This is a genomic window from Paraburkholderia sp. JHI869 (assembly GCF_038900775.1).
Lineage (GTDB): Bacteria > Pseudomonadota > Gammaproteobacteria > Burkholderiales > Burkholderiaceae > Paraburkholderia.
Map to the genome: position 1 here is coordinate 342,044 of NZ_JAYMSC010000003.1, position 57,671 is coordinate 399,714.

Consider the following 57,671-nt stretch of genomic DNA (forward strand, 5'->3'; position numbering starts at 1 on the left):
CCCGAACAGAAGTCGTTGCCCGAGCCGCGCAAAATGACGGCGCGCACGCTACGGTCCGCACGGATGCGCTGCACGGCTTCGAGCAACTCCACCCGCATCTCGCCGTTGAGCGCGTTCTTGGCTTCCGGGCGATTGAACGTGAGCGTCGCGACGCCCGCCTCCTGCTCTACCCGTAAAGTTTTTTCGCTCATGCGCTCACCCCGGCGTTCGCGAGTTCGGCGAGCGCCTTGTCGAGCGCCGTGATGAGATGCACAGGCTCGACGCTCGCGAATTCCACGTCGGGGCGCGCGAGAAACGCCTCGATATGCGCTGCGCACGCCTCGCGCGTGGCGGCGAGTCCGCAGAAGCCATCTTCGAGCCAGGCGACCGAAGCGAGCGGACGCGGATGCCAGTCGCCGTTGACGATCGCCTTGACCACCGTGCCGTCGCGCACGAGCAGGCTCAGCCAGATCAGTCCTGCGGGAGCCTTTTCGCGTCCGCGCACGATACGGTCGCCATTTAGCGTGATCGGGCTGTAACGCGTGGCCTCGCTCTTTTCGTGGAACCAGCTCTCCTCGTGCAGTTCGCGTTCGTATTGCTCGGCGAAAACGAGTTCTTCGCTGCCGAGTGCGCCAGACTCGAGCGCCATATCGCCGAACGTACGGCGCACGCACGCCGTGACCCAGGCGGTCAGTTCATCGGCGCTCACTTCACGGCCCAGTTCCTGCTCCAGATACGTATAGCGCGAGCCGAGATCCTTGTGCTTCTTGTCCTTGACCTTCTCCGGCGCCATGGGCATCGCGCGCGCCGCGATCGCGGTGTCGATGGCTTTCACGTTCAGCAGAATGCGGAACGTCAGCACGCCGCCTTCGATCTTGAGCGACGTGGCGACGAGCTTGCGTCCGTCGATCTCGACGTCGTTCAGCGGCCGGTAAGCGGCTTGCAGGCCGAACACATCGCGCAGCGCTTCGGCGACGTGACCGAGTATCGTGGGGAACGCCTGCGCCGCAGTTTGGGGCACGCCGGGCAGGCCAATCGGCAGATAGAACGCGAGAAATGCCGAGCCGCGCCCCGCGTAGATCGCACCGCCGCCGCTCACACGCCGGCGCGCGACCACGTTGTTGCCGGTGCAAAACGGCAGATCGAGCACCTGGTTCGGGTCTTCGTTCACCCCTACGGTAATGCTGTCTTCGTTGAAGACGTTCAGATAGACCGTCGGCGGCGCGAGATTTTCGGCCACGGCGCGCTCGACGGCCGGCGACACCGAAATCGAAAAATCCGCGTAGCTGTGGCCGCCTACGACGAGGCGCCAGGGGGCTTGAGTATTCGTTGCGCTTGCATTCATGTTGTTTGTCTCCGTTGGTCTTCTACGAGCGCCGCGCCGTCGATCTTCGCGACAGACTCGATCGCGTCCGCGTGGATTAACGTTTGGCGCTTGAAGCGCTCCGCAATGACCTCGATCGCGGAACGCTCCACCGTCCCTTCCACCTGCAGCGTGAGATGGTCGCCGCCGTGATCCTTTGTGCCGACCACAAGCCGGTACACGAGCGTCGCGCCCTCCACGCCTAGCAGCACCGTCTTCAACTCGGACGGATAGACCTTCACGCCCTTGATCTTCACCATCGAATCGGCGCGGCCGAACACGACCCGCGGCAACGACACCGAACGCCCATGCACGGGCGCGGTGCGTTCGAGCACGGTGAGGTCGCCGGTGCGATAACGCACGAGCGGCTGCAGTTCCTTCTTCAGATGCGTGAGCACGAGTTCGCCGCGTTCGCCTTCGGCAACGGGCGCGCAGGTGTCCGGGTCGATCACTTCGGCGTACAGCAATTCGTCGAACACATGCACGCCCGTGCCGCCTGGGAACGTACGCGCCACTGGCAGGCATTCGGAAAGCGAGTAACTGTCGATCAGCAAGGTGCCCGGCATCGCTTCGCGCACGCGCGCGTAAAGCGCGGCATTGCCCGTGAACGCTTCGCCGCCCGCGAAAAACACGCGCGGCACGGGGCACCCCGCTTCGATGAGCTTGAGCGCGTGCGACGGATTGCCGGCCAGTACCGTCACGCCGCACTGCTGGGCAACACGCGCGGCGCGTTCGGTCTCGCCTGGGCCATGCGGAATGCACGCCACGCCGCGCGCTTCCATCTGGGTCTGATAGAAAAGCCCCGCCACGAAGAGGTGATAGCCGAAGGTCACCATGCACACGTCGCCGGGACCGATGCCACATGCGTCGAGATGCTGGCCGCACGCGGCTTCGATCGCGCGCAAGTCGGCCGCGCTTTGCAGGATCGGCACGAGCGACGCGCCCATCGGCGTGAGGTGTACGCGAACCGGCGGCACGGCGGGCGCAAACGCGCCGTAGCCGGGGCGATTCATCTCGGTCACCAGTTCGGCGCGCGTCATGAGCGGCACGCGCTCGGCAAACTCAGCCGCGCTCGCGACGCTACGCGGCAGACGTCCCTCGTAGAACGGATGCGCTTGCAGCCGCGAGAGCTGCGCGTTGAGTGCATCGAGCATCGTCTCCTCCTTTTTCGATTCAGTAGGTCTACGAAATATCAGCGCTCAGGCCGCACGCTCGAAGATGGCCGCGATGCCCTGCCCGCCGCCCACACACATCGTTTCAAGGCCATAGCGGCCCTTGCGGCGCTGCAGTTCGTAAAGCAGGGTCGTGAGCATCCGCACGCCAGTCGCGCCGATCGGGTGACCAAGCGAAATGCCCGAGCCATTCACGTTCAGCCGCGATTCCTCATGCCAGCCCCAGCCCTTGAGCACGGCGAGCACCTGGCACGCGAACGCCTCGTTCAGTTCGACGAGATCGAGTTGATCGAAGGTGAGCCCCGTTTTTTGCAGCAGCTTCTGTACTGCGGGCACCGGTCCGATGCCCATCGTCGCGGGCTCGCAACCCGCTGCGGCCCAGCCGGTCAGGTAGCCAAGCGGCGTGAGACCCAGTTTGTCGAGCTGGTCTTCGGCGACGATCAGGCACGCGGCCGCGGCGTCGTTCTGCTGGCTCGCGTTGCCCGCTGTCACCGTGCCGCCTTTCATGAGCGGCTTGAGTTTCGCGAGCGACGCCTCGCTCGCGTCGGCGCGCACGCCTTCGTCACGCGCGAACAGCAGCGGGTCGCCCTTGCGTTGCGGCACCGAAACCGGCACCACCTCCTCGGCGAAACGGCCCGACTCCCAGGCCGCAGCCGCGCGCTGATGGCTGCGCACGGCGTAGGCGTCCGCTTCCTCGCGCGTAATGCCGTACTCCTTCGCGAGGTTCTCCGCCGTTTCGATCATTCCGGAGATGTAGCCGAAGCGCGCTTCAGGCTGCGAACGTTCGCGGCCGCGCTCGAGACGGTCGTGCATCTTTACCGACCCCGCGCGAGCACCCCAGCGCATGTCAGTCGTGTAGTACTCGATATTGCTCATGCTCTCCACACCGCCGGCCACGACCACGTCCGCCGCGCCGCTCTGCACCATCATCGCGGCGGTCACGACCGCCTGCAGCCCGCCGCCGCAACGGCGATCGAGCTGCATGCCCGGCACCTGCACGGGCAGCCCCGCTTCGAGCGCGGCCCAGCGACCGATGCAAGGCGTCTCGCTGTTCGCGTACGATTGCGCGAAGACCACATCCTCGATACGCGCCGGGTCCACGCCGCTGCGCGCGATGGTTTCGCGCAGGACGGTGGCCGCAAGCGTCTCGACGGAAACGGGGCGCAGGCTGCCGCCGAACGTGCCGACCGGCGTGCGCACCGGTGCGACTATCGCTGCTCTTCTCATTTCGGATTCCTTTATATGTTGTCTGGTTGTCGGTCGCTTCACGCGGCGCCATGTTCCGTCAGGCTGTTAGCGCATCCCGTCTTGCGTGGTGCGCCGCAGCCAGTTGCTCGCGCCACTCTGGCGGCGCGATGGCGAGCATGCGATCGACACGCTGTGCGAGCGTGAGCCCCCGCAGGTCCGCCACACCGTGCTCGGTGACGATCACCGCGGCATCGCTGCGCGGCGTGCTGACCGGCCCCGAAAGGCGCGCGACGATACGGCTGCCATAACGCGTGCTGGAGGCGAGCGCAACGATTGCCACGCCCCCGGGCGAGCGCGCCGCGCCGCGCATGAAATCGAGCGCCCCGCCCACGGCGCCCACATAGCGGCCGCCGGCCGCCTCCGCGTTGACCTGTCCGGTCAAATCGACCTCCAGCGCCGAGTTGATCGCCACGAAGCGATCGAGGCTGCCGAGCACGTCGATGTCATGCGTATAGGCCGTGGAGCGAAACTGAATCTGCGCATTGCGATGCGCGTGCGCGTAGGCCTTGCGCGTGCCCATCATCGTGCCAGCCACGCTCACGCCCTTGTCGCGCGACTTGCGGGCATTCGTCACCACACCGGCTTCGATCAGATCGACCACGGCGTCGCCGAGGGTGCCGCTATGCACGCCAAGATCCCGCCGGTCATGCAACTGCGCGACGATGGCCTCTGGCAGCGCGCCTAGCCCGAGCTGGATCGTCGCGCCGTCTTCGATCAGCGAAGCGGCATGCCGCGCGATGCGCCGCTCGACGTCGCCGGCCAGGGAGGCCGGGGCCTCCAGCGGCGCACGGTCGGTGTGGATCAGCGCGTCGAAGTCTTCTGCGCGCAGCATGCGTTCGCCGTAGGTCCAGGGCGCGGACGCGTTCACCTCGGCGATCACCACGCGTGCGCTGTCGATCAGCGGCACCAGATACTCATGCGCGATCGAGAGGCTGTAGCGCCCCGCTTCGTCTGCGGGAGCAACTTGCAGCAGCAGCACGTCGATGCGATTCGGACCGCTAGCGAGCACGTTGCGAAACTGCGAGTAATGGCACGGCAGGATGTCGAGCACGCCCTCGCGCTCGAGCCGCCGGTTCGTACCCGATGCGCCATAGGCCACGAAGTCCACGCAGTCCGCATACGCGGGATCAAGCGTTTCGGACCACGAAGCGCCTACGAACACGCGAAACCGGCCGCGTATCGCCTTGCGCTGCGACATCAGCAGCGCGGTAAGCGTGCACGGTTCCGCGCCGCACTGCCCCCACGCTACGGTGTCGCCGGGGTGCACATAGTGCGCGAAATCGAGCTGCGCGGCGTCGACCAGGCGCGCCGCACGCGGGCCGCGCGTCATCACACGGGGTCCCAGCTGAAGACATCGGCGGAAACGTCGAGCGTGTGGAACGACTTGCGCAGCGCGGGCATGGCATGCTCGGCAATCGTCTCCGGCGTCCAGCCCTCGCCGCGATGCACCGAGCGCACCGGACGCGGCTGGCTCATCAGGAAGATCTCGTTGTTGCGGACCGCGAAGATCTGGCCCGTCACGTCGGCGGCCTGCTCGCTTGCGAGGTAGACGGCGAGCGGCGCGATCTTCGCGGGCGTCATCTGCTTGATCTTGGCGACGCGCGCTTCCTGCTCCGGCGAATCGATCTTGATCGAGTTGATCATGCGGCTCCACGCGAAGGGCGCGATGCAGTTCGAACGCACACCGAACTTTTCCAGATCGAGCGCGATGGATTTCGACAGGCCCGCAATGCCGAGCTTCGCCGCGCTGTAGTTGGCCTGCGCGAGGTTGCCGATCAGCCCGGACGTGGACGTCATGTGCACGAACGCGCCGCTGCGCTGCTCCTTGAAGTGGTCGGCGGCGGCGCGCGAGACGTAGTACGAGCCGTAAAGGTGAACCTTCAGCACGGCATCCCACTCTTCTTCGCTCATCTTGTGAAAGAAGCGGTCGCGCAGAATACCGGCGTTATTCACCACGCAATCGATACGGCCGAACACGTCGAGCGCGTTCTGCACGATGTGCGCGGCGCCCGCGGCGTCGGCCACGCTATCGGTGTTCGCCGTGGCCTGGCCGTCGAACGACTTGATCTCGTTCACCACGGCCTGGGCGGGCCCATCGTTATGGCCCTCGCCAGTGAGCGAGGCGCCCACGTCGTTCACCACGACTTTCGCACCGTGGCGCGCCATCATGAGCGCGATATCGCGGCCAATGCCCCCGCCCGACCCCGTCACCACCACGACCTTACCGTCCAGCATTCGTTGCGTCGTCATCGTTTTCGCTCCTCCAGCCCGCATTGCGCCGGGCATTCATTCGAATTGAATCGTTATTCGGCAAACCGCGCGGCAAACTGCGCGGCAAGCTGCGCGGCAAGCTGCGCGGCAAGCTGTGCCCTTCGTGTTGCAGCTTGACGCATCGGGTACGGGTACACAATTTGGATATGCCGAACGCCCGTTTCGGCCAGGATTAACCCGTACTATCGCTAATGGCGTGCATTGCGCTGCGGCGCAATAATGCTCAGAGTCTGCTCGTCCCTCATGTTTTGCGCATCCCTCGAACGAACGAGCAGACAGAACCTGGAGTCACGGCAAGTCCACCCATGCATTTCGATCTCGTCGACCTGAAGCTCTTCACCCACGTAGCCGAGGCGAGCAGCCTCACGCGCGGCGCGGAACGCGCGCACCTCTCGCTGCCCGCGGCGAGCACGCGTATCAAGAATCTCGAAGAACAGGTGGGCGTGAAGCTCTTGAGCCGCACGAGTCAGGGGGTCACGCTAACGGGGCCCGGCGAGACGCTGCTCGCGCATGCGCGCCGCGTGCTCAAGCAGCTCGAACAACTCACGGGAGACCTGCAGGAGTATTCGCAAGGTGTGAAGGGCCATGTGCGCGTGTTTGCGAACACCACGGCGATGAGCGAGTTCCTGCCCGCCGTGCTGCGCACCTACCTCATCAACCATCCCGACGTGTACGTGGACATTCACGAGCGTCTTTCGCCCGATATCGTGCGCGCCGTGCAGGACGGCACGATCGATATCGGGATCGTGGCCGGCAATGTGCGTACGGAGGGCTTGCAGGTGCTGCCCTATCGGCGTGACCGGCTCGTGCTCGTCACGGCGCTCAGCCACCCGCTTTCGCAGGCAAGCGAAATGGCGTTTGCCGATACGCTCGACTACGACTTCATCGGCCCGCCCGACGAGAGCGCGATTTTCTCGTTCCTCAAACGGGCTTCATCGGATTTACAGCGCACGATACGCTGGCGTATCCAGATCGGCAATTTCGAAGCCGCGTGCCGCATGATCGAAGCGAACATCGGCATTGGCGTGCTGCCCGAAGGCACGGCGCGCCGCCACGCGCAAACCATGTCGCTCAAGATCGTGCCGCTCACCGACGAATGGGCCGTACGCAAGCTGCAAATCTGCATGGCCGACCGCGACGCGCTGCCGCTTTTCGCGCGCAAGCTTGTCGATCTGCTGGTGGCCGACGGCATCGGCCGGCTCGAATGAGCTGACGACGCGGCGCGCGCGTATTGCGTGCCGCGCGCCGCCTTTCTCGCTTACCGCCCGCCTGCCGCGCGAATCATGTTGCGCGCAATGACGATCTGCTGAATCTGACTCGTGCCTTCATAGATGCGGAAAATGCGCACGTCGCGGTAGAAGCGCTCGATGCCATAGTCGGACATATAGCCGGCACCGCCGAAGATCTGCACCGCGCGGTCGGCCACACGCCCGCACATTTCGGATGCGAACAGCTTCGCGCACGCGGCCTCCGTGCTCACGTTCTGGCCTTCGTCGCGGCGGCGCGCCGCGTCGAGCACCATGCAACGTGCCGCATAGAGTTCGGTCTGGCTATCGGCGAGCATCGCTTGCACGAGCTGGAACTCGGCGATTTTCTCGCCGAACTGTTCGCGCTCCATCGCGTAGCGCAGTGCGTCGTCGAGCATGCGTTGCGCCACGCCCACGCAGATCGCCGCAATGTGGATGCGCCCTTTGTCGAGCACCTTCATCGCCGTCTTGAAGCCCACGCCCTCTTTGCCGCCGATGATGTTTTCCGCCGGCACCTTCACGTCCTCGAAGATGACGTCGCAAGTATGCGCGCCGCGCTGCCCCATCTTCTTGTCGCGCTTGCCGAAGCTGATGCCGGGCGTTTTCGCATCGACGATGAACGAGGTGATGCCGCCCGCGCGCGGCTCGTCGGGATTGGTGCGCGCCATCAGCGTGAACATGCCGGCCTGGGGCGCATTCGTGATGAAACGCTTGGTGCCGTTCACCACATAGTGGTCGCCACGCCGCTCGGCACGCGTCTTGATCGAGGCGGCGTCCGAGCCCGCGCCCGGCTCCGTGAGCGCGAAGCTCGCGATGATCTCGCCGCTTGCGAGCTTCGGCAGCCACCTTTCCTTCTGCTCCTGAGTGCCGTCGATCACGATGCCCTGCGAGCCGATCCCCACCGTCGTGCCGATGATCGAGCGAAACGCGGGCGAGGTCTTGCCCAGTTCGAACATCACGAGCACTTCCTCTTCCATCGTGAGATCGAGCCCGCCGTATTGCTCCGGTATGGTCAGACCAAAGAGGCCCATGGCCTTCATGTCGTCGACGATATCGGACGGAATTTCATCCGTGTCGGCTACGCGTTCTTCGTTCGGCACGAGACGCTCGCGCACGAAGCGCGCGACGTTGTCGAGCAGAACGTTCATCGTTTCCTGGTCGCGAATCATGGTGTATGCCCTGCAATCGTTGATCGGGCGGCACAATGCCGCCCGCTAGGAAGAGAAAATCAGGAATGCTCAGCGAGCGCTCACGGCACGTTTGGCCATTTCGCGCAGCGGCTGCTTTTGCAGCTTGCCGCTCGCCGTGGTCGGAATCATGTCGATGGTCACGATCTCCGAGGGGCGCTTGTAGGCCGATAGCCGCTCGCTCAGGTAGTGGGCGAGATCGGCCGCGTCGATCGTCGCGCCCTCTTTCGCTTCCACGAAGGCCACGACTTCCTCGTTGCCTTCGGCGTCGCGCCGCCCCACCACGGCGCTCTGGCGCACCGCCTCATAGGTGTTGATGACCGACTCGACTTCGATGGGATAGACGTTGAAGCCCGAGCGGATGATGAGATCCTTCGAGCGGCCTACGATGAAGAGCGCGCCGTCCGCATCCAGGCGGCCAAGGTCGCCGGTCTTGAGCCAGCCTTGCGCGTCGAGCACTTCGGCGGTCAGACCCGGCTCGCGATAGTAGCCATGCATGACGCCGGGACCGCGCACCCACAGCTCGCCCGCCTCGCCGCGCGGCACATCCTCGCCGTCGGGGCCGACCACGCGCAACTCGGCGCCCTCGACGATCTCACCCGAAGAGACGTCCTTGCGCGGACGGTCCATACGCGTGATGAAGAGCGAGCCCGCGTACTCGGTCATGCCGTAGCCGTGATGCAGGGGCATGCCGAAGAGCCCTTCGACCTGCTGCTTGAGCGTGGGATCGAGCGGGCCGCCGCCCGTATAAAGGTAGCGCAGACGCGGCGCGTGCACCGTGCCGCCATGCTCGCGCACATAAGCGACGATGCGCGTGAAGAGCGTGGGAACGCCCTGAAGAATGGAGATTTCGGAGGCGCCGAGCGCCTTCACGACCTCTTCCGCCGAAAAGCGCGCCGCGAGATGCAGGCTCGCGCCCGCCTCGAAGGTGGCGAGCAGCAGCGTGGCGAGGCCGAAGATATGCGACATCGGCATGACCGCGTAGGCGCAGTCCGCCTGCGTCATGTCGCGCGACGTGGCTGAGACATGCGCGAAATGCAGCAGGCCGCGATGCGTGGCCATCACGCCCTTGGGCTGGCCCGTCGTGCCCGACGTATAGATGAGCACCGCGACCTCGTGCGCGATCGCTTCGGCTTCGCGCACGGCGTTGGCATCGGGCGCGGCCATCATCAGCGGCCCGAGCCCGGCCGGCGCGATTTCGCGCGCGCGATAGCGCACGCCATGCCGCAGCGCGTCGGGCGACGCGCCGTGCGTGAACAGCATGAGACGCGGCCCGCAATGCGCGCGGATCGTCTCGATCTCGCGCTCCGAGAGCCGCGCGTTGACCACGGCGGGCCACGCGCCGATTTCCGAAAGCGCGAATAGCAGCGTCACCACGGCCGAGCAGTTTTCGGCGACGATGAGCACGCGGTCGCCCACCTCCACGCCCTGCTCGCGCAAAAACTGCTGCGCCTGCCCAACGTCGCTCCAGAGCTGCCCGAAGCTCGTCACCTTTGCTTCCTCGCGTATCGCCACGGCCTCGGGCGACGCCTCCGCCCAATGCCGCGCGATATCGCTGATCTTGCGCGCCGCTCGCCTCACCACTGTCACCTCCCGTCGTTGCTCTTTGACTGCGTACGGCGCGCCGTGGCACGCCGCATCGCGACAGGTATCAGTGTGGTTCAGGTGCGGCCTGCCAACAATTCGTTTTCGATAAAGCCGGCATTCGTCTGCCGAGAAGTCGGAATCAGCCCGAATGGGCGGGGTTCAGCCCTCGCCGGTCACGCGGGCCCGTGTGCGGTTGGGCCTGCGTCGGGTAGCGGCAACCCGGTCCGCGCACGGGCTTGCTGAGCCAGCCCACACGCCGTAGCCGCCATGCCCGTGCGGGCGCCTCGCCAGCGCCAGCGCAGCCCTACGCAGGCGCTGGCGCCAGTCACTCCATCTGCGTCGCCGCACGCTCGCCTCCCATCGTGCCCTTAGAGGCGATATTCGCCCGATGAATCGCCACGATGCCCGTGAGCGAGACACAGGCCGGCACGGCAGCCGCGAGAAAGAGCGACGATGACGACCATTGCAGGTGCAGGAGCGCACCGCCCAGCACAGGGCCGACGACCGAGCCGATACGCCCGACACCGAGGCTCCAGCCGATGCCCGTCGAGCGCAGCGAAGTCGGATAGTAGGTCGCGGCGAGCGCGTTGAGCGCCGGCTGGCCGCCGATGATCGTAAAGCCGGTGACGAAGATCGCGACGAACATCGCGGCCACGGAAACCATCACGGCCGGATTGCCGATCGCGGCCGTCGAGACGATGGCGATCAGGAACGTCGTGGCAAGGACGCGCGTGAAGCCCGCCATGTCGATGATGCGCCCGAGCAGCAGCGTGCCGATCACGCCGCCGCCCCACAGCGCCGTGCCGGCGAACACGGCGGTCTGGGTCGAGTAGCCGGCGTCGCGAATCACGGTCGGCAGCCAGTTCGAAAGGAAATACATGGCAAGCAGGTTCGCGAAGTTCACGACCCACAACAGCATGGTCACGCGCGCACGGCCTTCCTTGAACAGTTCGACGAACGGCACGCCGCGCGAGCGCGTTTCCGCGGTCGTGAACTGCACGCCGGTTGGCAGCGCAAGTGCAGGCGCCACCCGCGACAGGTTGCGACGCACGCGCGCCTGGGTTTGCTCGCCGCGGCCGCGGAACAGCAGGAACTGGATCGACTCGGGCAACGCGAGCCACATGAGCACGCCCAGCACGAGCGGAATCGCACCGCCCACGAAAAACACGGCGCGCCAGCCGAACGCCGGAATCAGCGCGGCGGTGATCAGGCCGCCCACGACGCCGCCCAGCGTGAAGCCGCACGAGACGATCATCATGAGCGTGACGCGCATGCGGCGCGGGCTGTACTCGCCCGCGAGCGCCATCGCGTTCGGCATGATGCAGCCCAGACCCAGTCCCGCGACGAAGCGCCAGGCCACCAGTTCCGCGATCGAATGCGCGAAGCCCGTGGCCACCATGCACGCGGAAAAGAACAGCGTCGCGCCGATCAGCACGGGACGGCGGCCGATCTTGTCGGCGAGCGTGCTGAACGTGAGCGAGCCCACGAGCATGCCGAAGAGGCCCGCGCCGAACACCGGCGAGAGCGTTTCCTTCGCGATGCCCCACTCGCGGATCACGACCGGCGCCACATATCCCATCGCCTGAACGTCGAAGCCGTCCATCACGAGGCACAGCGCGCACAGCGTGACCACGAGTAGCTGATACGGCCCGAACCGGCTTTCGTCGATGATGCCGGTAACCTCCACCGCCTTGTTCATGCGTGTCTCCAATCCTTGTTTTATGGTCTCGATCGCACTTCGGCGACTAGAGTTCGAGTATCAATCGCCCGCTTTTCGCGCGCGAGCAGCAGGTCATCATGCGGGTTTGCGTGTCGCGCTCGGCGCGCGTGAGGACCACGTCGCGGTGATCGATCTCGCCCGCCAGCACGCGCACCTCGCATGAGCCGCACAAGCCTTCTTCGCAATCGCTTTGCACGTCGATGTTCGCGCGGCGCAGTGCGTCGAGCACGGTCTGATCCGCCCCTACGTTGAGCACGAGCCCCGAGTCCTTTAACTCGACTTCAAACGCCTGCTCCTGCGAAGGGTCGAGCTTGCCGCCGGTCGCGGCGAAATGCTCCACGCGCAGCGCGTCTTCGGGCCACGCCTCGCTGCAGGCTTCGAGCGCTTCGAGCATGCGCGCGGGGCCGCACGCGTAGACGCGCGTGTGTTCGTCCACGCGCAGCGCAGCGAAATCGTTGCGGGTGCCTTCCTCCGAAACGTGCAGATGCAGCCGCTCGCCATGGAGTTGCGCGAGTTCATCGACGAAGGCCATCGTCTTGCGCGAGCGGCCGCTGTAGTGCAATTCGTAGTCGATGCCGAGCTCCCGCGCGCGGCGCGCCATCGCGCTCACCGGCGTGATGCCGATGCCGCCCGCAACGAAGATCGCGCGGCGCCCCTCTTCGTCGAGCCGGAAGTGATTGCGCGGGCCGCGAATCTTCAACCGCATCCCTGCGCGCAGCATGTCGTGCATCCAGACCGAACCGCCGCGGCTTTGCGTTTCGCGCAGCACGGCGATCTCGAATGCACCGGTATCGGCGGGATCGGAGCACAGCGAATACTGGCGCGAGATGCCGGTGTCGCCGCATTCCACGTCGATATGCGCGCCCGGCGCCCAGCGCGGCAGCGCGCCGCCGTCGGGTGCCACGAGGCGCAAACGGACGATGCCTTCGGCCACCGCATCCACACGCTCGACCACCACGGGCCGCGAAAGCGCGTGTGCCGAAGGCTCGCCGATGCGCACCGGCACGTGCGCGCCGAGCAGCGCTGCATTCGTGCGCTCGGGGTTCAGCGCGGGGTCCCATTCCACGAACACATGCTCAGGACCCCGGAACGACGTGTTCGGCACATACGTGAACGTCTGCTCGGCCAGGCGCATGTGCGGCAAGCGCCGCGTGAACTCTTCGAGGAAGATCTGCATTTCCATGCGCGCGAGGTTCTTGCCCATGCACTGGTGCGAGCCATAGCCGAACGTAACGTGGTCGCTCGCGTTGTCGCGACGAATGTCGAACAGGTCGGCGTCGGCGAAATGGCGCTCGTCGTGATTCGCCGAGGAGGTCACGATGAGCAGCTTCGAGCCCGCCGCGATGTCGATGCCGCCAATCTGAACGTCCTTCGTCGCGAGACGCCGCCAGGCAGCCACCGAACCATTGTGGCGCAGGCACTCTTCCACCGCGTTCGGAATGAGGCTCGGGTCCTCGCAGATCTCGCGCCACGCGTGCGGGTGCTGCAGCAGCAGCTTCATCGCGTTGGCCGTCGCGTTGGCCGTGGTCTCGTGCGCGGCCACGATTCCGGCCATCATCATCGAATGCAGATAGGAGTCCGTGACGACTTCCGGATGCGCCTTTTGCTTGCGAATACCGTACTGCATCCATCCCGGGCCATCCGGGTTCTGGCGCATCTTGTCGAGCACCTTGCCCGCGAACTGCCAGAAGTTGCCCACTGCGTGCGCGACTTCGACCTGCTCTTCTGGGCGCGGCCGGCCCCATGTATTGACCGTGTGCGCGATCGAATACTTGCGCAGCAGGTCCATGTCCTCTTCGGGCACGCCCAGAAAATGCAGCGCGACGGTGAGCGGCACTTCCCAGAGCATCTGGTCTACGAGATCGGCGCGGCCTTCGTCGATGAAACGGTCCACGTACTCGCGCGTGAGGCGCCGCACCATCGGTTCGTGGTGCTTGAGATGTTCGGGCGTGAACGGCTCCATCAGCACGCGGCGGCGCGGCATGTGCGCGGGCTCGTCCTCGTTCACGAGCGTGCGGTTCATCGCGTAGCCATACGATTCCAGCACCGCGTTCGCCTCGGGGCCCGTTGGCGTGATCTTTTCGAGCGCGATGGACGGCGAGAACGTGAGGTTGTCGCGGAAGATCGCCTTGATGTCGTCGTAGCGCGTGACCACCCAGTAGCCGAGCTGCGGGCTGTAGAACACGGGCTCCTGCTCGCGCGCCCAGCGCACGTACTCGGGCGGGTCCTGCTGGTAGCCGTCGCTGAAGGGGTCGAATGCAGCCGCGTTGGCGCTGACCGGGCAGCGCGGCGCGGCGCCTGGCGCCTCGCTCGCTGCGTGGGGGAACGGGCAGCGGCCCGTTGACTGGGGTTGTGTCTCGCTCATGTGCCTCTCCTGCAACCTGCATGCATGCGTTACGTTTTGCGTAACTCTAGTACGCATTGCGTAATTCAGAGATAGGGGTTAACGTGCAAGCACGGCAGGCACTGCGCCGCGCCTACGCACCCTAAAATCCCGCGTGAACCCAACCGATTCCCCAGCGTCCCCGCCCAGCATGGAAAGCAGGAAAACCGCCAGCCGCCGCCCCGCGGCCAAAGCCGCCGAAGCCGCATCGCCCGCCAAAGTCACGCGAGAGACGAAAGCCGCCACCGCGCCACGCGAGCGCCGTCAACGCGTGCAGTCCGCGCAAACGGGCATGGCCGTGCTCAAGGGCCTCGCGCGCCTGGGCGGCCGTGCGAGCCTCTCGGGTCTCGCCGCGTGCGTGGGCGAGAGTCCCGCGAAGGTGCATCGTTATCTCGTGAGTCTGATCGACGAAGGGCTCGTCGCGCAGGACACCGCCACGCAGCAGTATCTGCTCGGCGCCGAGGCGATGATGATCGGCGTGGCCGCCATGCGCCAGGCCGATCCGGTGCGCATGGCGGAGCCCGCGCTCGTGCGCCTGCGCGAGACGCTCGAAGTGACGTCGTTCGTCGCGGTGATGGGCAACAAGGGTCCCACGATCATCCGCTTCGAGGAGCCGGGGCTGCCCGTGACGGTCAACGTAAGGGTGGGGTCGGTGATGTCGCTGCTGTGGTCGTCCACGGGCCGCGTGTTTCTCGGCCTGCTCGACGACGCGCGCGTGCTCGCGCAAGCGGAAGATGAACTCACGCACGCCGATGCTTCGTTGCGCGCGCAACTGAGCGCGAGCGATCCGATCGGCTCGCTGCGCCGCGACGTGCAGGCTGCGCGCTGCGCGAGCGTGCGAGACACGAATCTCAAGGGCATCAGCGCCGTTTCGGCGCCGCTCTTCGATCACACCGGCAAGCTCTGCGGCGTACTCACGGCGCTGGGCGCGACGGGCGGCTTCGACGCCACGCCCGAAGGCCCGAACGGGCGCGCCGTGCGCCGCGAGGCTGACGCCGTGAGCGCCCTGCTCGGTTACGTGGCGCGCGCCGTTCGTTAGCGAGGCACGATCTGTGCGTCCGCGTCGGTCAGGGTATCCAGGAACGCCACCACGTCGCGGATATCCGAGTCCGACCAGACCGGTTTGCCGCCCAGGTGATTCGTCAGTGGCTCCGTCTTGACGTCCACATTACTGCGCAGATTCTTCGGCAGGTCGTCAAACTTTACGACGTGGCCGTGTGCGTCTTTCGAATACCACTTCTCCGGGTTCGTGTCGCGCTCGACATAGAAGCGCATCGAATCTTCAAGCGTGTGGAACATGCCATTGTGGAAGAACACGCGTCGCGTGGCGACGTTGCGAAGCGTGGGCGTGCGGAACATCCCGCAGAACCACTTTTGCTGCTTCGCCTGATCTTCACGCAGCGGGCCACATAACCCCATGTCGAAGAAGTTCGGATCGCGGTTGGCCGGAATGTCCATGTTGCGTGGTACACCCAGCGTCTGAAAGTTGTAATCGGTCAATGCCGGATGCGCGCCGTGAGCACCTTTGTCGATCAGATGACAGCTTGCACAGTTCCCCTTGTCCGGGTCGCTGAACAGCTTCAATCCGTGCGCTTCCTGTGGCGTGAACTGATCCTTGCCGTCGAGCACGCGGTCAAACTTGCTGGAGTACGGCGCGAACGACGGATCATTGAACTGGAATGCCTGCAATACCTTTCCGAGGTCCGCCAGCGCCTGCGCCGGTCGCGAGAAAATGTCCTGGCCGAACGCTTCCCGGAACTGCTGTGCGTAGGCGCTTTTGCTCAGCTTCTGCGCTACGTCGTCCGCGCTGCTGTTTGCCATTTCATCCGGATTGAGCAGGGGAAATGCAGCCTGATCTGCCGGGGTGTTGTAGCGCCCATCCCAGGTGTATCCGCCGATGGGCTGATTGTCTCCGTCCTCGAGACGCTCTTTCAGGCTATTTGCCTGCGTGAACGTCCAGTAAGGCACAGCACGCAGATAGCGCAGCGACGGCACCGCGCGCAGTCCGGCTCGATCGAGGTTTGGACCACCGAACTGGACAGCCAGACCGTTAGGCGGCCCATAGGCATTCGCGGGGCTGTGACAGGAGGCACATGACTGCTTGCCGGAAGCCGACAGCGACGGATCGAAGAACGCTGCCTTGCCGATCGCTGCCAGATCAGAAGCACCTGCTTTGACCGGGGCTGCTTGAGCGTCCGGTGCGGCTTTGTCGCACGCGGACAGAAGGAAAAGGCAAAAGGCCGTTGCGAGAACAGCCCTTGAAGGGAAATGGCGCATGACGGATCAAGAAAAGAGCCCGGTTCGAACAGAGAACCGGGCTAAGACAACAGAGTTCTTGTGAGACCGCTAGGGATTAGCGGTTATCAATGTTGGCCGACGTGAAGATCGGCTTGAGCGATGCATCATCGGCGTAGCCGAGATACGACCCAATGCCGAAGTTGTCTTCGAGCGCACGCAGCAGCGCGTAGTGGTTGTAGCCCGTACTATCCACGTGGCCGCCCTTGATGAACGGCGACAGCAGAAGCGTACCAATCTGATCGCCGCCGACTCCGAGGTAGTTCAACGCAATCGACACCTTCTGCACGGATGCAGGCAGCGACGCCACGTTAATTCCGAGCAGGCCTGCTTGAGCCACCGGCAGCGTGGACATCGTGACCTGTTCCGGACGCGTCACGTTCGGACCCGTTTGCTGGTTGCAGCCAGGGCACTGGTTGCCCATCTCCGGCTCCAGCAGGGAAAGCGTCGTGCCATCGGCACTGACTTGCGTCGTCGGCGTGAGTCCGGTCACGACGCCTTCGTCCGTGGTGATGATGATCAGGCCGTCCTGCTTGTAGGCGGGCGAAGCCTGGATCAGCGGGACCGTCTTCTTCAGGAACGCGTCGATCGAAGTCAAGCCGCCAGGCTGGCCATTCTTGCAGCCCTTGCCCGCAGCCCCTGTACCGTCGCCATCATGACCATCGTTGCACAGGTTCGGCGTGATGAAGGAGAAGTTCGGCGTAGTGTCAATCGACTGAAGATCCGCTGCCAGGTCGTCTTGCAGGTTGACCACGTGCGCGTCGCAGTTCGCCAGATCATCGATGGTCGAATGGAAATACGGGAACGGATTGTGACGCGTTGCGTACTCATCGCTCGCCACGTCGCCCGACGCAGAAGGAGCCTGTGCTGCCTGCGTGCCGTCCACAGCCTTCGTCGGGTCGGAGCCCGCAAGCTGCGCGGTACGGCGCGGGAACGAACAGGTTCTCGTGCCGTCACGGTTCAGGTCGTTGCCCATGTCCTCGTTGTAGCTGCGCCACGTGAGCCTGGCCTGTTCCATCTGGTTGCCAAGATGCTGCACGCGGGCCGGGAACACGCAGCCGCCGCTCTGGTGGCCGTTTGCGTCCGTACCTGCCTTGAGAACTTTGGGGTTCGCCGAGTCGTTGCCGGCATCCACGATATCGGACCACAGCTGGAAGCAGTCCGTTTCGGTGTCGTGCGTCGACGGCTGACCCGACACCATCGAAATGTAATTGTCCAGTGAAACGTGGCCGGTGCCGTAGTAGTTCGAAAGGAACGTGCCCTGCGGCACCAGCGATTTCAGGTACGGGTCCTGGTTCGAATCCGAGGCCGTCGTGCCGTACGTCGATTCCGCGCTCTTGTTTTCGAGCACGATAACCCAGACGTGCTTGATCGCCTTGCTCGATGCGACGGTTGCGATGTACTGGTCGCTCGCTGCCTTCACCGCGGCGTTGCCGTTGGTGTTGAAGTCGCCCAGCAGGGTGTCCGGCGTCGTGCCGATCTTGTTCGCCAGTTGCGTTTGAGCATCCGACTGCGACAGGCCGCTGTCCACCAGTTGCGAAAGCTGCGTGGTGATCGCGCTGACGGAACTGACGCCGCGCGGCGAACGGAACGTAGCCGTGCTGTTGAACGCCGTGCCCATGTTCTTGCCTGATGCGTCGTTCTCCGTGGCGCCGCTCAGGTCGGCAACGATGTACTTCCACGACCCATTGCTCGTATCGGAGATCGAGAACTTGCCCTGGGCATCGGAGCGCGCGACCGGCTCGCCCTGGTCGCACTTGCCGTTGTTGTTCACATCCAGGCAGACCGCCGCATTCTGGATATAGCTGCCGAGCACCTGGCCGGTGACTTTCGGTCCGCCGTCCGAATCGTTGCTTCCGCAACCAGACAACCCCGCCATGACGCCGATGCTGGCCAGCATCGCGAGCGCACCCCTGCGCGACTGTGTTTTCTTCACAACTGTCCCTCGTTATAAGTCGGGTACACCCGACGGTTTTTGACTCGCGGAAAGTTTATGTAAGTTGTGTTACACGCCGGTTAAGAAACAACCGCACGCTCGAAAATCGTTCGAAAGAACCATGCTTGCGCACACAACCAACTGGTGCGCGGGGCGAGGCGCCGCTATCGCGATTCCCGGCCCGCCGCGATGCAACCGGCTATCATGTGAATTCAACGGTAGATGGAACGAATCAATCACATGGCTTCCCCACAGGAAAACGTCAGCATGGCGGTGTTCTGCGACTTCGAGAACGTCGCGCTCGGCGTGCGCGACGCGAAGATCGACCGCTTCGATATCCAGCCCGTGCTGGAACGGCTCTTGCTCAAGGGCAGCATCGTCGTGAAGAAGGCGTATTGCGACTGGGAGCGCTACAAGGGCTTCAAGGCCGCGATGCACGAAGCAAGCTTCGAGCTGATCGAAATTCCGCACGTGCGCCAGTCGGGCAAGAATTCGGCCGATATCCGCCTCGTCGTCGACGCGCTCGATCTCTGCTATACGAAGTCGCACGTGGACACCTTCGTGATCGTGAGCGGCGACTCCGACTTTTCGCCGCTCGTCTCGAAGCTGCGCGAGAACGCGAAGAAGGTGATCGGCGTGGGCGTGAAGCACTCCACCTCCGACCTGCTCGTCGCCAACTGCGACGAATTCATCTTCTATGACGATCTGGTGCGCGACCTCGTGCGCGATCAGCAGACGCAGGGCAAGGGCAAGCACAAGGACGGCAGCGGCGCGAAACGCCAGGGCGGCGACGAGCGTCAGCCGAAGCAGGACGGCGACGAGCGCAAGTCGAAGGCCGTTGCGTTCGCGATCGAAACGCTCGACGCGCTCGTGCTGGAGCGTGGCGAAAGCGGCAAGATCTGGGCTTCGGTGCTCAAGAGCGCCATCAAGCGCCGCCGGCCCGACTTCAACGAAACGCGCTACGGCTTTCGCGCATTCGGCAATCTGCTCGAAGAGGCGCAGTCGCGCGGACTGCTCGAAGTGGGCCGCGACGACAAGTCGGGCACGTGGGTCTCGCGGCTGAACCCGCCCCCGCTCCCGGCTGCCCCCGCCAGCGTACCGGCGCCGGAGAGCCCGGTGGCGCGCGCCGAGGAGCCGCGCGGCAGACGCAAAGGCCGTCGCAATGGCCGCGGCGGCGCTGCGGAGGCGCGCGAAGCCGCAGTCGAGCAATCGGTCGAGGTCGAAGCGCAAAGCGAAATTCCGTTCGAGCCTGTCGAGGCGCTTGCGCATGCAGCGCATCGGCACGACGCCACGCCGCCCTTCTCCGCCGAGCCGTTCGACGCGAACGAGCGCACCCGCGCGCCGCAAGAGGCACACGAGGCGCTCGAACCGGCAGTCGATTTCGATGTCGAAGCCGCTGCGCCCGCCCCCGCGCGAGCGCGCAAGACGGCTGCGCGCAAAAGCCCTGCTCGCAAGAGGACATCGAAGAAAGCGGCCGAGACGGCACCCAGCGTTGCCGACGAAGCGGCTAGCGCCGCCCCGGTGCCGGCCGAGCCCGCTGCGAAGAAAGCGCCCTCGCGTGCGCGCCGCGCACGCAGCAAGGCCGCAGCAGAAGAAAGCTGAACATTGCGTTACGCGCGCCGCTCGCGATGGGCGGCGCGCGGCGCATCGATCAATCAGTCGCCGAACGGATTCCCGGGGCGCTTGCCCTTCTCCGCGGGCGCTTCATCACTCTCGGGCGATCCATTCCCAAACGGATCCTGCTTGCCCGACGGCCTCGCGTCGCCAAACGGATTCGCCGCCGGACCGGGTTTCGCTCCGCCAAATGGATTCTCCGCGCCGGTACGCTTCCCACCGCCGAACGGATCACGCGGGTCGGGCGCCTCGCCGGCATCGTCCTCCACGGCGTCATCCTGCGCCTGCGCGAGGTTGTATTCGCCCCGCACCTGCTCCAGCACGCGCGCCACGCTCGCTTCGAAGCCGGCCGCGTTGTGAAAGTGCTGCATCGTCCAGTTGCAGCCGCTGCGGTCGGCCGCCTGCAGTTGCGGGCGCGGCACGCCGATCTTCACGCCGTCGTCGACCACCTCCTGGAGCCGGTGGATGCGCCGGTGCACTTCCTCCTGCAGCCGCGAAGCATTGAGCGTCTTGCGCAACATTGCGAACCTCCTTTCCTGTACGCGTCACGTCGCGCGAGTCTAGCGCAATGCCTCGTTCGCGTCGCTACGTGGCCGGCGCATTCATGTGCGCGAGCGCGTCGCGCATCGAATCGCTCGGCACCACGAGTTGGCCCGTGAACGGCGTATCGAGATCGGCGATGACATAGACCGCCGACGAAATGGACACCGCGCCCAGCACGATCAGCACGATTGCCAGCGCGTTATGCGGCGCGACGAGACCGAAGCTCAGAAAGATCAGGACCAGCCAGAGCGCGAGCATCGTGAAGAATGGCCGTGAGATCGTGCCATGCGCCTCTTCGATGAGACGCCAGCGCGTATCGGTCACGCGGTCGAACATCTGCGAGAGCGGGCTTAGCAGCGCCTGGTGGTAGGCGTCCCGCGGTGCGAGCGTTTCGATTTCGTGCCCCACTGAGTCGAGCAGCGCGCCGAGCGGCCGGCTTTCGAGTTCGTCGCTGCCGGCGCCGGGATCATGCGGATAGTAGTTGCCCGGCGGCGGCTTTTCCCGCTCCCACGTCGAAGCGATGGCGCTTGCCGTATAGGCGCGCAGCAAGGTGCGCGCCGCGGCCGCGTCGGGGCCGTACTCGCGCAGACGTTGATCGAGCTGGATCAGGTTGGCGGCGTAGGCGCGCATGTCGTTGGTCGCCGTATCGAAGCTCGATTTCGCGGAAGCCGTGAGCAGGCTCAGCACGAGCGCCGCAAACGTCACCAGCATGCCGATCACGAGTTGCACGAGCTGCACGGTTTCGTGCTTGCGATGCTCCTCGGGCAACAGCGGCCGCAGCAGCACGCCGAGGCCCGTGCCTCCGAGCAGCAGCGCGAACACGAGCAAGGCCGACTGGATTTCAGTCATGGCAACGGCCTCCGTTCTTCTTCTTCGGCGGCGTCTACCTGCGCGGCAGTGTCGGTGTGCGCCGCAGCGGGCGCCGTGGGCGCTGCCTCCGCTTGCGCCCCGCCAACATTCAACGCGTCGATGCGAGTATGAATTGCCTTCGCCTGCGCCTCGCCCGGCACGAGATCCGGATGCGCCCGCGGCACCGCGAGCTTCCACGCGGCGTCCAGTTCGCGCCGGATCGAATCGTAGATCTCCTTCGAAATGGAGCGGTCCTCGTACATGGCCTGCACGCGCTCGCGCCCTTCGCGCAGCGCATAGAGCAGCAGCATGCGCCTCTCCAGCACGTCTGAACCATGGCCGAAGCAAAGGCGCACGTCCTCGAGCCCATGCTCGGCCGTCGCGATGCGCGCCTTGAGTATGGTCTTGAGCAGCGCCGCGAGACGCTCGCCCAGGAGCGGCGTGAGACTGCGGTCGTTGAAGACGATCAGCTGATGCAGCACCACGCGGCGACACATCAGGAGTTCGAATCGATCGGCGAGCGCGTCGCCATACGGCTGCCGCACGCGCAGCCAACGATAAAGCCAGCGCCCGACGCGCATCTCGATCGTATCCGCAAGGATTTTCGCGGCGGCGCGCTGATAGCCGAGACGGCCGCCCGCGCGCGCCTCCTCGATCATGGCGTCCGTGTTGCGCATCATGGCGTCGAGGTTGCGGATCGTGATGATGCCGCTGCCATACTGCGGAACCAGATCGCGCTCCTTCGCCGCGAGCGTGACGAGGCCGATGACGAGACGCTCGCGGTCGGTCAGCGCGGCTTCGATATCGAATGCCGTGGCGCCGCTATAAACGCTTTGCCGGAACGTGTGGCAGGCCTGGTCGGCGATCGCATCGGAAATGTGAAAGGTGCGCGCCGCCATATGCACGCGCTCGGATACGCCGATCGACGAGAGCTGCACCGCTTTCTGTTGCAGCGCCTGCTCCTGGGGCGAAAGCAGATCGAGGCGCAGCCGCCGAATCAGCAGCTTGAGCGACGTGCCGTTCACGATCAGGCTCACGAGCACGAAGCCCGTAGCGAGAATCGCCACGAAACGGCGCGTGGATTCCGGCAGCGCCGTGTCCTGCGCGAGGCCGAGCGCGAGCACGAGCGTCACCGCGCCGCGCAACCCGCCCCATGCGATCACGAGCTTGTAGGCGGCGCTCACGGGCTCGGTGAGGCGCAGGCGGCTCAGCAGCGGCAGCATGCCGAACACCACGACCACGCGCGCGGCGAACGCCGCCGCGACCACCACGGCGAGCGCAATGAGGTCGATCCACTGGGCGTTTCGCAGCGTGGCCGGAATCTGCATGGCCGCGAGCAAAAAGATCGCCGCGCCCGCCATGGCTGCGATCTGCTCCCAGATCAGTTGCAGATGCTTCCAGTTCACCGGCGACAGGCGTGTGCTCCCCAGGCCGCTAATGACGAGCCCGGCCGCGACCACGGCCACCACGCCCGAGACGTGCAACATCTGGTCGGCGAAGAGATAGAGCGGGTACGGGAGCGCGAAACTGAGCGAGATCTCGGCCTTGCCCTCCCCGCCCAGCAACGGTAAGAGCCACGCAAAGACGCGCCCGGCCAGCGCCCCGACCAGCAGGCCGCCACCCAGCGCAACGCCGAACGCGCGTATCGCGGCCGTTGCCGACACATTCGCGGCGTCGCCCGTGATCGCGGCGATCAGCACGCCGGCGATCGCAATCGCGGCCGCGTCGTTGAGCAGGCTCTCGCCCTCCACGAGGCGCACGAGCCGCTCGGGCGCGCCCACTTCGCGGAACACGGCGAGCACGGCGGAAGGGTCGGTCGTCGCGATCATCGCGCCAAGCAGGAGGCCGTCGGCCAGGGGACCCAGGCCCGTGAGACGGACCGCGCCGCCCACCACGCCGGTCGCGACGAACACGGCTACCACGGCAAGCAGCAGAATGGGCGCTGCGTCGCCGAGCATCTCGCGCACGTTCACGCTGAGCGCGGCCTGGAATAGCAACGGCGGCAGGAAGATCCACAGGTACGCTTCTGGCGGCAGCCGCGGCGCGAGCGCGGGTATCACGAAGTTCGCCGAGAGCGCGGGCCACACCTCGCCGCTCAGGAGATAGATGCCGCCCAGCGTGAATCCCCACGCGGCAAGCAAGACCGATTCGGAAATCGACCACCGCAGGCTCACCGCCTGGACGAGCGCGATACTCGCCAGCAGAAAGCCGCTCAGGAGAAGGACGTGGATGACCATGGCGTGAGCGTCACGGCGCCGGCAGCCACACCACCGTCAACGACCTCACCCCTTGTGCACCCTGGATCAGCACGCCTTCGATATCCGCCGTCGCGGACGGCCCCGTGACGAGCGCCGCGTAGCGCGCGCCGCGAAAATCGTCACGCCGGTACGCGTCCTGCAGCCCCGCCACCAGTTGCGTGGGATCGAGCAGCACCACGAGATGCTGCACGAGATAGCCGAGCGCGTTCACCACGTACTCGCGCTCGCTCAGCCACAGCGAGCCCGTCTCCGCCACGCCGAAACGCGCACGCACCACGCCGACGTCGACGTCTTCGAGCGAAGCCGGTTTTGTGGCAGCGTTGATTTCACGCGTGCCCTGCAACTCTGGCGTGGCCGACGCAATGCGCACCTCGTTGCCGAAGCGGCGCAAGATCATTGCACGCACATCGGCCGCACTTTGCGCGTCCGACTCGCCGCCGCCCATCAACTTGAGCGCGGCGCCAAAGCGCTCGCGCAGATCGCCTGCGGGCGCATCGAACAGCGGCACCTCGGGCAGCGGCTCGTGTGCGGGTTGCGCGGCGCGCACGCGCGCGAGAAACGCCTCACGATCCGCCATCGCCGCCTCCCTTGCGGTTCTTCCGGTACCACGCGTGGAACGTAGTGTGCGGCACGTGCGGCAGATCGCGTTGCTTGCCCCAAATATTGAGCGGGTTGTAGAGCATGAAGTTGGGCAAGCGCCGCAACGCGCCTTCGAGCGACTTCACCGTGCCGCGATAAAGCGTCGGGCTGCCGAGCAATCGGCCAGCCATCTTCAGCACTTCCTGCTTCACGAACGGCACCTCGTGCTGTGCCGCGATGACCTGCCGCCACTGGTAAATCTGCTCGTGAATATTGATCTTCACGGGGCACACATTCGTGCAACTGCCGTTGAGCGTCGATGCGAACGGCAACGCGCTGAAGCGTTTGAGGTCGTAGGTCGGATTGATGATCGCGCCTATCGGTCCCGCATAGGTGCTGCCATACGAGAGGCCGCCGCTGCGCCGATAGACGGGACACGTATTCATGCACGCGCCGCAGCGAATGCACTTGAGCGAGTACCAGAACTCGGGCATCGCGAGCCGCTCGGAACGGCCGTTGTCGACGAGCACGAAGTGCATTTCGGCGCCGGGCCGCGGCGCGCGGAAGTGCGAGGTGTATTGCGTGATCGGCGAGCCGAGTGCGCTGCGCGAGAGCATGCGGATGAACACGCCGAGATCGGAAAGACGCGGAATCAGCTTCTCGATGCCCATCGATACGATGTGCAGCGGCGGCACGTTGGCGGAGAGGTCCGCGTTGCCTTCGTTGGTGCACACCACCACCGTACCCGTTTCGGCCACCGCGAAATTGCAGCCGGTCATGCCCGCCGTTTTCTCGCGCACGAACCACGGCCGCGTATTCATACGCTGGCTTTCCGCGAGATAGTGGATGTCGTTGTTGTGCGGGTCCGTGCCGATGGTGCGTCCGAACACTTCGGCCACATCGTCGCGCAGTTTGTGCACGGCGGGCACGACGATATGGCTGGGCGGCTGCTTGTCGAGCTGCTGGATGCGCTCGCCAAGATCGGTCTCCATCACCGAAATGCCGCGCGATTCCAGGTACGGGCGCATTTCGCACTCGTCGGTGAGCATCGACTTGCTCTTCACGAGCGCCGTCATGCCGCGCTCGCTCAGGATGCGATGAACGATTGCGTTGTGCTCCTCGGCCGTATCCGCGAAATGGACCTGCACGCCGTTTTCTTGCGCCGTGCGCGTGAACTGGTCGAGGTAGTCGGCGAGATGCGAGAGCGTATGCGCCTTGATTTGCGAGGCGAGCGTGCGCAACATTTCCCATTCGGGAATGGCGTGGGCCTGCGCGTCGCGCTTCGTGCGCAAATCCCACAGACGCTTGTCGTGGAAGGCCACATGCTCGGGCCGCGAGAGAAACGCACCGGCGAGCTTCGCGTGTTCGACTCGCTTCATTCGCGCGCTCCGTTGAGCACCTGGGCAATATGGATGAAGCGGATGTCCGCGCTCATGCGTTCGGCGCAGCCCTGCTGGTGCATGAGGCAGGACATGTCGGCGGAAACGATGTATTGCGCGCCCGCGCTCACGTGATCGACCACCTTGTCCTGGCCCATACGCACCGACACCGCCTCTTCTGTCACGGCGAACGTGCCGCCAAAACCGCAGCATTCGTCGGGACGCGCCGGCTTCACAAACTCGATGCCCTTCACGTGTTCGAGCAGCGCGAGCGGCTTCGAGAACACCGGACCGGCGATTTCCGAAACGGAAGCTTCCTTCAAATGGCGCAGCGCGCTGCAGCTGTTGTGCAAACCCACGCGCCAGGGAAATTCGGCCCAGGGAAATTCGCGCGCGCCCAGCACGTCATGCAGGAACTCGACGAGTTCATACGTGCTCTCGCGCACCTGGCGCACGGCGTCGGTCTGCTCGATTGCGGTCAAGTGGTCGCGCACGTGGTTCACGCAACTCGCAGAAGGCCCGACGATATAGTCGTAACCCGCGAAGGCGCGCGCAAACACCCGCTCCGCGCCGGCTGCCTCGGCCTGCGCGCCGCTGTTGGCCATAGGCTGGCCGCAGCAGGTTTGTTCGAGCGGATAGTCGACCTCGCAGCCTAGGCGCTCCAGCAGTTCCAGCGTAGCGATGGCCACTTCGGGGTAGAACGCGTCGATGAAGCAAGGGACGAACAAGGCAACTTTCATGCGCGGGCTCACACGAAAAGCGGACCCGAACATTCTACTGCCGAACGGCGCGGGCGGCGCGTGAAGCGTGCACGCACCGCGGGTTGCCGCGGCGCATCATGCTGCGCCGCGGCCCCTCGTTTAGAAGTTGTGGCGAATACCTGCGATCACGGCAAGCTGCTTGTCCGTGTTCGAATTCACGAGGTTCGGGATCTGCGCCAGGTTCTGCGTCGCGCCGCTCGTGGCATCGATCCCAAGGCCGGCCCCCGACGACTTCTGGCCAATCGCCACCGCATAAAGCGCCGTGCGCTTGGAGAGGCTGTAGACCGCGCCCAGGTTGATCTGGTGAAGCCGCGTGGACGATCCGCCGTCCGGATGGGCGTCATTGAAGATATAAGCGAAGCCGAACTGCAGCGCGGGCGAGTATTGCCAGGACGTGTTCAACTCGGCAATGTCGAACGAGACGTCCGCGCCTTGCGGTCGCGCCGCATCCGCGAAATAGAGGCTCTGCGAGAGACGCGTATGCGTATAGCTGAGCGCCACGCTGACCTTGTCGAAGGCGTACGAACCGCCCGCGCCGAAAATGCTTATGCGTTGCGCGTTTTGTAGTTGGCAGTACGATGCGTCTGGATTGCTACAACTAAAGTCGCCGATATAGCCGGTCTCTGTGCCCAGCGCCGCCTGCAACGGATCACGCAACTCGAGGTAACCGACAGAAAGCGAAATCGGCCCGTTCGCATAATTCGCAGCAAGCGACCAGCCGCGATTCTGCGAGAAGTTGCCCGCCACGCCGCCAAAACTGAACAGGCCGCCCACTGTGAAGCCGCCGAAACTCGGGCTCACGTATTTGATCGAATTATTGAAGTTGAACGCTTCGTTGAGGTTGTCCACGTCGCCGAAATGAGAGCCATACAGCGTCGCCCAGTTGTTGCTCGACACATAGGCGCCCAGATCGTCGGAAAACGGATCGTACTGGCGGCCGAGCGTGAGTGTGCCGTAGTGGCTATTCGCAACACCCACCCAGGCGTTGCGGTTGAACAGCGTGCCGCCTTGCAGCAGCGCGCCGTTCTGCGAAAAGAAGCTGTTTTCCAGCGTGAAATTGACGCTCGTGCCGCCGCCGATGTCTTCGCTGCCCGTGAGGCCCCAGCGCGACGGCACGAGGTTGCCGCCGCCCAGCTGCCAGTTTGCGTGGCCGCTCGTGCTGCCGTCCGCGTGCGTGGTTTGCTGGTTGGTCGAATAGATGAGGCCCGCGTCCACGGTGCCGTAAAGCGTGACTGAGGATTGCGCGTGCGCGCTAATCGCGAAGGCGCAGGAAGCCAGCGCCAGCGCCGTGCGCTTGACGGTATTTGCCATATCGTTGTCTTTTCGGAGAGAGGTGGACAGCGCGACTTGCGCGCGCCGCCCTTATCTGGAACTGCGGAGAACTGCGTGAATTGAGGGCTGCGCGCGAAGCGCGTCCCAGGGGCTACTGGCCGAATCGGGCGTAGATGTCCGGCCGCGAACGCTTGAGCACGAAGGCGATTGCCACGCCGATGAGCGCCACCGCAAGCACGACCCACGGGAACGCGCGCACGACGGGGCTATCGGAGCCTGCGAGCGCGTCGAGGTTGCCGATCAGCACGATGCCAATGGAAAGCAGACCGAAGCCGCCGAGCACAGGCGCGAGAAACGAGTGCCACAGGCGCGTGTCCTTCTTCGTGGCGCGGAAATATGCCGCCACCGAAAAACTCGTGACCGCCTGCAACATGACGATGCCGATGGTGCCGAGCGCCGAGCCCCAGCTAAAGACGATATTGAACGGATCGCTGCCCGCGACTACGAAAAGGCCCACCGGCACGGCAACGGAAAGCGTCTGCAGATAGCTTGCGAGATACGGCGAACCAAACTTCGGATGCAGGCGGTCGAGCACAGCCGGAAGGATCCCCTCGCCCGAGAGCGCGTGGATGTAGCGCACGATCGTGTTGTGGAACGACAGCAGGCTCGCGAAGATGCTGGAAAGCAGCAGGAAGCTCATCGTCGTGGTCATCGCGCCGCCCAGGTACTTCGTCGACTGGATAAACCAGAAGTCGCCCGGCTGTTTCGTCGCCACGTCCGCGACGTTGCTGATGCCATAGGCGCAAACAATGGCCCACGTGACGAACGCAAAGAACACGAGAATCAGCGTGACGGAAACATAGGTGGCGCGCGGCACCGTGACCTTCGGATCGCGGCACTCCTTGCCGTAGATCGCCGTGGCCTCGAAGCCGATGAACGATGCGAGCGCGAACATCACCGCAATGCCGAGGTGGCCGCTGAACACGTGGCGCGGCGAAAACGGCGCGAGCGTGAGGCCATCCGGGCCGCCGTGATGAATCACGATCGCAAGGCTCAGCAGCAGCAGGATGCCGAGTTCGAGACACATGAGCACGCCGAGCAGACGGCTATTCAGGTCGATGCCGCGAATGCCGGTGAACTGCACGACGACGAGACACGCGAATGAATACGCATACCACGGCAGCGTGCCATGCATCAATGGCCCGAGCACGACTGTGCAGAAGAAGCCGAACAGGCCATACAGCGCGATCTGAATGCTCGTGTATGAAAGCAGCGCGACAAGCGCGCCGGCCATCCCGACGGGACGGCCGAAACCCGCCGTGATGTAAGCGTAGAACGCGCCGGCGCGCACGATGTGGCGGCTCATCGAAGCGAAGCCCACGCTGAACACGAGCAGCACCACGCCCGCAATCACGAATGCGCCGGGAATGCCCGCGCCGTTGCCGAGGCTGATGGCGGGCGGTACGGCGCCCAGCATGCCGGTAAGCGGCGCCGCTGCGGAAATGACGAGAAAGACGATCTGCCAAAGCCCGAGCAGGCTGCGCTGTGAGTCCACTGCCGCGTCGTCTCCAACGAGGTGGGCGGGAGAATACGGTTCGTTCATCGTTGCCTCTGCTGGTGTCTATTCTGGATTCGCCATACGACACGATGAAGAACCGCGTGCCTCTGGCGCTCGGCGAATCGAATTTCCCGATTCGGATTGAGCGCATGGTAGGCAGCTAATAAATTCGCCGACTTGGCGCAACGCGCCAATTACTCGATAAAGTGCGCCAGGGCTGGAGCGGGTTTTCACTTAACCGCGTTGAAGCGGTCGATATTACCTTCGGCATCCTGATTAATGCCGCGCACCGGGAATTCGTGCTTTGTTCAGCTCACAAACTTACTGAAAACCATCAATTCGCTTTCACGCTTTGGGCGCTAGCGGGTTCGTTTGGCGCCTGTGCGACCCCAGTTGCGCGTCGCGCGCCATAGCACGGTGGCGTCGGCATAACCCACTGCGCGGGCCACGGCGGCGTTGGTCATGCCCTCCTGCTCGCGCAGCACCGCCACGCTGCGCTCGCGCTCTTCGCGAATGATCTGGCGCACGGAGGTGCCGGCGTCGGCGAGATGCCGCTGCAAGGAACGGTCCGAAAGCCCGAGGTCCTTTGCAATATCTCCCACCACGAGCTTCTCCCGCGCAAGCCGGCGCGTCACGAGATCGCGTACCTGATCCACGAGCGTGTGCGGGATCGTGTCGCGCGAAATGAGGTCGGTAGCGTGGCGCTCCATCATGCGCGCCATTTGCACGTCGGCGCTCTTGAGCGGCGTGTCGAGATCATGCGGGTGCACGACCACGCCGTTTGCCGGCTGCTGGAAGCGCACCGGCACGCGGAAGAGGCGCATATAAGGCTTGAGGTCCTCGGGGGCTGCGTGCTCGAAATGAATCTCGCACGGCGTCCACGCCGCGCCGCGCACCTGGCGAATCATGTGGCACATGGCGGACACGCTGTACTCGGCGTCCTGCCGGCGCGGCCAGATCTGCGTATGCGCGATGCGGTAGCTCCACATCGGCCATGCGTTGTCGGTCACGAGATCGACGGCCGTTGCGCTTTGCCACGAGCCAAGCGTATCGGTGAACTTACGGATTGCGGCGCCGAGCGTGGGCGACGACATGAACACGAGGCCAGCCGGCCCCAGTTCCGTGAGCTGCAATTCGGCGCCTAAACGCAGGCCGAGAAAGGGCTCGTCGAGCACCTGCGCCGCGCGCTCGAACGCGCCCACGTAGCGCCCCAGCGCTACGATTTCATAGGGATTGGAAAGCTGCCGGCGACTCAGGCCGAACTCGGCCAGCAATGCATCGCAGTCCGCACCAGCGGCGTCGAGCGCACGCACGATGGGACCCATCACGGCGCCGCGAATCATCGGGAAACCAGTATTGACAGGCACTCTTTTCATGTCTCGCTCCATTAAGGCCTGTATGCGCCGACAGTTTTAACCATCGATCGTCTCTGGCGCACTCTATCGCCCCTTTGGCGCGTTTTGCAAGCGCGAAAAAAATACGGCGTTTCTACGATTGACCCATCGACATTGCGTGAGACGAATGCGGATTCTTCATACCGTCCCACGCAATGTTGCGCCCAACGTCATCCTTACGAAATGCTTATGAACACGAATCCGAACGCGCATCCGCTCGACCCGTTGAGCCTCGCCGAAATGCAGCTTGCCTGTGACATCGTGAAAGCCGCGGAAAAGCTCGATGAATATGGGCGCTTTCCCGTCACCGAACTGCACGAGCCGCCCAAGGCGGAAGTGCTCGCCTACAAGCACGGCGATTACTATTCGCGCCGCGCCTTCGTCATTGCGATCGATCGCACCCGCACCCAGACGCTCGAATTCGTCGTGGACCTGCGCGAAAAGAAGGTCGAATCGCGCAAGGCGCTCGCATTGCAAAGCGCGCCCTACGGGCAGCCGCCCGTGATGATCGAAGACTTCATGAATGCGGAGCGCATCGTGAAGGAAGACGCCGCGTGGCGCGAGGCCGTCAAGAAGCGCGGCCTCACCGACGACGAACTCGAGCGCGTGCAGGTCGATCCGTTCTCGGCAGGCGCCTTCGACCGCCCGAATGAAAACGGCCGCCGTCTCGTGCGCTGCGTGAGTTACTACCGCGAGTCGCTGACCGACAATGGCTACGCGCACCCGATCGAAGGCGTTGTAGCCGTGGTGGACCTGCTTGCGCACAAGGTGATCGAGCTGATCGACGACGGCCGCATCATCCCCATTCCGCGCGCCAGGCACAACTACGACACGCCGAGCCTCGGCGAGCCGCGCGCCACCGTCAAGCCGCTCTCCATCAGCCAGCCCGAAGGACCGAGCTTCACAATCGACGGCTGGCAGGTTAGTTGGCAGAACTGGAAATTCCGCGTGGGCTTCACGCCGCGCGAAGGGCTGGTGCTGCACCAGATCACCTGGGACGACGGCAAGAGTGCGCCGCGCCCAATCGTCTACCGCGCAAGCGTGACCGAGATGTGCGTGCCCTACTCGGACCCCACCACGAACCACTACTGGAAAAGTGCGTTCGACGCGGGCGAATACGGACTCGGCAAGCTCGCGAACCAGCTCGAACTGGGCTGCGATTGCCTCGGCACGATCCGCTACTTCGACATTCCGTCCGCCGACGACTTCGGCAACGGCTTCGCCATGAAGAACGCGGTGTGCCTGCACGAAGAGGACTACGGCACGCTCTGGAAGCATTACGAGTTCCGCACCGGCGTGTTCGAGATGCGCCGCTCGCGCCGCCTCGTGATCTCGTTCTTCGCGACCGTGGGCAACTACGATTACGGCTTTTACTGGTACTTCTATCAGGACGGCACGATCCAGCTCGAATGCAAGCTCACGGGCATCATCCAGACCTCGGCGGTGGCGGATGGCGATACGTACCCGTGGGGCGGCATGGTCACGGAAAACCTGGGCGGCCCGACGCATCAGCACTTCTTCAACGCGCGTCTGCACATGATGGTGGACGGCGAGAAGAACTCCGTCACCGAGCATGAATTCACGCCGCGCCCGATGGGTGCGGAGAATCCGTACGGCAACGTGTTCGATACCACGAAGCGCGTGCTCAAGACCGAGCAGGAAGCGGCGCGCAACGCCAACGGTCAGACCGGGCGCTTCTGGAAAGTCGTGAACCCGAATGTGAAGAACCGCGTGGGCGCGAATCCGGGCTACAAGCTCATCATCAACGACTCGCCGCTCATGCTCGCCGATCCGAACTCGAAGGTGCGCCAGCGCGGCGGCTTCGCCACGCGCCACGTGTGGGTCACGCCGTACGACACGACGCAACGCTACGCGAGCGGCGACTACCCGAACCAGCACGCGGGCGGCGACGGTCTGCCGCGCTATATCGAAGCGAACCGCAACGTGGAAAACGAGGACATCGTGCTGTGGCACAGCTTCGGCCACACGCACGTGTGCAAGCCCGAGGATTTCCCCGTGATGCCGGTGGAGTATGCGGGCTTCATGCTCAAGCCCAACAACTTCTTCTACGGCAACCCCGCGATGGACCTGCCAGGCGGGCGCGATCCGCACAGCGTGCAGGACGGCGCGACGGCGCCCGATGCGAAGTCGTGCTGCCACAGCAAGCCGTGAGCACGCGATGATGCCGCGCGAGCGCCGTCCTGCCGTGACGCACGTGGTACGTCGCCTGTATGGCTGGGCGGCGATCACGGGCGGCGCTAGCGCGCTTGCTGCGGGCGTCATGATCGCGGCGATGCAGGCAGGCGCGCCGTTTTCCGCATTTGCCGCGAGCGCGCTAGCTTTGCTTGCGATGGCGCTGATACCTGGTGCGCTTGCACGCCGCTTCGCCACGCGCCCCACCGTGCCGATCGCGAGCGCGCTCGCGCTCACGATGGCGGCAATGAGCGCCGGGGCGCACACAGGCGCACCGCAAGCGCAGACGTCGCTCATATTGGGCGGCATCACCCTCATCGCCGCCGCATGCATTCCCTTGCGGCGTGCGCGTGATAACGCGGCGACATCGATGCCGATGCACGCAATGACGCCAGTGTGGCGCAACGGCTTGCTGCTCATCGCACCCGCGCTGCTTGCTGGCGTGTCGAGCGGCATGCTCGCGCGTTTCCAGTTCTTCGCGCTCTGCGGCGGCACTGCGATAACCGCTGCGCAGGTGGTGACATCGCTCGCAGTGGTGAGTCTCGCGGGCTGGCTCGCCGATCGCGTCGACTACCGGCACTCGCTTCTCGCGCTCTTCGTCTTGCGCGGTGCGCTGCTCGCCGCGCTCACGTTCGATTCCCTCGCGCCATGGGCCGCGCTCGCTGCGCCTGCTTTCGCTGCGCTCGACTACCTGACGCTCCCTACGCTCATACGCGGCGCGCGAGCATCTCGCACTTCGGGTGCGGGCTGTCCCGGCCTCGCGCACCATATGGGCATGCTGGCAGGTGCGACGCTCGCCACTACGACATGGGGCTTTGGACAAGGCTTTTACGCGCTGTTCCTGGTTGGCAGCGTGCTTAATCTTGCGTGTGCCTATGCATTCGTGACCCCTCGCCGATTCCAGAGGCACACGCCCTACTCCGCTTCAGCCGCACTCGCTGCGGGCAGCACGATCGACTAATCGCTGAAACAACCACCGAAAAACGTTCGCATTACTACCGAAAACAGGAGACGGTATGGACCGCCAGGATTTCACGCACACGATCCGCACGCAGATGTTCGTTGACGGACGCTTTAGCGAAAGCGGCAACGGCCGCACCTTCGCCGTATTCAATCCCGCCACGGGTGCCGAGATCGCCCAGGTGCCCGACGCCAGCGACGCCGACATCGACGCCGCTGTGACCGCCGCGCGGCGCGCTTTCGAGGCCGATACGTGGCGTCGCCTGCCGCCTGCCTCGCGCGAGCGCCTGCTGCTCAAACTCGCCGATCTCGTCGAACAGCACGGCGACGAACTCGCTGCGCTCGAAACGCTCAATCAGGGCAAGCTGCTGGGCTTCTCGAAGATGCTCGAAGTGGGCGGCAGCGTGCAATGGCTGCGCTACATGGCCGGCTGGGCGACCAAGATCGAGGGCAGCACGGTGGATCTCTCGCTCGCGTTCCCGCCCGGCGTGCGCTACAACGCCTCCACGCGGCGCGTGCCCGCAGGCGTGGTAGCCGCAATCGTGCCGTGGAATTTCCCGCTGCTGATGGCGGTCTGGAAAATCGCGCCCGCGCTCGCCTGCGGCTGCACCGTAGTGCTCAAGCCTGCCGAGGAAACACCGCTCACGGCCATACGACTCGCCGAACTCGCACACGAAGCCGGTTTTCCGCCGGGCGTGTTCAATGTCGTCACGGGCCAGGGCGAAACGGCGGGCGCGGCGCTCGTGCGCCATCCGCAGGTGGACAAGGTCACCTTCACGGGCTCGACGGAGGTGGGCCGCATCATCGGCAAGCAATGTGCGGGCGATCTCAAGCGCGTGTCGCTGGAACTGGGCGGCAAGAGCCCCGTAATCGTGCTCGACGACTGCGATCCGCAGCGCGCGATCGAAGGCGCTGCCGGCGCGATCTTCTTCAATCACGGCCAGGTCTGCACCGCGGGCTCGCGCCTGTATCTGCCGCGCGCGCGTTTTGATGCGATCGTCGATGGCATCGCGCAAGTTGCGCGCGCAACCGTTCTCGGTTCGGGCTTCGACGCTGCCACGCAGATGGGCCCGCTCGTTTCCGCACGCCACCGTGCCAAGGTCGCCGGCATGATCGCGCAGGGACGCATGGAAGGCGGCGAGATCGTGGCGGGCGGCGGCGACGGCAATCGCCCCGGCTTCTTCATCGAGCCCACCGTGATCTCGAACGCAGCCAACCAGCCGCTTACCGTCGTGCGCGAAGAGGTGTTCGGGCCGGTCCTCGTCGCCATGCCGTATGACGACGTCGAGGAAGCCATCGCTGCGGCGAACGCTTCGGAGTACGGTCTGGGCGCGAGCGTCTGGACCAACCAGCTCGACCGCGCACTGCGCGTGGTGGACGGCGTGCAGGCGGGCACGGTATGGGTGAACACGCACAACATGGTCGATCCGGCGCTGCCCTTCGGCGGCTTCAAGGCCTCGGGCATCGGCCGCGAGCATGGCCGTGCGATCATCGACGCGTACACGGAGACCAAATCTGTCTGCATCGCCTATTGAGCTATTGAGCGCCGCCATGCCGCATTGTTAATCGAAATGGAATGATGAAACCCGGCGGCATGCAATGATCGCCGCCGCGCTTTCGTTCATGATCGAGCCCATTCACACCACTGACGAGAAGGGCTCCGATCATGAACGCCTCCACAAACTCGCGCGGCGTCGCCATCGTTACGGGCGCCTCGCGCGGCATCGGCGCCGCGATTGCCGAACGTCTCGCACGAGACGGTTACGCCGTTGTCATCAACTACGCTTCGCGCAGCGCCGAAGCCGAAGCGCTCGTCGCGAAGATCGCGGCGGGCGGCGGCCGCGCCATCGCCGTGCAAGCGAACATCGCGAAGGCCGACGAGGTGCGCCGGCTGTTCGAAACCACCGCCGAAACGCTGGGCCAGCCCACGCTGCTCGTGAACAACGCGGGCATCATGAAGACCATCACGATTGCCGAGTCGACCGACGCGATCTACGACGAGACCTTCGACATCAACGTGCGCGGCACGCTCAACACGCTGCGCGAAGCGGCGACGAAACTCGCGGACGGCGGCCGCGTGATCAACTTCTCGACCTCCGCGCTCGCGATGAACCTGCCCGGCTACGCGCTCTATACGGCGAGCAAGGCGGCCGTCGAGACCATCACGCGCGTGTTCGCACGAGAACTGCGGGGTCGCTCCATTTGCGTGAATGCGGTCGCGCCGGGGCCGGTCGCCACCGAACTGTTCCTCAGCGGCAAGACCGAAGAGCAGGTCCAGCACTTTGCGAACATGCCGCCGCTGCAGCGCCTCGGGCAACCCGACGACATCGCAAGCGTCGTGTCGTTTCTCGCGAGCCCGGACGGCGGCTGGATCAACGGGCAGGTGTTGCGCGCGAACGGCGGGATCGTCTGACACGCCGCCCGGCGTGGTTTCGCGGACGCAATCCAGCGAGGACGTGGTGTGAGGGCAAGCAGCCGTGGCATGGAGCCGCCGGACCGGGCCGGTGCTACACTCCGTGCTCGAAAACGGTACAAATACAAAGCCGGCGAGCAGGCGCGCCGGCTCAGATTGCGCCCTCAACCACTCCAGACCATGTATCTGTCCATCCTTGCCGTCGGCATTGGCGGCGCACTCGGTTCGCTGCTGCGCTGGGTTCTCGGGCTACGCCTGAATGCCCTCTACCCCGAGCTGCCGCTCGGCACGCTCGCGTCGAACATCATCGCGGGCTACGTGATCGGCGTCGCGGTCGCGTACTTCGGGCGCATGCCGCAGCTTTCCGCCGAATGGCGCCTCTTCGTCATCACCGGCCTCATGGGCGGCCTCTCGACATTCTCGACCTTCTCCGCCGAAGTCGTTTCGCATTTGCAGCACGGACGTTTCGGCTGGGCCGCGGGCGAAATCGCCATTCACGTTTGCGCCTCGGTCATCATGACGATCCTTGGCATCGCAACGGTCTCGGCACTGATTCGCTGATCCGCAAAGAAAACGGCCGCCTCGCTATTTGCGAAACGCGGCCGCCTACGCGAGCTATTGCGTCAACAATCAGGCAGGACGCTGATAGCCGCCCAGCATGCCGTTCTTCGAAAACACCCACTGCCACAACTGGATGTCGCGCGCGCGGAACGCCCCGGCGCACGAAAGCAGGTAATAACGCCACATGCGGTGGAACCGCTCGCCCATCTTCTCCTTGAAACGCGGCCACGCGGCTTCGAAATTTGCGTGCCACGCCATGAGCGTGCGGTCGTAGTCGGCGCCGAAGTTATGCAGGTCTTCGGTCACGAAGAGACCGCCCGACGCGTCGGCGATCTGGCCAATGGTCGGCAGTTCGCCGTTCGGGAAGATGTATCTGTCGACCCACGGGTCGGGCGTGGTGTCGCGGCGGTTCTTGCCAATGGTATGCAGTACGAAGAGACCGTCGTCGGCAAGACAGCGCTGCGCGACTTCCATATAGGTGCGATAGTTCTTCGGGCCCACGTGCTCGAACATGCCGACGCTCGCAACGCGGTCGAACTTCTCGTCGAGCAACCGGTAGTCCTGCAAGCGGAATTCGACGGGCAGACCCTTGCAGCGCTCGGCGCCGAACGCGGCCTGCTCCTTCGAAATCGTCACGCCCACGCACGACACGCCATAGTGTTCGGCCGCGAACTTCATCAGGCTGCCCCACCCGCACCCGATGTCGAGCAAACGCATGCCGGGCTTCAGCCCGAGCTTGCGGCAGATGAGATCGAGCTTGGCGTCCTGCGCCTCATCGAGCGTCTTCGCTCCGCCCGACCAGTAGCCACAGGTATAGGCCATGTTCTTGTCGAGCATCGCCTCGTAGAACTCGTTGCCGATATCGTAGTGCTGCTGCCCCACCTTCCAGGCCCGGCGCACGGTCTGGCGGTTCATCAGGCGCGCCTTGAGCGCGTGGAACACCAGGCGGGAGGGATCGATCTGGTCATCTAGATGCGCGCGCAACACATGTGCGAAGAATTCGTCGAGCTGCTCGCAGTCCCACTGGCCGTCCATATAGGCCTCGCCCAGGCCCAGATTGCCTAGCGCGAGCACGCGCTCGGGCACCTGCGGATCGTGGATCCGCATGTCCCACGGCCGGGTGCCGTTGAACTTTATGTCCGCGCGCGCCAATAGCTGGGCTGTAAACCGCCAGGCCCCGGAAACGGTGGCCTCACGAACGGGTTGAGCTGCTTCGAGATCAGTCGTTGCCATACGTGCTCCATGTCGGCGGGAGTCGGGTCCTTGGTACCTGGCTCCGGCGCCATTCAAGAGGTTGCTATCAAGACATTCGTCGTCGCGCGCGCTGCGAGAAACTCTATGATGCACCTACTTCAAAAAACGTGCAGGAACACGCACAGCCCATACTGGGCGGGCCATAATCGCAAATCCGACAAAACCCATCGCCCCGGCGCGAGCAAACGGCGCGCCCGAACTGGAGAGACTGACCATGGCCTACGACGACAAGAACATCTTCGCGCGCATCCTGCGCGGCGAAGCACCCTGCATCAAGGTGTACGAGGACGACGCGACGCTCGCGATCATGGACGTCATGCCCCAATCCGAAGGCCACCTGCTCGTGCTGCCGAAAGAAGGCGCCGAGTTCATCTACGATCTTTCGCTGGAAGCCGGCGCCGCGGCGATGGCGACGGTGCAGAAGATGGCGGCCGCCATGCGCAAGGTGCTGGCGCCCGAAGGCCTGTTGATCGCGCAGTTCAACGGCGCCGCCGCTGGGCAGACCGTGCCGCACGTGCACTTTCACCTGATTCCGCGCCGCGCGGGCGAAGAACTGCGTCCGCACGCGCGTGAAATGGCTGACATGGCAAAACTCGAAGCGCTGGCCGAGCGCATTCGTGCCGCACTGTAAGCAATATGTATTGCTAACGTTCGCTTTCGCGAATACTCAAATCCCGTCGAATTGAACGAATTCGTCTAGCGGTACGCGGGCCGAGCGCCACTGGTTGATCGGCGCGCCGGGGTCTTCGTGACCGATCGCCATGCCGCAGAACACCATGCGTTCGCGCGGCAAGGCGAGAAAGTCGCCCACGCTTTGCGCGTAGCGCGCCCAGCATTCCTGCGCGCAGCTATGCAGGCCGGCCTCGCGCAGGAGCAGCATCACCGTCTGCAGGAACATGCCGAGGTCGGCCCATTGCGGCGGCCCCATCTGACGATCCACGCTGCAAAAGAGCGCGAGCGGCGCGTCGAAAAACGCGTAGTTGCGCGCGAATTGCCGCAGCCTGCCCGGCCGGTCTTCGCGCGCGACGTCGATGCTGCGGTAAAGATCCTCGCCCACCTGGTAACGACGCTCGCGATACGGCGAACCCAGGTCGCGCGGATACACGTCGTACTCCATCTGCTCGCCCGCAGGCGCCTGCGCAATGCGATCGGCCATGATCGCCTTGAGCTTCGCGAGCGACTCCCCGCCCACGACATGAACATGCCACGGCTGCAGATTGCCGCCCGAGGGCGCACGCTTTGCAGTATCGAGCACGCGGCGAATGACGGCGGGGTCCACTGGATCCGGCAAGAACTGGCGCACGGACTTGCGGCTGGTGACGGCTTCGCTGACCTTCAAGCGGATTCTCCTCGGGGGGATCGACGAAGCATTATCGGCGATCCCCCGCGCGGCTGCCGACGCTCGAAAGCAGGAGTCCGCGCGAGCGTCAGAACTTGTGACGGATTCCCACCACGACGAGCGCCTGATTGTCGGCGCCCGAACTCACGCCGAAGTCGCCGATCGATGCTTGCGCAACGACACTCGAACCCTTCGCATCGAGCGTGCGGCCGCTCGCCTTCTGGTAACCGGCGAGCGCGTAAAGGTCGGTGCGTTTGGAGAGCGAGTAATCGCTGCCGAGGTTCACCTGGTTGTAGTGCGCCGACGAGGGGCCGGTGAGCGACGTGTAGTTGTAGCCTGCTCCCGCGCGCAGCGCCGGTGTGATCTGATAGTTCAGGAACGCCGAGCCGCTGTTGAATTTCGCGGTTTGGTGGAAGGTTGAGTACGCATCGTTTGCGTATTGCGTGTTCGAGTAGGCGAGGCCTAAGCTCAATGCGCCCACCGAATAGCTGCCGCCCGCGCGCACGATCTGGATGGAGCTGGCGCTCGCGAAGCCCTGGTTGATGACCGTGTTGAAGAGACTGTCCGAGCTGCTCGTCCAGGTACGCACGCCGGAAGTGAGCGTGCTGCCGCCATTGGCGAAGAAATAGCCGGCCGCGAGCGAAAGCGGACCGTTCGAGTATGCGGCGCCGAAGCTGTATGTCTGCCCGCTGCCCGTTGCACCGGCCACGCCGCCAAAGCCGTACAGCGCCTCGAACTGCAGCCCCGCAATGAGCGGGCTCGCGTACTTGACCGAGTTGCTCACGCGCAGGCTGTTGTCGTAGTTGTCGAGGTCGCCGGGCGTGCCGAACACGCCGCCGAACGGACCGTCCGCGGTGAGCGGCTGCACGAGATCGACAAGCGGATCGTACTGGCGGCCGAGCGTGAGCGTGCCCCACGTCGTGCTGGCAAGACCGACGATGGCCTTGCGCCCGAATTCGCGGCTGCCCTGTCCGAGCGCGCCGGTGCCTACGTTGAAGCCGTTTTCGAGCTGGAAGATGGCGGCCAGACCGTTGCCGAGGTCCTCAGTGCCGCGCAGGCCCCAGCGGCTGCCCGATAGATTGCCGCTGCTCAGTTTGAGGAGCGTGGACTGGTTCTGGCCGTTTGCGCCCTGGGCGTTGTGCACGAAAGCCAGGCCGGCGTCGACGATGCCGTACAGGGTCACGCTGCTTTGCGCATGGGCGCTCGTGGCGATTGTGGCGCTGGATGCGGCGAACGCGAGCGCGAGCGCGGCGGTCAGCGGGCGGCGTGTGAGGGAGGCGTTTTTGTTGTTCATGCGGGGCGTTCCGTTGCGTTTGGTGGCTGTCGCTACGCGGTCCTTGCGAGGCGGCTGCAAGGCCGGTGCGGCAACGTTACGGAATGCCCCGGAAGCGGGGAACGAACGATTTCTGCGTTGCTTAGGGCGTGCGGCGGACTTTGCAAAGCGCAGATCGTGCCAGGTTCTGCGTGGATGCTTTCCCCCGGCGCGTGGACTCTGCTATAATTCGCCTCCCGCCGGAGAGATGGATGAGCGGTTTAAGTCGCACGCCTGGAAAGCGTGTATAGGTTAATAGCCTATCGGGGGTTCGAATCCCCCTCTCTCCGCCACCGAATACATAAGGCTCCCCACGAGGGAGCCTTATTGTTTTGGGTGATTCACAAGCTTTAGGTAGTTTGCGAGAAACCCGCAAACCCTTACGCCACGGCTGATTCGGCGAATGCGCACCAATCAGCCGAATCGCGCCAGCACGCGCTCAATTGCACCCCGTCGCAGTGCAATACTTGTTATACACAAGCCCGTTCCCGTCCATCCCCGCGATCGTCCGCGTGCCATTGCCGTAGTTCGTGATCGTCTCGGTCCACGTCGACCCATCGGCAGCCTGGCCGGTGATGAACGTCGTATCGCCAATCGATGCGCCGGTCTGCTCCCAGGCCTCGCCCGGCAGCTTCTGCTGATACCCGTTGACCGTAGACGTATTGCCGAAGCGCTGCACCGTGTACGAGTTGCCCGATTCGTCGACGCAGTTCTGGAAGGCGTCATTGCCCCAGCATTTGGCAAAAGCGGCTGGCGCCGCAAAGGCGCCGAAAATGACTAGGCTGAGTGCAATGCGCTTCAATGACTTCCCCGAACAAACGCTCATTTGATGGCCCGACTCGCCGCGAATCCCAGACCGGCGGCGCGCGAAATTGTACCTTGGCCGCGCCGCAGCAAAGCGCGCCCCATCTGGTTATCGGACAAAAGGGAGAATGACTTGATGGCGCGCCGGGAAGGAGCACGGCGGTGCTGCGTATCGTTGAACGCGCAACGTTGGAACGAAGGCCGGATCCACCCGATCAGCCAGCAGAAAAGGACGTCGGGCCGCAGCCCGACGCCGAATTCCCGCGTACTGCTTCGAGGACCGGCGCGGGAACGAGAGGACTTCAGTATCCCCTCGCCCGCGCGTTTTTAAAGTGCACGACCGCACACCGGCGATCAAGTCCTCGCCTCACGGATGGCGGATATAGTCCACCAGCGCAAGCGTATACGCGTCCGGCTTGCGATCGAGCAGGCTCACGCCAATCGCCACGAGAAAACCTGCGGGCACACCGAACACGCCCGAGCTGATGGGCTCGATGCCAAACCATCGCGGGCCGGCAAAGCCCGTGAGCTGCGTGAAGAACGGATACGTCGAGACGATGTAATAGACGCACACAGTCAAGCCCGCGATCATGCCGGCCACAGCGCCCAGGCGCGTCGTGCGTTTCCAGAACACGCCGAGCACGAGCACAGGAAAGAGACTCGACGCCGCGAGCGAAAACGCCGCCCCCACCAGGAAAAGAATGTTGCCCGTGTTGAGCGACGCCACATACGAAGCGAACAGCGCCACGCCGAGCAGCAGGATCTTCGACATCGTCACGCGTCGCTGGCTCGATGCGCTTGGATCGACCATGTGGTAGTACACGTCGTGCGAGAGCACGTTCGAGATCGTGAGCAGCAGGCCGTCCGCAGTCGAAAGCGCGGCCGCCAGCGCACCCGAGGCAATGAGCCCCGACATCACATACGGCAGCCCCGCAATCTCCGGCGCGGCGAGCACGACCATATCGGGCTGCATCTGAATGTCGCTCCAGCGCACCAGGCCGTCGCCGTTCACATCCGCAATGCTGATGAGATACGGCTCGACGCGCCGCCACTGCATGACCCAGTGCGGCAGATCGTCGAAGCGCTGCCCGACCAGATGCGTAAGGATCTCGAACTTGATCAGCACTGCGAGCACCGGCACGGTCAGATAAAAGAGCGCGACGAAGAAAAGCGTCCACCCCACCGAACGCCGCGCCGAGGCCACTGAGGTCGTCGTGTTGTAGCGCGTGAGGATGTGCGGCAGGCTCGCCGTACCAAGCGAAAGGCACAGCAGAAGCGAAAGGAAGTTGCGCTGATGTATGCGCCGCTCGGCATCGTCGGCGGCGGGGAACGGTTCGTTCATCGGCACGGGCGGCGCGGCGCGCTCGAGCAGGTCGTCGCGTTGGCGCGTCCACACCATGCGCGCGGCGTCCACGTCGCGCGGGAAGGCGTTCAATGCGCGCTCCAGCGAATCGATGTCGCGCAGCGGGCCGTTGTGGCGGCGCATCTCCGCGAGCGACTCGACGAGGTGCGTTTTTTCCGCGACGTACGACTGCGGCAGCGTGTCGAGGCGCGTTTGCCATTGCGCCGCGCGCTTGCGGTATTCGTCGCGCACGTTGGCTTCGGCACTCGTGCCGCGCACATCGCGCTCGAGCGCTTCCACACGCTGCATGACGTTGCCGTATTCGATTTGCGGCAGCCAGCCCAGACCGTCTCGATGCGCGATCAACGAAACCGGGATCAGGATCGCGGCGATGAGGATGATGTATTGCGCGACCTGCGTCCACGTGACGGCGCGCATGCCGCCAAGAAACGAACACACGAGGATGCCCGCCAGCCCGCAGAAAATGCCGATGGCGAAATCCACGCCGATGAAGCGCGTGGCGATCAGCCCCACGCCCTGGATCTGCGCGACGAGGTAGACGAACGAGCAGAGGATAGTCGCGAGCACCGCGAGCGCACGTACGAGGTTGCTCGAAAAGCGCGTGCCGAGGAAGTCGGGAATCGTGTAGCGCGCGAGCTTGCGCACATACGGCGCGAGCAGGAACGCTACGAGACAATAGCCGCCCGTCCAGCCCATCAAATAAGCGAGGCCGTCGTAGCCGCTCGCGTAGAGCGAGCCCGCGAGGCCGATGAACGACGCGGCGGAAAGCCAGTCGGCGGCTGTCGCCATGCCGTTGAAGAACGAGGGCACGCGCCGCCCCGCCACGTAGTATTCAACGAGATCCGAGGTGCGCGAGAGCAGCCCGATGACCGCGTACACGGCGATCGGCACGAACAGGAACACGTAGCCGATCCACATGCCGGGGCCGGTGGCAAGCTCGATGCGCCACATCACGTAGACGAAGGCGAGAAAGCCGAGCGTGTACAACGCGTAGGAGCGGATCAGCCGGTGCGCAAGCCTCATCGTTGCTGCGCCTTGCTGGCTTCGCGAATGGCGACGTCGGCTTCGAGCGCGGCTTGCAGCACGCGGTCGGCGCGCTGCATCAGCACGATATAGATCGCGACGAGCAGCACGTAGAGCAGGATCGCGCCCTGTGCGCCCAGGTAGAACGGCAGGCTGAAGCCCGCGAAGCGCACGTCGGCGAGCGTGCGCGCAAAGAGCGGCGCAACGAACGAGACGAGAAAGCCAATCGTCATGAGCACGGCGATCAGCGCGACGTTGAAGCGCCAGTAGCGCCGATGCGCGCGCGCCATCGCTTCGCTCACCGGGGGTGGCTCAGGCAAGGGATTGAGGTTGTTCTGCGGGGTAGTGTGTGGCGCGGCCATGCGCCTGTGTAGCAAAAACGCGTATGGCCGGCAATCGGGGGCAATGCGGGGATCGATGGCGAGCGCGGCGCCTGGCGAGGCGCCGCGCGGACCTTAGCTTTTAGAGCGATTCGCCAAGCTGATCGAGAATCGCCGGATTTTCCAGCGTCGAAACGTCCTGCGTGATCGCCTCGCCCTTCGCGAGCGAGCGCAGCAGACGGCGCATGATCTTGCCCGAGCGCGTCTTCGGCAAGTTTTCGCCAAAGCGGATGTCCTTGGGCTTGGCGATCGGCCCGATCTCCTTGCCCACCCAGGCGCGCAGATCGTTGGCGAGCTTCACGGCCTCGTCACCCTGCGGACGCGTCGCCTTGAGCACCACGAAGGCCACCACGGCTTCACCGGTCGTGTCGTCGGGGCGGCCCACCACGGCGGCTTCGGCCACGAGCGGGTTCGCCACCAGCGCCGACTCGATCTCCATCGTGCCGAGACGGTGGCCCGAGACGTTCAGCACGTCGTCGATCCGGCCCATGATCGTGAAGTAGCCGGTGTCCTTGTCGCGCACGCTGCCGTCGCCGGCCAGATACAGCTTGCCGCCCAGTTCCTCGGGGAAGTAGCCCGACTTGTAGCGCTCCGGCTGGCCCCACACGTTGCGGATCATCGCGGGCCACGGGCGCTTCACGACGAGAATGCCGCCCTGCCCGTTCGGCACGTCCTGGCCGGTTTCGTCGACGATCGCCGCCATGATGCCCGGCAGCGGCAGCGTGCACGATCCCGGCACGAGGGGCGTCGCGCCCGGCAGCGGCGTGATCATGTGGCCGCCCGTTTCCGTTTGCCACCACGTGTCGACGATCGGGCAGCGCTTGCCGCCCACGTTTTCGTAGTACCACATCCACGCTTCGGGATTGATCGGCTCGCCAACGGTGCCGAGAATGCGCAGCGACGAAAGGTCATAGCTCTTCGGATGCACCTTCGCGTCGGCTTCCGCTGACTTGATGAGCGAGCGGATGGCCGTAGGCGCCGTGTAGAAGACGGTGACCTTGTGCCTGGCGATCATGTCCCAGAAGCGGCCCGCGTTCGGGTACGTGGGGACGCCTTCGAACACCACCTGCGTCGCGCCGATCGTCAGCGGGCCGTAGGCGATATAGCTGTGGCCCGTAACCCAGCCGATATCGGCCGTACACCAGAACACGTCGCTCGGCTTGTAGTCGAAGGTCCACTTCATCGTTTGCGCGGCCCACAGCAAGTAGCCGCCCGTGCTGTGCTGCACGCCCTTCGGCTTGCCCGTCGAGCCCGACGTATAGAGGATGAAGAGCGGGTGTTCCGCGCCCACGGGCACCGGCGCGCAGGTGTCGCTCTCGGCCGCCGAGACCTCGTGCATCCAGTGGTCGCGGCCTTCCTTCCACGTGACCTTGCCGCCCGTGCGCTGGTACACGATCACGCTGTGCACCGCTTCGCAGCCGCCCATGGCGAGCGCTTCGTCCGCAATGTTCTTCAGCGGCAGCGCCTTGCCGCCGCGCATCTGTTCGTCGGCGGTGATGAGCGCGACTGCGCCCACGTCCACCATGCGCTCGTTGAGCGACTTCGACGAAAAGCCGCCGAACACCACCGAGTGCGTAGCGCCAATGCGCGCGCAGGCCTGCATGGCGACCACGCCTTCGACCGACATCGGCATGTAGATGACCACGCGGTCGCCCTTCTTCACGCCGCGCTTCTTCAGTGCGTTGGCAAAGCGCGAAACGCGCCCGAGCAGGTCTTTGTAGGTGACGTTCGTGACGGTGCCGTCGTCGGCCTCGAAGACGATCGCCACACGATCGCCATTGCCCGCTTCGACGTGGCGGTCGAGGCTGTTGTACGAGGCGTTCAGTTCGCCGTCTTCGAACCACGTGTAGAACGGCGCCTTCGATTCGTCGAGCACTTTCGTGAAGGGCTTTTGCCAGGTCAGCGTTTCGCGCGCGAGACGCGCCCAGAAGCCTTCGTAATCGCGTTCGGCTTCGGCGCACAGCGCCTTGTAGGCGTCCATGCCGGACACCGTGGCGCCCGCCACCGTTTGCTCGGAAGGCGCAAAGACGCGGCGTTCCTGAAGAACCGATTCAATCGCAGACATCGACAACCCCTTGGTGAAGATGAAACGTCAAACTCGTGGACACGCATGAGCATCTTCAATGCCCGTGCGCGCCGTCTCCGTGCGCCGCCGCCCGCATGCGGGCGCGGCACTATTGGCTTGCGCTGCAAGCCGCCATTGTGGCATCGCAGCATGCATGAGGGCGCGAGATTCGCAGCACGAACGTGCGGCAAAACGATCTTCGCAAACCACCCATGCCAGCAAGATTAAGCGTAGCAACTTACCGGCCACTTACGCGCGCGCATGCAGGCATTGCAAGTCGCGCGCCATGGCACGCAAGTAAGCAGACATTTAGAATGCTAACTGAACTGCGCACCCGGATTCCAGCTTGAATCGTTATTCCTTTTTTCTCGTCGCCTCGATGCTGCTCGTGGGCAGCAACGTTGGCATCGGCAAGTCGATCGTCGCCTTCATTCCCGTTCCGCTCTTCGCGCTCTTGCGCTTCGTGATCGCCCTCGCGGTGCTCGGCCCGCTTCTGCGCCGCTCCAAAATGCAACACGTAAAGCGCGGCGAATGGGTCAATCTGTTCCTCCAGGCCCTCTTTGGAACATTCGGGTTTACGCTGCTCATGCTCGGCGGCGTGCATCGCACGAGCGCGGTCGCGGCCGGCGTCATCACGTGCACGATTCCTGCCGTAGTCGCGCTTTTCTCGTGGTTCTTCCTGCGCGAGCGCCCCGACGCCCGCGCGCTCGCTTCCATCGGGCTCGCCATTGCGGGCATCGCCGTCATCAATCTCGCGCACGTGGGCGGCGGCGGCGACACGGGCGCAAGCTCGTTCGTCGGCAATCTGATGGTGCTCGGCGCGGTGTGCTGCGAATCGCTCTATGTGATTCTTTCGCGCCGTCTTACGCAGACGCTCGCGCCGCTCGACATTTGCGCATACACCCACCTGTTCGGCTTTCTGCTGATGCTGCCAGTTGGGCTGCCTGGCGCTCTGTCGTTCGATTTCGCGAGCGTGCCCGCGGGCGTCTGGTGGCTCGCGCTCTGGTACGGGCTTTCGGCGAGCGTGATCTCGTTCTGTCTCTGGATGATGGGCATTCGCCACGTGCCTGGCAGCATCGCCGGCGTGTTCACGGCGGTGCTGCCGGTGGCGGCCGCCATCTACGGCATCGCGTTTCTCGGCGAGCGCCCCACGCCCGCGCACGGCATTGCGCTCGCCTGCGTGGTGGCCGGCATCGGGCTCGCGAGCCTCAAGGCGAAGCGCCTGCCGCCGGTTCCTTCGTGAACGACCTGTAATCGACCTGAAAGTATCGGCGCGCGGGCGGCGCTGCCGGAATCCCGGCGAGCCCTTCCTGCGACGCTGTACAATAGCGCCCGCCTGGCCCCTCGCGAGCGCCTTCTGGCCCCAACCAGACGGTCTCGCCTAGGCGGCCCCGCCCGAATTCGACCGTGATTGCCCATGTCCGCCGCACGCCCCCAGCCGCCTTCCGCCGCCGCACCGGGTAAAGCCCGTCGCCGCATGCGTCCGCTGCCCAGCATCATCTTCATGAGCCGCTGGCTGCAGGTGCCGCTCTATCTGGGTCTGATCGTCGCGCAAGCCGTGTATTGCGTGCTGTTCCTCAAAGAGGTCTGGCACCTCGTGAGCCACGCCACCACGCTCGACGAAACCAGCATCATGCTGGCTGTGCTCGGCCTGATCGACGTGGTGATGATCTCGAACCTGCTCATCATGGTGATAGTGGGCGGCTACGAGACCTTCGTCTCGCGCCTGAATCTCGAGGGACACCCCGACGAGCCCGAATGGCTCGACCACGTGAACGCCGGCGTGCTCAAGGTGAAGCTCGCCATGGCGCTCATCAGCATTTCGTCGATCCACCTGCTCAAGACCTTCATCAATCCCGACGCCGCTTCGGCGCATACGGTGATGTGGCAGGTGATCATCCACGTGGCGTTCCTCGTCTCCGCGCTCGTGATGGCGTGGATCGACCGCATCACCACGCATACGCACCCCGAACACTATCAGGAGCTCGCCGCGCGCCATCCGGTGCCGGGCGGGCATGCCGCTGCGCGTCAGGCGGTTCCCGAGCACGCCGAGTCCGATTGAAAGAGACAAGCGGCACACACTATTCAAAACACCCGTCCCCACAGAAGCTAGCCATGACCGTCATCAAACAGGAAGACCTCATCCAGAGCATTGCGGATTCGCTGCAATACATCAGCTACTACCATCCGCAGGACTACATCGAGGCGCTCGGCCGCGCGTACGAGCTCGAAGAGAGCCCGGCCGCGAAGGACGCCATTGCGCAGATCCTCACGAACAGCCGCATGTGCGCAGAAGGCAAGCGCCCGATCTGCCAGGACACCGGCATCGTCACGATCTTCGTGAAGGTCGGCATGGACGTGCGTTGGGACGGCGCCACGATGGGCGTGACCGACATGATCAACGAAGGCGTGCGCCGCGGTTACCTGAACCCGGACAACGTGCTGCGCGCCTCGATCGTGAACCCGCCCGAAGGCGGCCGCAAGAACACGAAGGACAACACGCCGGCCGTGATCCACTACGAGATCGTGCCGGGCGACAAAGTCGACGTGCAGGTCGCAGCCAAGGGCGGCGGCTCGGAGAACAAGTCGAAGTTCGTGATGCTCAACCCGTCCGACTCGATCGTCGACTGGGTGCTCAAGACCGTCCCGACGATGGGCGCGGGCTGGTGCCCGCCGGGCATGCTCGGCATCGGCATCGGCGGCACCGCTGAAAAGGCGATGCTGATGGCGAAGGAATCGCTGATGGAGTCCATCGACATTCAGGACATCATCAAGCGCGGTCCGAAGGACTGGATCGAAGAACTGCGTGTCGAACTGCACGAGAAGGTCAACGCGCTCGGTATCGGCGCGCAGGGTCTCGGCGGTCTCGCCACCGTGCTCGACGTGAAGATCATGGCTACGGCCACGCACGCGGCTTCGAAGCCCGTCGCGATGATCCCGAACTGCGCCGCCACTCGCCACGCGCACTTCGTGCTCGACGGCTCGGGCCCGGCCAAGCTCGAAGCGCCCTCGCTCGACGCATGGCCGAAGGTCAACTGGGAACCGAATACGGAAACGAGCAAGCGCGTTGACCTCAACACGCTCACGCCGGAAGAAGTCGCTTCGTGGAAGCCGGGCCAGACGCTGCTGCTCTCGGGCAAGATGCTCACGGGCCGCGACGCGGCGCACAAGCGCATCGCCGACATGCTCGCCAAGGGCGAGAAGCTGCCGGTGGACTTCAAGAACCGCGTGATCTACTACGTCGGCCCGGTCGATCCGGTTCGCGACGAAGTGGTCGGCCCGGCAGGCCCCACCACGGCCACGCGCATGGACAAGTTCACGGAGCTGATGCTCTCGCAAACGGGCCTCATCTCGATGGTCGGCAAGGCCGAGCGCGGCCCGGTCGCGATCGAGGCGATCAAGAAGCACAAGGCGGCTTACCTGATGGCAGTGGGCGGCGCGGCTTACCTCGTTTCGAAGGCGATCCGCGGCTCGAAGGTCCTCGCATTCGAAGACCTCGGCATGGAAGCCATCTACGAGTTCGACGTGCAGGACATGCCGGTGACGGTCGCGGTCGATTCGTCGGGCACCTCGGTCCACAAGACCGGCCCCGCCGAATGGCAGGCAAAGATCGGCAAGATTCCGGTCGCCACGGTTTGATGCATAGCTGATGCCTGATAAAAACCGGGGCCGCGCGCCCCGGTTTTTTTTGCTCCACGCAAAGCGTACTGAGATTAATTCTCAGCACTCAGTAAATCGCCGATATTTACCGCAATTCAACGTAGATTCGGCCTTGGCTTTTGTGTATTGAGCGTTTATTGTTGGAAACCAGTCACCGCCCCACAAAGAAAGGAAAGACTATGCAAGGCGACAAGAAGGTCATCGAATATCTGAACGCGCAGCTCAAGAACGAGCTCACGGCTATCAATCAGTATTTCCTGCATGCCCGCATGTACAAGCATTGGGGCCTCGAGAAACTCGGCAAGCACGAATATGACGAATCGATCGGCGAAATGAAGCATGCCGATATGCTCATCGAACGTATTTTCATGCTCGACGGTCTGCCGAACCTCCAGGATCTGCATAAGCTGCTGATTGGCGAGGAAACCAAGGAAGTTCTCGAGTGCGATTTGAAGCTCGAGCAAATCTCGCAGTCCACCTGCAAGGAAGCCATTGTTTATTGCGAATCGGTTCGCGACTTCGTTTCGCGCGAGATTTTCGTGACGATTCTCGAAGACACCGAAGAGCACATCGACTGGCTCGAAACGCAGATCGACCTCATCGGCAAGATCGGCATCCAGAATTACCAGCAGTCGGCCATGGGTTCGGTAGAATCCTGATCGCACGCCTCGCGGCGGCGCGCGTCCGTCCGCCTTGCGGGTGCGCCCCAACCCATTTGCGCCCATCTCCGTGAACCTTCCGGCCTCTTCCAGCGCTCTGCCCATCGGCATCTTCGACTCCGGTCTCGGCGGCCTTTCGGTGCTGCGCGCCGTGCGCGCGCTGCTGCCCGCCGAGCGGATCGTCTATGCCGCCGACTCGCGCTACGCGCCGTACGGCCAGCGCGACGACGACTTCATCGCCGACCGCACGCTCGCGATCTGCGAATGGCTCGTCGCGCAGGGGGCGAAGGCGCTGGTGGTGGCCTGCAACACGGCCACGGCGCAGTCCATCGCCCTCGTGCGCGAGCGGCTCTCCATCCCGCTCATCGGGGTGGAGCCCGGGATCAAACCAGCGGCGCTGGTTTCGAAGTCGCGCGTGGCCGGCGTCCTCGCCACCCAGGTCACGCTGCGCAGCGCGCGCTTTCAGGCGCTCGTGGAACGCCACGCAGCCGACCTGCGCGTGCTGTGCCAGCCGGGTCATGGCCTGGTGGAGGCAGTGGAGCGCTGCGACATCGGTTCGCCGGAATTGCTCGCGCTGCTGCGCGCGTACGTCGAACCCATGCTCGACGCGGGCGCCGACACGCTCGTGCTCGGCTGCACGCACTACCCGTTTCTCGATACCGCGATCCGCTCGATCGTCGGCGAACGCATGACGCTTGTCGACACGAGCGTCGCCATCGCACGGCAGCTCGAGCGCGTGCTCGACCAGCACGGCCTGCGCGCGAGCGGCGAGCCTGCCGGCGCGGGTGCCGACGACATCCGCTTCTGTTCGACGAGCGACGGCGCGCATTTGCACGAACTGGCGGGCGCGCTGCTCGGCCTCGACGCCAATGTCGAGCGCGTGGCCATTCCCTCGCGACGCACGCGGGAACTGGAAGCGAACGCGGCCTGACGCGTGCGCGCCACGTTTCGCGCGCGATTGCGGGTTTGGGAGCCGAGACCCGCTCCGGCGTTCACGTTTCAACCCTGTTTCAGCACACCTGGTTCATCTCCCTCGCCCAGTCTGGCTCCTGCCAGAAGGCCGCTCAAAGGCTCCAGCAGCAATCCGCCATGCTGCGGCCACTCGCGCCACGGCTAACCGCTAGCCGGCCCGCCAAACGCCTTGGCGACCATCCCGCCCCGCCTCGCCGTTTCCTGACGTAAAGCAAAACCCCTGCTAAGCATCCGGTTTTGTTACAAAAAATCCGTCTACCCGCTTGCCAAACCCAGCAAACATAATGATAATAATTCGCATTAACTCTGACTATTGCGCTCCATCATGATTGTCTGCGTTTGCAAATCCGTCTCCGACCGGACGATCCGCGCCTCCATCGAGGAAGGCATGGATTCTTTCGACGAGCTGCAATTCGAGCTCGGCGTCGCCACCTGCTGCGGCAAGTGCGAAGAATCCGTTCGCGACGTGATGGCGCAAAGCGGTGTCTGCGCGAGCCGCTGCGGTGTGCCGCACGCCCCCGCCGTCGCCCCCCATGCGGTTCCGCTCACGTTTTACGAGCGCAAGGCTGCCTGAAGCCATGGCGCGCATCCGGCCACCGATGCGCGCCCGCCCCGTCCGCCCGCTTAAGCAGAGGCGCCTTGCGCGCCACGTGCTGCGGACATCAAATCGCCGCCGACAGCAAGCCCGTCTACCGACCAGCCAGCTACCGCTCGTGACCCTCAAAGGAGGTCGTGATGGAATTGCTGCTCGGATTCGTAACGACGTTGTGCATCTCGCTGTTGATCTTTCGCAAATAAAGCTGCCCGACACGACGCGCCGGTTCGCCTGCGCGCCGTCGTCCGCATGGCAGCCACGCTAAATATGCAGGCTTTCCAAACCACCGCTGGCACGCTGTCGCCTCCCTCCGTTCGCGTCAATCGTCGGGTCGTCACCGCGAGCGCGATCGTGGTCGCGCTGCATGCCGCGCTCATCGGCGTCGTGCTGATGAAGCGCGAACCCGTGACGCCCCTCGCACTCCAGTCGCAGACAATGACGGCCGAACTGCTCAAGCCCGAGCCGGTCGCCGCCCCCGCTGCGATTCAGTCGACGCCCACGCCGCCGCCCCCGAAGCCGGTCCCGCACGTGACGCGCGAAAAGCCGAAGGTTCAGCCCAAGCCCAAGCCAACTCCGCTGCCCGTGGCCGAAGCGCCCTCGCAACACGCGATCGAGTCGGCCGCGCCCGCCGAGCCCACGCCGCCGGCTCCGACGCCGCCCGCGCCAGCACCGCAAGCCGCCGCGGCCACCGACGCCAAGCCGACTATGGCACTCTCGGCGCCGAAGAACGTTTCGCACCTCGACTGCCGCATCGTGCAGCCCGAGTACCCGACGCTCTCGCGCCGGCGCGGCGAAACGGGTACGGCGTACGTGCACTTCGTCGTGGGCCTCACGGGCAAGATCGAGAACATCGAGCTGAAGAAGACGAGCGGCTCAACCCGCCTCGACGACGCCGCGCTCGACGCGATGCGCCAAAGCTCCTGCAAGCCGTACCTGGAAAACGGCGAAGCCGTGCGCGCGGCCTACACGCAACCATTCGACTTCAGCCTGCACGATTGACCGGCTGAAGCCACACGCTTTCATGAATTGAATAACGAGGACTAAGAATGCAGAACTACGGTATCGCCCACGTCTGGGCGCAAGGGGATTTCGTGACACGCGGCATCGCGCTCGCGTTGTTGATCATGTCGGTGCTCTCGTGGTGCGTGATCGTCGTGAAGGGCTGGAATGTCGCGCGCCTGAAGCGCCTCACGAAGAACGCCGAGCAGCAGTTCTGGCACTCGGACGATCTCGCAGACGGCGTGAAGAAGCTCGGCAGCGGCTCGCGCGAAGACAACCCGTTCCTCGCGCTCGCACTCTCGGGCCAGGAAGCCGCCGATCACCATCATCAGACGCAGCCGCATCTGCACGACCGCATGGACGTGTCGGACTGGGTCACGCGCTGCCTGAAGGACACGATGGATGAGTCCGTCGCGAAGATGCAAAGCGGCCTCGCCATTCTCGCCTCGATCGGCAGCACGGCGCCGTTCGTCGGTCTGTTCGGCACGGTGTGGGGCATCTATCACGCACTGCTTACGATTGGCGCGACGGGTCAAACCTCGATCGACGCCGTGGCCGGCCCCGTTGGCGAAGCGCTCATCATGACCGCCTTCGGCCTGTTCGTCGCGATTCCCGCCGTGCTCGGCTACAACGCCCTCACCCGCGCGAACAAGGCGATCGTCACGAAGCTCAACCGCTTCGCGCACGGCCTGCACGCCTTCTTCGTGACGGGCGCGCGCCTTTCGTCGACGGCTAAGGGCCAGGCGAAGGAAGGCAACACGAGCAACCTGCGTGTCGCTGCGCGCAGCCATTAAAGAGCGGAGGCAAGCATCATGGCGATGAGCCCCTTTGCCAGCGACGACGACGATGGCCTGATGAACGAAATCAACATGACGCCGCTCGTCGACGTCATGTTGGTTCTCCTGATCGTTTTCATGGTGACGATCCCAGTGATCCGTCACGCCGTGAAGATCGACCTGCCGCACGCGAGCAGCCAGAAGGAAGACGCGAAGCCCGCGCAGATCAACATCTCGATCGAAGCGGACGGCACCGTGCTGTGGGACGGCACGCAAGTGGACGACGCGGCGCTGAACCAGAAGATCGCAGCCGCGGCGCAAACCACGCCGCAACCGGAACTGCATCTGAACGCGGACCGCAAGGTGCAATACGAACGCGTGGCCCAGGTGATGTCGGCCGCGCAAAGCGGCGGTCTCACGAAGCTTGGCTTCGTTACCGATCCGGCGCATCACTAAGTACATCACTGAGCGCGCAGCGCGCTTAATTCAGCCATACAAAGTAAAAGGCCTTCATCGTCAGATGAAGGCCTTTTTTCGTGCGCACGCGGCGCATTCGGGCGGTGGCGGCGACTCCCCGACAATCGATCGGTTCACACCGGCACATGCGACTGCCGTGGGCAACACGGACTGCGCTTTCGGCCCTGAAGGCCCACTATGATAGCGGCCATCAATTCCCGCTCAAGACCGGTGCTTGGCGAGAAGGACTTCAATATATTCCTCTCGCGGCGAGCCTTCAAGAGTTAGCCCATTGAATGTAGCGATGGCTGGCCACGCTTGAATGCCTAAAAACAAATGGCGCAATACGTTGCGCACAAATGCACTAAGCAGGAGACCCAAGCTTCATACAAGCGCACGCGCGTGCACGTTCGCAAAGCTTCATGCAGTTTCGATCTTGCTAGCGTTCTTTGTGCGCGGCAGCCCAACCTTTGCACCCGCTGCGCTCTGCCCTTCTCCGTTCACTGCAAGCGCTGCGATGTCGCTTCTCAGCGGACATTCCTGCTGCAAGCCTTTGTCGGCATCGAGCACTTCAACGAGGTAATCGACGAAAGCGCGTACGGCCGGAACCATGCCCTGGCGCGAGAGAAATACCGCATAGAGCTGGGGCACCGGCAGTGTCCAGCCCGGCATCACCGGCGAAAGTTTGCCCGTGCGCAGCGCGGCGCCATACATCATCTCCGGCAGCGCGGCGATGCCGAGACCTTCCAACGCGGCTTCGCGAATCGTCGTGAGGTCCGCGGTGATGAGGCGCGGCTCGTGTTCGTGCGAGTGGCGCGTGCCATCGGGCGCGATGAGCTGGAACACGTGGCGCCCGTCGCCCGTGGGCGTATCGAGCGTTTCGAAACGCGAGAGCTCCTCGGGCGTGAGCGGCGGCGCGTTCTGCGCGAGCAGGCTCGGCGCGCCCACCAGCATCTGCTCGGTGCGCCACAGCGGCCGCACCACGATATTGGCATTTTGCGGCGGCTCCGAGCGCACGCGTAGCGCGATATCCACGGAATCTTCGAACAGGTCGATCACGCGGTTCGTCACGCGCATCACCACCCGCACCTCGGGATAGCGATGCATGAATTCCGGAATGATCTGCGAAAAGATGGTCTGCGAAAGCGTGACCGGCACGCTCACGCGCACCGTGCCGCGCGGCGACGAGCGCAGCGACTGAACGACGTTCACCGCGGCCTGCGCTTCGGCGAGCATTGCGCGGCAATGTTCATAGAACAGCTCTCCCGCTTCGGTCAGCGCGAGCTTGCGTGTGGAGCGCTGCAACAGACGCACGCCGAGCGACGCCTCGAGTTCGCTCACCCGCCGCGACAGACGTGACTTCGAGATGCCGAGCACGCGTTCGGCAGCGGAAAAACCGCCGTGCTCGATCACCTGCGAGAAGTACATCAGGTCGTTCAGGTTATGCGAATCGATTTTCATGTCGTCGTTCCAGCGATGGGACAATCCATTGCGTTGAGGCCGTAAAACAGGCCAAATTGGCTACCTATAATAGCGGTTTGTTTCGCAAATAACGCAATTCCCCCAAAACGAGGTGATATCCATGACCACGACCCGCACGATCGAACGCGTTTATCCCGCGGTTCGCACCACCGAGGGTGGCGGATTCATCGTCCATCGGCCGTTCCCGACCCGGCAGCTGATGGACTTCGATCCGTTCCTGCTGCTCGACGAAATGGGCCCGACCGACTACGCGCCGGGCGAAGCCAAGGGCGCGCCCGACCACCCGCACCGCGGCTTCGAAACGGTCACGTATATGGTCGAAGGCCGCTTCGGCCACAAGGACTCGGCGGGCCATTCGGGCACGCTGCGTGCCGGCGACGTGCAATGGATGACGGCCGGCGCGGGTGTGATCCACAGCGAAATGCCCGACCCCGAATTCACGCGCACGGGCGGCCGCATGCATGGTCTGCAACTCTGGGTGAACCTGCCCGCGCGCGACAAGATGATGGCGCCGCGCTACCAGGAACTGCCCACGGAGCAGATTCCGGTGGGCCGCTCGAAGGACGGCAAAGTGACGGTAAAGGTGATCGCCGGCGAGGCGCTGGGCGCGAAGGCCGCGATCGAGACGCGCACGCCCATCCTCTACCAGCACTTCACGCTCGCGCCCGGCGCGCGCGTGGAGCAGCCGGTGCCGAGCGAGTATCGCGTGTTTGCTTACGGTCTCTCGGGCACGGGGCTTTATGGGCCGCAAGCGCAAGCAATCGACGCCCAGCAGATGGTGACCTTCGCGAGCGACGGCGACACCGTCACGCTCGCCGCCCCGGCTGACGCGAGCGCACCGCTCGAGGTGCTGCTGATCGGCGGCGTGCCGCTTAACGAGCCCGTAGTGCGCTACGGCCCGTTCGTGATGAACACGGAGCAGGAAATCCGTCAGGCCGTGCTCGACTATCAGGCCGGGCGCATGGGGCACATTGCGCACTGAAACCGCGACGCGCCCGTGGCGCTTACGCCGACGCATCGCCACAGGCCCGCCCGCTTTCCGTCACAATAAGCGTTCCGGGGCGCGCATCGCAGAGCGCGCGCCCGTCCCTCTTTAACCGTCCCGCCCGCGAGGAGCGCATGGCCGAACCCGCAGTCACCGCACACATTGGCTCGACGAACTATCAGGTCCAGTTCGACGACGGCACTCACACCTGGATCGCCGACGAACCCGCCTCGCTAGGCGGCGGCGACCGCGGACCGTCGCCCTTCTCGCTCTTGCTCTCGAGCCTTGGCGCCTGCACCTCCATCACGCTGAAGATGTACGCGCAGCGCAAGGAGTGGCCGCTCGAAGGCGTACGCGTGAAGCTCACGATGGAAACCGGCAGCGAAGGTACGAAGATCGACCGCCAGATCGTGCTCGAAGGCGCGCTCACCGAAGAGCAGCGCGAGCGCCTGCTGCAGATCGCCAACGCCTGCCCGGTCCATAAGGTCCTCACCAACACGATTACGATCCGCACGGGTCTCGTCGTCGCGTAAGCGCCGTCGCACGGACATAGACACAGGAAAGCGCCGCCTTGAATTTCGAACACCTCATCCAAATCAACGATCCGCTGAACCCGCTCGTCGAGGCCATGACGCGCGAGCAGCTCTGGGAAGGGCTCGTGCTGCGCGCCGAGCAGCCGCAGCTTTTCGTGATCGGGCTCGACAGCTGCACGATCCTCTCGCGCACCGAGAGCACGATGGAGCGCGAGCTGCACTACGGCCACGCCACGGTGCGCGACCGCGTCACGCTCACGCCCAACGAGAGCGTGCGCTACGACATCTCGGC

49 protein-coding genes, 1 tRNA gene and 1 pseudogene (2 of these 51 running past the window's edge) are annotated in these 57,671 nt (G+C 64.5%); 22 read left to right on the forward strand and 29 right to left on the reverse strand.

The window, feature by feature from the left end:
* The 6 genes in view from VSR72_RS07970 to VSR72_RS07995 are tightly spaced (at most 58 nt apart) and all read right to left on the reverse strand, a layout consistent with a single transcriptional unit that may run on beyond the window.
* Positions 1–191: the start of an enoyl-CoA hydratase/isomerase family protein gene (locus VSR72_RS07970; RefSeq protein WP_342951853.1), read on the reverse strand. It extends 601 nt beyond the left edge of the window; the window shows 191 of its 792 coding nt (coding positions 1–191); the start codon lies at positions 189–191; the stop codon falls past the left edge of the window.
* Positions 188–1,324: a hypothetical protein gene (locus VSR72_RS07975; protein WP_342951854.1), complete on the reverse strand. Its 1,137-nt coding sequence runs from the start codon at positions 1,322–1,324 to the stop codon at positions 188–190. Before VSR72_RS07975 ends, VSR72_RS07970 begins: the two co-directional genes overlap by 4 nt.
* Positions 1,321–2,496 carry a hypothetical protein gene (locus VSR72_RS07980; protein ID WP_342951855.1) on the reverse strand — a complete coding sequence of 392 codons (1,176 nt, stop codon included), beginning with the start codon at positions 2,494–2,496 and terminating at the stop codon, positions 1,321–1,323. The genes VSR72_RS07975 and VSR72_RS07980 overlap by 4 nt, the downstream gene beginning before the upstream one ends.
* 45 nt (positions 2,497–2,541) lie before the next feature.
* On the reverse strand, positions 2,542–3,741 hold the full coding sequence (locus VSR72_RS07985) for an acetyl-CoA C-acetyltransferase (RefSeq protein WP_342951856.1): 1,200 nt from the start codon (positions 3,739–3,741) through the stop codon (positions 2,542–2,544).
* 58 nt (positions 3,742–3,799) lie between these two features.
* Positions 3,800–5,092, reverse strand: a complete 1,293-nt coding sequence (locus VSR72_RS07990) for an acetyl-CoA hydrolase/transferase C-terminal domain-containing protein (RefSeq protein ID WP_342951857.1) — start codon at positions 5,090–5,092, stop codon at positions 3,800–3,802.
* Positions 5,092–5,997, reverse strand: a complete 906-nt coding sequence (locus VSR72_RS07995) for an SDR family NAD(P)-dependent oxidoreductase (protein WP_342952037.1) — start codon at positions 5,995–5,997, stop codon at positions 5,092–5,094. Before VSR72_RS07995 ends, VSR72_RS07990 begins: the two co-directional genes overlap by 1 nt.
* A 341-nt stretch (positions 5,998–6,338) precedes the next feature.
* Here VSR72_RS07995 and VSR72_RS08000 point away from each other — a divergent pair, with 341 nt between their 5' ends.
* Positions 6,339–7,241 (forward strand): LysR substrate-binding domain-containing protein, encoded by a 903-nt coding sequence (locus VSR72_RS08000; RefSeq protein ID WP_266231392.1) that lies wholly within the window; start codon positions 6,339–6,341, stop codon positions 7,239–7,241.
* A 50-nt stretch (positions 7,242–7,291) separates the two neighbouring features.
* Here VSR72_RS08000 and VSR72_RS08005 read toward each other — a convergent pair whose 3' ends face one another.
* The 4 genes from VSR72_RS08005 to VSR72_RS08020 form a co-directional block, all read right to left on the reverse strand.
* Positions 7,292–8,449, reverse strand: a complete 1,158-nt coding sequence (locus VSR72_RS08005) for an acyl-CoA dehydrogenase family protein (RefSeq protein ID WP_342951858.1) — start codon at positions 8,447–8,449, stop codon at positions 7,292–7,294.
* Positions 8,450–8,518: 69 nt separating this feature from the next.
* Positions 8,519–10,051 carry a class I adenylate-forming enzyme family protein gene (locus VSR72_RS08010; protein WP_342951859.1) on the reverse strand — a complete coding sequence of 511 codons (1,533 nt, stop codon included), beginning with the start codon at positions 10,049–10,051 and terminating at the stop codon, positions 8,519–8,521.
* A 328-nt stretch (positions 10,052–10,379) separates the two neighbouring features.
* Positions 10,380–11,753 carry an MFS transporter gene (locus VSR72_RS08015; protein WP_342951860.1) on the reverse strand — a complete coding sequence of 458 codons (1,374 nt, stop codon included), beginning with the start codon at positions 11,751–11,753 and terminating at the stop codon, positions 10,380–10,382.
* A gap of 46 nt (positions 11,754–11,799) precedes the next feature.
* Complete coding sequence (locus VSR72_RS08020) at positions 11,800–14,139, reverse strand: cytochrome P450/oxidoreductase (RefSeq protein ID WP_342951861.1); 2,340 nt, start codon at positions 14,137–14,139, stop codon at positions 11,800–11,802.
* A 169-nt stretch (positions 14,140–14,308) separates the two neighbouring features.
* Between VSR72_RS08020 and VSR72_RS08025 the strand changes: the two genes are divergently transcribed.
* A complete protein-coding gene (locus tag VSR72_RS08025) occupies positions 14,309–15,196 on the forward strand; it encodes an IclR family transcriptional regulator (RefSeq protein ID WP_342951862.1) in 888 nt (295 codons plus the stop codon).
* Here the strand turns inward: VSR72_RS08025 and VSR72_RS08030 are convergent.
* Together VSR72_RS08030 and VSR72_RS08035 are read right to left on the reverse strand one after the other, a co-directional pair.
* Positions 15,193–16,434, reverse strand: coding sequence for a cytochrome c peroxidase (locus VSR72_RS08030; protein ID WP_342951863.1), 1,242 nt, complete (start codon positions 16,432–16,434; stop codon positions 15,193–15,195). The two genes, VSR72_RS08025 and VSR72_RS08030, sit on opposite strands and share 4 nt — an antisense overlap.
* A gap of 76 nt (positions 16,435–16,510) precedes the next feature.
* Positions 16,511–18,388: an alkaline phosphatase family protein gene (locus tag VSR72_RS08035; RefSeq protein WP_342951864.1), complete on the reverse strand. Its 1,878-nt coding sequence runs from the start codon at positions 18,386–18,388 to the stop codon at positions 16,511–16,513.
* Positions 18,389–18,628: 240 nt separating this feature from the next.
* Here VSR72_RS08035 and VSR72_RS08040 point away from each other — a divergent pair, with 240 nt between their 5' ends.
* Positions 18,629–19,990 carry an NYN domain-containing protein gene (locus tag VSR72_RS08040; RefSeq protein WP_342951865.1) on the forward strand — a complete coding sequence of 454 codons (1,362 nt, stop codon included), beginning with the start codon at positions 18,629–18,631 and terminating at the stop codon, positions 19,988–19,990.
* A 299-nt stretch (positions 19,991–20,289) separates the two neighbouring features.
* Here the strand turns inward: VSR72_RS08040 and VSR72_RS08045 are convergent.
* The 9 genes and pseudogenes from VSR72_RS08045 to VSR72_RS08085 form a co-directional block, all read right to left on the reverse strand.
* Positions 20,290–20,523, reverse strand: a pseudogene (locus VSR72_RS08045) (hypothetical protein); the annotation flags it as partial.
* Between the two features lie 64 nt (positions 20,524–20,587).
* Positions 20,588–21,394: a hypothetical protein gene (locus VSR72_RS08050; RefSeq protein ID WP_342951866.1), complete on the reverse strand. Its 807-nt coding sequence runs from the start codon at positions 21,392–21,394 to the stop codon at positions 20,588–20,590.
* A complete protein-coding gene (locus VSR72_RS08055; protein ID WP_342951867.1) occupies positions 21,391–23,631 on the reverse strand; it encodes a cation:proton antiporter in 2,241 nt (746 codons plus the stop codon). The genes VSR72_RS08050 and VSR72_RS08055 overlap by 4 nt, the downstream gene beginning before the upstream one ends.
* A gap of 10 nt (positions 23,632–23,641) precedes the next feature.
* A complete protein-coding gene (locus tag VSR72_RS08060; protein ID WP_342951868.1) occupies positions 23,642–24,229 on the reverse strand; it encodes an LUD domain-containing protein in 588 nt (195 codons plus the stop codon).
* Positions 24,216–25,610, reverse strand: a complete 1,395-nt coding sequence (locus VSR72_RS08065; RefSeq protein ID WP_342951869.1) for a lactate utilization protein B — start codon at positions 25,608–25,610, stop codon at positions 24,216–24,218. The genes VSR72_RS08060 and VSR72_RS08065 overlap by 14 nt, the downstream gene beginning before the upstream one ends.
* Positions 25,607–26,350 (reverse strand): (Fe-S)-binding protein, encoded by a 744-nt coding sequence (locus VSR72_RS08070; protein ID WP_342951870.1) that lies wholly within the window; start codon positions 26,348–26,350, stop codon positions 25,607–25,609. The genes VSR72_RS08065 and VSR72_RS08070 overlap by 4 nt, the downstream gene beginning before the upstream one ends.
* A 120-nt stretch (positions 26,351–26,470) precedes the next feature.
* Positions 26,471–27,682 carry a porin gene (locus tag VSR72_RS08075; protein WP_342951871.1) on the reverse strand — a complete coding sequence of 404 codons (1,212 nt, stop codon included), beginning with the start codon at positions 27,680–27,682 and terminating at the stop codon, positions 26,471–26,473.
* Positions 27,683–27,794: 112 nt separating this feature from the next.
* Positions 27,795–29,246 carry an APC family permease gene (locus tag VSR72_RS08080; RefSeq protein ID WP_342951872.1) on the reverse strand — a complete coding sequence of 484 codons (1,452 nt, stop codon included), beginning with the start codon at positions 29,244–29,246 and terminating at the stop codon, positions 27,795–27,797.
* Positions 29,247–29,560: 314 nt separating this feature from the next.
* Positions 29,561–30,577, reverse strand: a complete 1,017-nt coding sequence (locus VSR72_RS08085) for an AraC family transcriptional regulator (protein WP_342951873.1) — start codon at positions 30,575–30,577, stop codon at positions 29,561–29,563.
* 207 nt (positions 30,578–30,784) lie between these two features.
* Here VSR72_RS08085 and VSR72_RS08090 point away from each other — a divergent pair, with 207 nt between their 5' ends.
* From VSR72_RS08090 to crcB, 5 genes are all read left to right on the forward strand, one after another.
* Positions 30,785–32,767: a primary-amine oxidase gene (locus tag VSR72_RS08090; protein ID WP_342951874.1), complete on the forward strand. Its 1,983-nt coding sequence runs from the start codon at positions 30,785–30,787 to the stop codon at positions 32,765–32,767.
* A 7-nt stretch (positions 32,768–32,774) separates the two neighbouring features.
* Positions 32,775–33,749, forward strand: a complete 975-nt coding sequence (locus tag VSR72_RS08095) for a hypothetical protein (RefSeq protein ID WP_342951875.1) — start codon at positions 32,775–32,777, stop codon at positions 33,747–33,749.
* A 94-nt stretch (positions 33,750–33,843) separates the two neighbouring features.
* The gene (styD, locus tag VSR72_RS08100) at positions 33,844–35,283 is read left to right on the forward strand and encodes a phenylacetaldehyde dehydrogenase StyD (RefSeq protein ID WP_342952038.1); all 1,440 of its coding nucleotides are present in this window, start codon (positions 33,844–33,846) and stop codon (positions 35,281–35,283) included.
* Between the two features lie 131 nt (positions 35,284–35,414).
* Positions 35,415–36,161 (forward strand): SDR family oxidoreductase, encoded by a 747-nt coding sequence (locus tag VSR72_RS08105; protein ID WP_342951876.1) that lies wholly within the window; start codon positions 35,415–35,417, stop codon positions 36,159–36,161.
* A gap of 180 nt (positions 36,162–36,341) precedes the next feature.
* Positions 36,342–36,722, forward strand: a complete 381-nt coding sequence (gene crcB / locus VSR72_RS08110; RefSeq protein WP_158758125.1) for a fluoride efflux transporter CrcB — start codon at positions 36,342–36,344, stop codon at positions 36,720–36,722.
* Between the two features lie 69 nt (positions 36,723–36,791).
* Here the strand turns inward: crcB and cfa are convergent, their stop codons facing one another.
* The gene (gene cfa, locus VSR72_RS08115; protein WP_342951877.1) at positions 36,792–37,955 is read right to left on the reverse strand and encodes a cyclopropane fatty acyl phospholipid synthase; all 1,164 of its coding nucleotides are present in this window, start codon (positions 37,953–37,955) and stop codon (positions 36,792–36,794) included.
* Between the two features lie 235 nt (positions 37,956–38,190).
* Between cfa and VSR72_RS08120 the strand changes: the two genes are divergently transcribed.
* Complete coding sequence (locus VSR72_RS08120) at positions 38,191–38,607, forward strand: HIT family protein (RefSeq protein ID WP_342951878.1); 417 nt, start codon at positions 38,191–38,193, stop codon at positions 38,605–38,607.
* Positions 38,608–38,643: 36 nt separating this feature from the next.
* Here VSR72_RS08120 and VSR72_RS08125 read toward each other — a convergent pair whose 3' ends face one another.
* Positions 38,644–39,315, reverse strand: a complete 672-nt coding sequence (locus VSR72_RS08125; protein WP_342951879.1) for a nitroreductase — start codon at positions 39,313–39,315, stop codon at positions 38,644–38,646.
* 88 nt (positions 39,316–39,403) lie between these two features.
* Entirely contained in the window at positions 39,404–40,609 is a 1,206-nt protein-coding gene (locus VSR72_RS08130; RefSeq protein WP_342951880.1) for a porin, read from the reverse strand.
* Positions 40,610–40,829: 220 nt separating this feature from the next.
* On the opposite strand from VSR72_RS08130, the gene VSR72_RS08135 reads away from it, so the two are divergent.
* Positions 40,830–40,920, forward strand: a tRNA-Ser gene (locus VSR72_RS08135).
* A 146-nt stretch (positions 40,921–41,066) separates the two neighbouring features.
* On the opposite strand, the gene VSR72_RS08140 is transcribed toward VSR72_RS08135, so the two are convergent.
* From VSR72_RS08140 to acs, 4 genes are all read right to left on the reverse strand, one after another.
* Positions 41,067–41,429 (reverse strand): hypothetical protein, encoded by a 363-nt coding sequence (locus tag VSR72_RS08140; protein ID WP_342951881.1) that lies wholly within the window; start codon positions 41,427–41,429, stop codon positions 41,067–41,069.
* A 369-nt stretch (positions 41,430–41,798) separates the two neighbouring features.
* Positions 41,799–43,817: a sodium:solute symporter family protein gene (locus tag VSR72_RS08145; RefSeq protein ID WP_342951882.1), complete on the reverse strand. Its 2,019-nt coding sequence runs from the start codon at positions 43,815–43,817 to the stop codon at positions 41,799–41,801.
* Positions 43,814–44,179 carry a DUF4212 domain-containing protein gene (locus VSR72_RS08150; RefSeq protein ID WP_342951883.1) on the reverse strand — a complete coding sequence of 122 codons (366 nt, stop codon included), beginning with the start codon at positions 44,177–44,179 and terminating at the stop codon, positions 43,814–43,816. Before VSR72_RS08150 ends, VSR72_RS08145 begins: the two co-directional genes overlap by 4 nt.
* 100 nt (positions 44,180–44,279) lie before the next feature.
* Complete coding sequence (gene acs, locus VSR72_RS08155; RefSeq protein WP_342951884.1) at positions 44,280–46,262, reverse strand: acetate--CoA ligase; 1,983 nt, start codon at positions 46,260–46,262, stop codon at positions 44,280–44,282.
* Positions 46,263–46,608: 346 nt separating this feature from the next.
* Between acs and VSR72_RS08160 the strand changes: the two genes are divergently transcribed.
* From VSR72_RS08160 to VSR72_RS08200, 9 genes are all read left to right on the forward strand, one after another.
* Positions 46,609–47,505, forward strand: a complete 897-nt coding sequence (locus VSR72_RS08160) for a DMT family transporter (RefSeq protein ID WP_342951885.1) — start codon at positions 46,609–46,611, stop codon at positions 47,503–47,505.
* Between the two features lie 174 nt (positions 47,506–47,679).
* On the forward strand, positions 47,680–48,324 hold the full coding sequence (locus VSR72_RS08165; protein ID WP_158758135.1) for a TIGR00645 family protein: 645 nt from the start codon (positions 47,680–47,682) through the stop codon (positions 48,322–48,324).
* A 53-nt stretch (positions 48,325–48,377) separates the two neighbouring features.
* A complete protein-coding gene (locus VSR72_RS08170) occupies positions 48,378–49,901 on the forward strand; it encodes a fumarate hydratase (RefSeq protein WP_116611074.1) in 1,524 nt (507 codons plus the stop codon).
* Between the two features lie 200 nt (positions 49,902–50,101).
* Complete coding sequence (gene bfr / locus VSR72_RS08175; protein WP_342951886.1) at positions 50,102–50,581, forward strand: bacterioferritin; 480 nt, start codon at positions 50,102–50,104, stop codon at positions 50,579–50,581.
* A gap of 64 nt (positions 50,582–50,645) precedes the next feature.
* Positions 50,646–51,512 carry a glutamate racemase gene (murI, locus tag VSR72_RS08180; protein WP_342952039.1) on the forward strand — a complete coding sequence of 289 codons (867 nt, stop codon included), beginning with the start codon at positions 50,646–50,648 and terminating at the stop codon, positions 51,510–51,512.
* Between the two features lie 366 nt (positions 51,513–51,878).
* Positions 51,879–52,127, forward strand: a complete 249-nt coding sequence (locus VSR72_RS08185) for a (2Fe-2S)-binding protein (protein WP_342952040.1) — start codon at positions 51,879–51,881, stop codon at positions 52,125–52,127.
* Positions 52,128–52,415: 288 nt separating this feature from the next.
* On the forward strand, positions 52,416–53,147 hold the full coding sequence (locus VSR72_RS08190; protein WP_342951887.1) for an energy transducer TonB: 732 nt from the start codon (positions 52,416–52,418) through the stop codon (positions 53,145–53,147).
* A 47-nt stretch (positions 53,148–53,194) separates the two neighbouring features.
* Entirely contained in the window at positions 53,195–53,941 is a 747-nt protein-coding gene (locus tag VSR72_RS08195) for a MotA/TolQ/ExbB proton channel family protein (RefSeq protein ID WP_342951888.1), read from the forward strand.
* A gap of 18 nt (positions 53,942–53,959) precedes the next feature.
* The gene (locus VSR72_RS08200) at positions 53,960–54,379 is read left to right on the forward strand and encodes a biopolymer transporter ExbD (protein WP_028208423.1); all 420 of its coding nucleotides are present in this window, start codon (positions 53,960–53,962) and stop codon (positions 54,377–54,379) included.
* A gap of 420 nt (positions 54,380–54,799) precedes the next feature.
* On the opposite strand, the gene VSR72_RS08205 is transcribed toward VSR72_RS08200, so the two are convergent.
* Positions 54,800–55,840: a LysR family transcriptional regulator gene (locus VSR72_RS08205; protein WP_342951889.1), complete on the reverse strand. Its 1,041-nt coding sequence runs from the start codon at positions 55,838–55,840 to the stop codon at positions 54,800–54,802.
* 121 nt (positions 55,841–55,961) lie between these two features.
* Between VSR72_RS08205 and VSR72_RS08210 the strand changes: the two genes are divergently transcribed.
* The 3 genes from VSR72_RS08210 to VSR72_RS08220 form a co-directional block, all read left to right on the forward strand.
* A complete protein-coding gene (locus tag VSR72_RS08210; protein ID WP_342951890.1) occupies positions 55,962–56,843 on the forward strand; it encodes a pirin family protein in 882 nt (293 codons plus the stop codon).
* 137 nt (positions 56,844–56,980) lie between these two features.
* On the forward strand, positions 56,981–57,379 hold the full coding sequence (locus VSR72_RS08215; protein ID WP_133183539.1) for an OsmC family protein: 399 nt from the start codon (positions 56,981–56,983) through the stop codon (positions 57,377–57,379).
* A gap of 38 nt (positions 57,380–57,417) precedes the next feature.
* Positions 57,418–57,671, forward strand: partial view of an SRPBCC family protein gene (locus VSR72_RS08220; protein WP_342951891.1) — the 5' portion only. 232 nt of this gene lie beyond the right edge of the window; 254 of the gene's 486 nt are visible here — the first part of the coding sequence; its start codon is at positions 57,418–57,420; its stop codon lies off the right edge, out of view.

Excerpts from the sequence above, each read along its gene's own strand:
- VSR72_RS08105 (WP_342951876.1), top strand. The coding sequence starts at position 35,415 with ATGAACGCCTCCACAAACTCGCGCGGCGTCGCCATCGTTACGGGCGCC.
- VSR72_RS08185 (WP_342952040.1), top strand. The coding sequence starts at position 51,879 with ATGATTGTCTGCGTTTGCAAATCCGTCTCCGACCGGACGATCCGCGCC.
- VSR72_RS08040 (WP_342951865.1), top strand. The coding sequence starts at position 18,629 with ATGGCTTCCCCACAGGAAAACGTCAGCATGGCGGTGTTCTGCGACTTC.
- VSR72_RS08210 (WP_342951890.1), top strand. The coding sequence starts at position 55,962 with ATGACCACGACCCGCACGATCGAACGCGTTTATCCCGCGGTTCGCACC.
- VSR72_RS08090 (WP_342951874.1), top strand. The coding sequence starts at position 30,785 with ATGAACACGAATCCGAACGCGCATCCGCTCGACCCGTTGAGCCTCGCC.
- VSR72_RS08025 (WP_342951862.1), top strand. The coding sequence starts at position 14,309 with ATGGAAAGCAGGAAAACCGCCAGCCGCCGCCCCGCGGCCAAAGCCGCC.
- VSR72_RS08030 (WP_342951863.1), bottom strand. The coding sequence starts at position 16,434 with ATGCGCCATTTCCCTTCAAGGGCTGTTCTCGCAACGGCCTTTTGCCTT.
- VSR72_RS08005 (WP_342951858.1), bottom strand. The coding sequence starts at position 8,449 with ATGATTCGCGACCAGGAAACGATGAACGTTCTGCTCGACAACGTCGCG.
- VSR72_RS08120 (WP_342951878.1), top strand. The coding sequence starts at position 38,191 with ATGGCCTACGACGACAAGAACATCTTCGCGCGCATCCTGCGCGGCGAA.
- VSR72_RS08075 (WP_342951871.1), bottom strand. The coding sequence starts at position 27,682 with ATGGCAAATACCGTCAAGCGCACGGCGCTGGCGCTGGCTTCCTGCGCC.
- styD (WP_342952038.1), top strand. The coding sequence starts at position 33,844 with ATGTTCGTTGACGGACGCTTTAGCGAAAGCGGCAACGGCCGCACCTTC.
- VSR72_RS08200 (WP_028208423.1), top strand. The coding sequence starts at position 53,960 with ATGGCGATGAGCCCCTTTGCCAGCGACGACGACGATGGCCTGATGAAC.
- VSR72_RS08130 (WP_342951880.1), bottom strand. The coding sequence starts at position 40,609 with ATGAACAACAAAAACGCCTCCCTCACACGCCGCCCGCTGACCGCCGCG.
- VSR72_RS08065 (WP_342951869.1), bottom strand. The coding sequence starts at position 25,610 with ATGAAGCGAGTCGAACACGCGAAGCTCGCCGGTGCGTTTCTCTCGCGG.
- VSR72_RS07990 (WP_342951857.1), bottom strand. The coding sequence starts at position 5,092 with ATGACGCGCGGCCCGCGTGCGGCGCGCCTGGTCGACGCCGCGCAGCTC.
- VSR72_RS08145 (WP_342951882.1), bottom strand. The coding sequence starts at position 43,817 with ATGAGGCTTGCGCACCGGCTGATCCGCTCCTACGCGTTGTACACGCTC.
- VSR72_RS08165 (WP_158758135.1), top strand. The coding sequence starts at position 47,680 with ATGTCCGCCGCACGCCCCCAGCCGCCTTCCGCCGCCGCACCGGGTAAA.
- VSR72_RS08190 (WP_342951887.1), top strand. The coding sequence starts at position 52,416 with ATGCAGGCTTTCCAAACCACCGCTGGCACGCTGTCGCCTCCCTCCGTT.
- VSR72_RS08070 (WP_342951870.1), bottom strand. The coding sequence starts at position 26,350 with ATGAAAGTTGCCTTGTTCGTCCCTTGCTTCATCGACGCGTTCTACCCC.
- VSR72_RS08060 (WP_342951868.1), bottom strand. The coding sequence starts at position 24,229 with ATGGCGGATCGTGAGGCGTTTCTCGCGCGCGTGCGCGCCGCGCAACCC.
- VSR72_RS08205 (WP_342951889.1), bottom strand. The coding sequence starts at position 55,840 with ATGAAAATCGATTCGCATAACCTGAACGACCTGATGTACTTCTCGCAG.
- VSR72_RS08150 (WP_342951883.1), bottom strand. The coding sequence starts at position 44,179 with ATGGCCGCGCCACACACTACCCCGCAGAACAACCTCAATCCCTTGCCT.
- VSR72_RS07995 (WP_342952037.1), bottom strand. The coding sequence starts at position 5,997 with ATGCTGGACGGTAAGGTCGTGGTGGTGACGGGGTCGGGCGGGGGCATT.
- VSR72_RS08000 (WP_266231392.1), top strand. The coding sequence starts at position 6,339 with ATGCATTTCGATCTCGTCGACCTGAAGCTCTTCACCCACGTAGCCGAG.
- VSR72_RS08195 (WP_342951888.1), top strand. The coding sequence starts at position 53,195 with ATGCAGAACTACGGTATCGCCCACGTCTGGGCGCAAGGGGATTTCGTG.
- crcB (WP_158758125.1), top strand. The coding sequence starts at position 36,342 with ATGTATCTGTCCATCCTTGCCGTCGGCATTGGCGGCGCACTCGGTTCG.
- cfa (WP_342951877.1), bottom strand. The coding sequence starts at position 37,955 with ATGGCAACGACTGATCTCGAAGCAGCTCAACCCGTTCGTGAGGCCACC.
- VSR72_RS08095 (WP_342951875.1), top strand. The coding sequence starts at position 32,775 with ATGATGCCGCGCGAGCGCCGTCCTGCCGTGACGCACGTGGTACGTCGC.
- bfr (WP_342951886.1), top strand. The coding sequence starts at position 50,102 with ATGCAAGGCGACAAGAAGGTCATCGAATATCTGAACGCGCAGCTCAAG.
- VSR72_RS08215 (WP_133183539.1), top strand. The coding sequence starts at position 56,981 with ATGGCCGAACCCGCAGTCACCGCACACATTGGCTCGACGAACTATCAG.
- VSR72_RS08050 (WP_342951866.1), bottom strand. The coding sequence starts at position 21,394 with ATGACTGAAATCCAGTCGGCCTTGCTCGTGTTCGCGCTGCTGCTCGGA.
- VSR72_RS07980 (WP_342951855.1), bottom strand. The coding sequence starts at position 2,496 with ATGCTCGATGCACTCAACGCGCAGCTCTCGCGGCTGCAAGCGCATCCG.
- VSR72_RS07985 (WP_342951856.1), bottom strand. The coding sequence starts at position 3,741 with ATGAGAAGAGCAGCGATAGTCGCACCGGTGCGCACGCCGGTCGGCACG.
- VSR72_RS08080 (WP_342951872.1), bottom strand. The coding sequence starts at position 29,246 with ATGAACGAACCGTATTCTCCCGCCCACCTCGTTGGAGACGACGCGGCA.
- VSR72_RS08055 (WP_342951867.1), bottom strand. The coding sequence starts at position 23,631 with ATGGTCATCCACGTCCTTCTCCTGAGCGGCTTTCTGCTGGCGAGTATC.
- VSR72_RS08020 (WP_342951861.1), bottom strand. The coding sequence starts at position 14,139 with ATGAGCGAGACACAACCCCAGTCAACGGGCCGCTGCCCGTTCCCCCAC.
- VSR72_RS07975 (WP_342951854.1), bottom strand. The coding sequence starts at position 1,324 with ATGAATGCAAGCGCAACGAATACTCAAGCCCCCTGGCGCCTCGTCGTA.
- VSR72_RS08085 (WP_342951873.1), bottom strand. The coding sequence starts at position 30,577 with ATGAAAAGAGTGCCTGTCAATACTGGTTTCCCGATGATTCGCGGCGCC.
- VSR72_RS08170 (WP_116611074.1), top strand. The coding sequence starts at position 48,378 with ATGACCGTCATCAAACAGGAAGACCTCATCCAGAGCATTGCGGATTCG.
- acs (WP_342951884.1), bottom strand. The coding sequence starts at position 46,262 with ATGTCTGCGATTGAATCGGTTCTTCAGGAACGCCGCGTCTTTGCGCCT.
- VSR72_RS08015 (WP_342951860.1), bottom strand. The coding sequence starts at position 11,753 with ATGAACAAGGCGGTGGAGGTTACCGGCATCATCGACGAAAGCCGGTTC.